57 protein-coding genes, 1 tRNA gene, 4 pseudogenes and 1 riboswitch (2 of these 63 running past the window's edge) are annotated in these 54,352 nt (G+C 71.4%); of the genes and pseudogenes, 31 read left to right on the plus strand and 31 right to left on the minus strand.

The annotated features are described in order from the left end of the window. The 4 genes in view from ACWY4P_RS18805 to ACWY4P_RS18820 are tightly spaced (at most 9 nt apart) and all read right to left on the minus strand, a layout consistent with a single transcriptional unit that may run on beyond the window. Positions 1-262, minus strand: the 5' portion of a protein-coding gene (locus ACWY4P_RS18805) for a glycoside hydrolase family 3 protein (RefSeq protein ID WP_456211703.1). It extends 1,289 nt beyond the left edge of the window; 262 of the gene's 1,551 nt are visible here — the first part of the coding sequence; its start codon is at positions 260-262; the stop codon falls past the left edge of the window. Between the two features lie 9 nt (positions 263-271). After that, a complete protein-coding gene (locus ACWY4P_RS18810; RefSeq protein WP_456211704.1) occupies positions 272-1,102 on the minus strand; it encodes a carbohydrate ABC transporter permease in 831 nt (276 codons plus the stop codon). Further along, positions 1,099-2,115 carry a carbohydrate ABC transporter permease gene (locus ACWY4P_RS18815; protein ID WP_456211705.1) on the minus strand — a complete coding sequence of 339 codons (1,017 nt, stop codon included), beginning with the start codon at positions 2,113-2,115 and terminating at the stop codon, positions 1,099-1,101. Before ACWY4P_RS18815 ends, ACWY4P_RS18810 begins: the two co-directional genes overlap by 4 nt. Before the next feature lie 5 nt (positions 2,116-2,120). Then, positions 2,121-3,392: an extracellular solute-binding protein gene (locus ACWY4P_RS18820; RefSeq protein ID WP_456211706.1), complete on the minus strand. Its 1,272-nt coding sequence runs from the start codon at positions 3,390-3,392 to the stop codon at positions 2,121-2,123. A gap of 240 nt (positions 3,393-3,632) precedes the next feature. On the opposite strand from ACWY4P_RS18820, the gene ACWY4P_RS18825 reads away from it, so the two are divergent. The 4 genes from ACWY4P_RS18825 to ACWY4P_RS18840 all read left to right on the plus strand — a co-directional run bounded on the left by ACWY4P_RS18825 (position 3,633) and on the right by ACWY4P_RS18840 (position 7,008). Continuing rightward, the gene (locus ACWY4P_RS18825) at positions 3,633-4,466 is read left to right on the plus strand and encodes a GntR family transcriptional regulator (RefSeq protein ID WP_456212972.1); all 834 of its coding nucleotides are present in this window, start codon (positions 3,633-3,635) and stop codon (positions 4,464-4,466) included. Between the two features lie 159 nt (positions 4,467-4,625). Beyond that, positions 4,626-4,907 carry a DUF3311 domain-containing protein gene (locus ACWY4P_RS18830; protein WP_456211707.1) on the plus strand — a complete coding sequence of 94 codons (282 nt, stop codon included), beginning with the start codon at positions 4,626-4,628 and terminating at the stop codon, positions 4,905-4,907. After that, positions 4,904-6,535, plus strand: coding sequence for a monocarboxylate uptake permease MctP (gene mctP, locus ACWY4P_RS18835; RefSeq protein ID WP_456211708.1), 1,632 nt, complete (start codon positions 4,904-4,906; stop codon positions 6,533-6,535). The genes ACWY4P_RS18830 and mctP overlap by 4 nt, the downstream gene beginning before the upstream one ends. A gap of 116 nt (positions 6,536-6,651) precedes the next feature. Beyond that, entirely contained in the window at positions 6,652-7,008 is a 357-nt protein-coding gene (locus ACWY4P_RS18840; protein ID WP_456211709.1) for a hypothetical protein, read from the plus strand. A gap of 3 nt (positions 7,009-7,011) precedes the next feature. Here the strand turns inward: ACWY4P_RS18840 and ACWY4P_RS18845 are convergent, their stop codons facing one another. Continuing rightward, positions 7,012-7,704 (minus strand): TetR/AcrR family transcriptional regulator, encoded by a 693-nt coding sequence (locus tag ACWY4P_RS18845; RefSeq protein WP_456211710.1) that lies wholly within the window; start codon positions 7,702-7,704, stop codon positions 7,012-7,014. Between the two features lie 95 nt (positions 7,705-7,799). Here ACWY4P_RS18845 and ACWY4P_RS18850 point away from each other — a divergent pair, with 95 nt between their 5' ends. Continuing rightward, a complete protein-coding gene (locus ACWY4P_RS18850; RefSeq protein WP_456211711.1) occupies positions 7,800-9,335 on the plus strand; it encodes a DHA2 family efflux MFS transporter permease subunit in 1,536 nt (511 codons plus the stop codon). Positions 9,336-9,346: 11 nt separating this feature from the next. On the opposite strand, the gene ACWY4P_RS18855 is transcribed toward ACWY4P_RS18850, so the two are convergent. Next, a complete protein-coding gene (locus ACWY4P_RS18855; RefSeq protein WP_456211712.1) occupies positions 9,347-9,787 on the minus strand; it encodes a nuclear transport factor 2 family protein in 441 nt (146 codons plus the stop codon). 116 nt (positions 9,788-9,903) lie between these two features. Between ACWY4P_RS18855 and ACWY4P_RS18860 the strand changes: the two genes are divergently transcribed. Together ACWY4P_RS18860 and ACWY4P_RS18865 are read left to right on the plus strand one after the other, a co-directional pair. After that, positions 9,904-10,488, plus strand: coding sequence for a TetR/AcrR family transcriptional regulator (locus ACWY4P_RS18860; RefSeq protein WP_456211713.1), 585 nt, complete (start codon positions 9,904-9,906; stop codon positions 10,486-10,488). A gap of 77 nt (positions 10,489-10,565) precedes the next feature. Next, the gene (locus tag ACWY4P_RS18865) at positions 10,566-11,009 is read left to right on the plus strand and encodes a hypothetical protein (protein WP_456211714.1); all 444 of its coding nucleotides are present in this window, start codon (positions 10,566-10,568) and stop codon (positions 11,007-11,009) included. 21 nt (positions 11,010-11,030) lie between these two features. Here ACWY4P_RS18865 and ACWY4P_RS18870 read toward each other — a convergent pair whose 3' ends face one another. Continuing rightward, positions 11,031-11,696, minus strand: a complete 666-nt coding sequence (locus ACWY4P_RS18870; protein ID WP_456211715.1) for a nitroreductase — start codon at positions 11,694-11,696, stop codon at positions 11,031-11,033. Between the two features lie 69 nt (positions 11,697-11,765). Here ACWY4P_RS18870 and ACWY4P_RS18875 point away from each other — a divergent pair, with 69 nt between their 5' ends. Then, positions 11,766-12,668, plus strand: a complete 903-nt coding sequence (locus ACWY4P_RS18875; protein WP_456211716.1) for a sigma-70 family RNA polymerase sigma factor — start codon at positions 11,766-11,768, stop codon at positions 12,666-12,668. A 120-nt stretch (positions 12,669-12,788) separates the two neighbouring features. Here the strand turns inward: ACWY4P_RS18875 and ACWY4P_RS18880 are convergent, their stop codons facing one another. After that, a complete protein-coding gene (locus ACWY4P_RS18880) occupies positions 12,789-13,475 on the minus strand; it encodes a helix-turn-helix domain-containing protein (RefSeq protein WP_456211717.1) in 687 nt (228 codons plus the stop codon). A 63-nt stretch (positions 13,476-13,538) separates the two neighbouring features. On the opposite strand from ACWY4P_RS18880, the gene ACWY4P_RS18885 reads away from it, so the two are divergent. Continuing rightward, a complete protein-coding gene (locus ACWY4P_RS18885) occupies positions 13,539-14,342 on the plus strand; it encodes an NAD(P)H-binding protein (protein ID WP_456211718.1) in 804 nt (267 codons plus the stop codon). Between the two features lie 372 nt (positions 14,343-14,714). Here the strand turns inward: ACWY4P_RS18885 and ACWY4P_RS18890 are convergent. Continuing rightward, positions 14,715-14,792: pseudogene (locus ACWY4P_RS18890) on the minus strand (DNA mismatch repair protein MutT); the annotation flags it as partial. A gap of 350 nt (positions 14,793-15,142) precedes the next feature. Continuing rightward, positions 15,143-15,265, minus strand: a pseudogene (locus ACWY4P_RS18895) (FAD-dependent monooxygenase); the annotation flags it as partial. A 167-nt stretch (positions 15,266-15,432) separates the two neighbouring features. Between ACWY4P_RS18895 and ACWY4P_RS18900 the strand changes: the two are divergent. Further along, a complete protein-coding gene (locus ACWY4P_RS18900; RefSeq protein ID WP_456211719.1) occupies positions 15,433-16,101 on the plus strand; it encodes a methyltransferase domain-containing protein in 669 nt (222 codons plus the stop codon). A 148-nt stretch (positions 16,102-16,249) separates the two neighbouring features. Here ACWY4P_RS18900 and ACWY4P_RS18905 read toward each other — a convergent pair whose 3' ends face one another. Both ACWY4P_RS18905 and ACWY4P_RS18910 read right to left on the minus strand, forming a co-directional pair. Then, positions 16,250-17,452: an IS110 family RNA-guided transposase gene (locus ACWY4P_RS18905; protein WP_456211720.1), complete on the minus strand. Its 1,203-nt coding sequence runs from the start codon at positions 17,450-17,452 to the stop codon at positions 16,250-16,252. 290 nt (positions 17,453-17,742) lie between these two features. After that, positions 17,743-18,252: an ATP-binding protein gene (locus tag ACWY4P_RS18910; RefSeq protein ID WP_456211721.1), complete on the minus strand. Its 510-nt coding sequence runs from the start codon at positions 18,250-18,252 to the stop codon at positions 17,743-17,745. 146 nt (positions 18,253-18,398) lie between these two features. Between ACWY4P_RS18910 and ACWY4P_RS18915 the strand changes: the two genes are divergently transcribed. Together ACWY4P_RS18915 and ACWY4P_RS18920 are read left to right on the plus strand one after the other, a co-directional pair. Further along, positions 18,399-19,250 (plus strand): helix-turn-helix domain-containing protein, encoded by an 852-nt coding sequence (locus ACWY4P_RS18915; RefSeq protein WP_456211722.1) that lies wholly within the window; start codon positions 18,399-18,401, stop codon positions 19,248-19,250. 10 nt (positions 19,251-19,260) lie between these two features. Beyond that, positions 19,261-19,461 (plus strand): DUF397 domain-containing protein, encoded by a 201-nt coding sequence (locus ACWY4P_RS18920; RefSeq protein WP_456211723.1) that lies wholly within the window; start codon positions 19,261-19,263, stop codon positions 19,459-19,461. A 5-nt stretch (positions 19,462-19,466) separates the two neighbouring features. Here the strand turns inward: ACWY4P_RS18920 and ACWY4P_RS18925 are convergent, their stop codons facing one another. Genes ACWY4P_RS18925 through ACWY4P_RS18935 form a run of 3 tightly spaced genes read right to left on the minus strand, consistent with a single transcriptional unit; the run spans position 19,467 to position 21,000 of the window. Continuing rightward, a complete protein-coding gene (locus tag ACWY4P_RS18925; protein ID WP_456211724.1) occupies positions 19,467-19,886 on the minus strand; it encodes an arsenate reductase ArsC in 420 nt (139 codons plus the stop codon). Further along, positions 19,886-20,626 (minus strand): aquaporin, encoded by a 741-nt coding sequence (locus ACWY4P_RS18930; protein WP_456211725.1) that lies wholly within the window; start codon positions 20,624-20,626, stop codon positions 19,886-19,888. The genes ACWY4P_RS18925 and ACWY4P_RS18930 overlap by 1 nt, the downstream gene beginning before the upstream one ends. After that, a complete protein-coding gene (locus ACWY4P_RS18935) occupies positions 20,623-21,000 on the minus strand; it encodes an ArsR/SmtB family transcription factor (RefSeq protein WP_456211726.1) in 378 nt (125 codons plus the stop codon). The genes ACWY4P_RS18930 and ACWY4P_RS18935 overlap by 4 nt, the downstream gene beginning before the upstream one ends. A 91-nt stretch (positions 21,001-21,091) precedes the next feature. Here ACWY4P_RS18935 and ACWY4P_RS18940 point away from each other — a divergent pair, with 91 nt between their 5' ends. Beyond that, on the plus strand, positions 21,092-21,514 hold the full coding sequence (locus ACWY4P_RS18940; protein ID WP_456211727.1) for an ArsI/CadI family heavy metal resistance metalloenzyme: 423 nt from the start codon (positions 21,092-21,094) through the stop codon (positions 21,512-21,514). A gap of 99 nt (positions 21,515-21,613) precedes the next feature. After that, positions 21,614-22,192 (plus strand): dihydrofolate reductase family protein, encoded by a 579-nt coding sequence (locus ACWY4P_RS18945; protein WP_456211728.1) that lies wholly within the window; start codon positions 21,614-21,616, stop codon positions 22,190-22,192. Between the two features lie 131 nt (positions 22,193-22,323). Here ACWY4P_RS18945 and ACWY4P_RS18950 read toward each other — a convergent pair whose 3' ends face one another. Then, positions 22,324-23,157 (minus strand): alpha/beta fold hydrolase, encoded by an 834-nt coding sequence (locus ACWY4P_RS18950; RefSeq protein WP_456211729.1) that lies wholly within the window; start codon positions 23,155-23,157, stop codon positions 22,324-22,326. 78 nt (positions 23,158-23,235) lie between these two features. Here ACWY4P_RS18950 and ACWY4P_RS18955 point away from each other — a divergent pair, with 78 nt between their 5' ends. From ACWY4P_RS18955 to ACWY4P_RS18980, 6 genes are all read left to right on the plus strand, one after another. Continuing rightward, positions 23,236-23,862 (plus strand): sigma-70 family RNA polymerase sigma factor, encoded by a 627-nt coding sequence (locus tag ACWY4P_RS18955; protein ID WP_456211730.1) that lies wholly within the window; start codon positions 23,236-23,238, stop codon positions 23,860-23,862. 243 nt (positions 23,863-24,105) lie between these two features. Beyond that, positions 24,106-24,516 (plus strand): sortase-dependent protein, encoded by a 411-nt coding sequence (locus ACWY4P_RS18960; protein ID WP_456211731.1) that lies wholly within the window; start codon positions 24,106-24,108, stop codon positions 24,514-24,516. After that, positions 24,513-25,145 carry a class F sortase gene (locus ACWY4P_RS18965; RefSeq protein WP_456211732.1) on the plus strand — a complete coding sequence of 211 codons (633 nt, stop codon included), beginning with the start codon at positions 24,513-24,515 and terminating at the stop codon, positions 25,143-25,145. The genes ACWY4P_RS18960 and ACWY4P_RS18965 overlap by 4 nt, the downstream gene beginning before the upstream one ends. Before the next feature lie 89 nt (positions 25,146-25,234). After that, complete coding sequence (locus tag ACWY4P_RS18970) at positions 25,235-25,726, plus strand: RNA polymerase sigma factor (protein WP_456211733.1); 492 nt, start codon at positions 25,235-25,237, stop codon at positions 25,724-25,726. Then, on the plus strand, positions 25,710-26,231 hold the full coding sequence (locus ACWY4P_RS18975) for a hypothetical protein (RefSeq protein WP_456211734.1): 522 nt from the start codon (positions 25,710-25,712) through the stop codon (positions 26,229-26,231). The genes ACWY4P_RS18970 and ACWY4P_RS18975 overlap by 17 nt, the downstream gene beginning before the upstream one ends. Positions 26,232-26,270: 39 nt before the next feature. Further along, the gene (locus ACWY4P_RS18980) at positions 26,271-26,786 is read left to right on the plus strand and encodes a GNAT family N-acetyltransferase (RefSeq protein ID WP_456211735.1); all 516 of its coding nucleotides are present in this window, start codon (positions 26,271-26,273) and stop codon (positions 26,784-26,786) included. Between the two features lie 38 nt (positions 26,787-26,824). Here ACWY4P_RS18980 and ACWY4P_RS18985 read toward each other — a convergent pair whose 3' ends face one another. The 4 genes from ACWY4P_RS18985 to ACWY4P_RS19000 form a co-directional block, all read right to left on the minus strand. After that, complete coding sequence (locus tag ACWY4P_RS18985; protein WP_456211736.1) at positions 26,825-28,087, minus strand: alginate lyase family protein; 1,263 nt, start codon at positions 28,085-28,087, stop codon at positions 26,825-26,827. A 221-nt stretch (positions 28,088-28,308) separates the two neighbouring features. Next, positions 28,309-29,772, minus strand: a complete 1,464-nt coding sequence (locus ACWY4P_RS18990; protein ID WP_456211737.1) for an FGGY-family carbohydrate kinase — start codon at positions 29,770-29,772, stop codon at positions 28,309-28,311. Positions 29,773-29,878: 106 nt separating this feature from the next. Continuing rightward, on the minus strand, positions 29,879-30,697 hold the full coding sequence (locus ACWY4P_RS18995; protein ID WP_456211738.1) for a DeoR/GlpR family DNA-binding transcription regulator: 819 nt from the start codon (positions 30,695-30,697) through the stop codon (positions 29,879-29,881). After that, entirely contained in the window at positions 30,694-31,413 is a 720-nt protein-coding gene (locus ACWY4P_RS19000; RefSeq protein ID WP_456211739.1) for a histidine phosphatase family protein, read from the minus strand. Before ACWY4P_RS19000 ends, ACWY4P_RS18995 begins: the two co-directional genes overlap by 4 nt. Positions 31,414-31,532: 119 nt before the next feature. Between ACWY4P_RS19000 and ACWY4P_RS19005 the strand changes: the two genes are divergently transcribed. The 4 genes from ACWY4P_RS19005 (at position 31,533) to ACWY4P_RS19020 (ending at position 38,088) form a co-directional block, all read left to right on the plus strand. Further along, the gene (locus ACWY4P_RS19005) at positions 31,533-32,594 is read left to right on the plus strand and encodes a 2-hydroxyacid dehydrogenase (protein ID WP_456211740.1); all 1,062 of its coding nucleotides are present in this window, start codon (positions 31,533-31,535) and stop codon (positions 32,592-32,594) included. A 62-nt stretch (positions 32,595-32,656) separates the two neighbouring features. After that, positions 32,657-34,135 carry an FGGY family carbohydrate kinase gene (locus ACWY4P_RS19010; protein ID WP_456211741.1) on the plus strand — a complete coding sequence of 493 codons (1,479 nt, stop codon included), beginning with the start codon at positions 32,657-32,659 and terminating at the stop codon, positions 34,133-34,135. Positions 34,136-34,396: 261 nt separating this feature from the next. Continuing rightward, positions 34,397-34,520, plus strand: a riboswitch (cobalamin riboswitch). 134 nt (positions 34,521-34,654) lie between these two features. Continuing rightward, the gene (locus ACWY4P_RS19015; protein WP_456211742.1) at positions 34,655-37,069 is read left to right on the plus strand and encodes a ribonucleoside-diphosphate reductase subunit alpha; all 2,415 of its coding nucleotides are present in this window, start codon (positions 34,655-34,657) and stop codon (positions 37,067-37,069) included. 62 nt (positions 37,070-37,131) lie between these two features. Continuing rightward, positions 37,132-38,088, plus strand: a complete 957-nt coding sequence (locus ACWY4P_RS19020; RefSeq protein WP_456212973.1) for a ribonucleotide-diphosphate reductase subunit beta — start codon at positions 37,132-37,134, stop codon at positions 38,086-38,088. A gap of 95 nt (positions 38,089-38,183) precedes the next feature. On the opposite strand, the gene def is transcribed toward ACWY4P_RS19020, so the two are convergent. The 8 genes and pseudogenes from def to ACWY4P_RS19060 all read right to left on the minus strand — a co-directional run bounded on the left by def (position 38,184) and on the right by ACWY4P_RS19060 (position 45,748). Then, positions 38,184-38,813, minus strand: coding sequence for a peptide deformylase (gene def, locus ACWY4P_RS19025; RefSeq protein WP_456211743.1), 630 nt, complete (start codon positions 38,811-38,813; stop codon positions 38,184-38,186). 226 nt (positions 38,814-39,039) lie between these two features. Then, the gene (locus ACWY4P_RS19030) at positions 39,040-40,026 is read right to left on the minus strand and encodes a tetratricopeptide repeat protein (RefSeq protein ID WP_456212974.1); all 987 of its coding nucleotides are present in this window, start codon (positions 40,024-40,026) and stop codon (positions 39,040-39,042) included. Positions 40,027-40,259: 233 nt separating this feature from the next. Beyond that, positions 40,260-41,051: pseudogene (locus ACWY4P_RS19035) on the minus strand (HD-GYP domain-containing protein); the annotation flags it as partial. A gap of 138 nt (positions 41,052-41,189) precedes the next feature. Then, positions 41,190-42,575 (minus strand): annotated as a pseudogene (locus ACWY4P_RS19040) (HD-GYP domain-containing protein); the annotation flags it as partial. 232 nt (positions 42,576-42,807) lie between these two features. Beyond that, positions 42,808-43,125, minus strand: a complete 318-nt coding sequence (rsrA, locus tag ACWY4P_RS19045) for a mycothiol system anti-sigma-R factor (RefSeq protein ID WP_353592466.1) — start codon at positions 43,123-43,125, stop codon at positions 42,808-42,810. Further along, positions 43,122-43,811 carry a sigma-70 family RNA polymerase sigma factor gene (locus ACWY4P_RS19050; RefSeq protein WP_456212975.1) on the minus strand — a complete coding sequence of 230 codons (690 nt, stop codon included), beginning with the start codon at positions 43,809-43,811 and terminating at the stop codon, positions 43,122-43,124. The genes rsrA and ACWY4P_RS19050 overlap by 4 nt, the downstream gene beginning before the upstream one ends. 330 nt (positions 43,812-44,141) lie before the next feature. Beyond that, positions 44,142-44,765: an alpha/beta hydrolase family protein gene (locus ACWY4P_RS19055; RefSeq protein ID WP_456212976.1), complete on the minus strand. Its 624-nt coding sequence runs from the start codon at positions 44,763-44,765 to the stop codon at positions 44,142-44,144. 149 nt (positions 44,766-44,914) lie between these two features. Beyond that, entirely contained in the window at positions 44,915-45,748 is an 834-nt protein-coding gene (locus tag ACWY4P_RS19060) for an SOS response-associated peptidase (RefSeq protein ID WP_456211744.1), read from the minus strand. Between the two features lie 133 nt (positions 45,749-45,881). Here ACWY4P_RS19060 and ACWY4P_RS19065 point away from each other — a divergent pair, with 133 nt between their 5' ends. The 4 genes from ACWY4P_RS19065 (at position 45,882) to ACWY4P_RS19080 (ending at position 49,563) form a co-directional block, all read left to right on the plus strand. Further along, on the plus strand, positions 45,882-46,595 hold the full coding sequence (locus tag ACWY4P_RS19065; protein WP_456211745.1) for a M50 family metallopeptidase: 714 nt from the start codon (positions 45,882-45,884) through the stop codon (positions 46,593-46,595). A gap of 103 nt (positions 46,596-46,698) precedes the next feature. Continuing rightward, complete coding sequence (gene aroA, locus ACWY4P_RS19070; RefSeq protein ID WP_456211746.1) at positions 46,699-48,093, plus strand: 3-phosphoshikimate 1-carboxyvinyltransferase; 1,395 nt, start codon at positions 46,699-46,701, stop codon at positions 48,091-48,093. An 11-nt stretch (positions 48,094-48,104) separates the two neighbouring features. Then, positions 48,105-49,112 carry a ribosome small subunit-dependent GTPase A gene (gene rsgA, locus ACWY4P_RS19075; RefSeq protein WP_456211747.1) on the plus strand — a complete coding sequence of 336 codons (1,008 nt, stop codon included), beginning with the start codon at positions 48,105-48,107 and terminating at the stop codon, positions 49,110-49,112. A gap of 127 nt (positions 49,113-49,239) precedes the next feature. After that, on the plus strand, positions 49,240-49,563 hold the full coding sequence (locus tag ACWY4P_RS19080; protein WP_319687125.1) for a DMT family transporter: 324 nt from the start codon (positions 49,240-49,242) through the stop codon (positions 49,561-49,563). Between the two features lie 21 nt (positions 49,564-49,584). Here ACWY4P_RS19080 and ACWY4P_RS19085 read toward each other — a convergent pair whose 3' ends face one another. Beyond that, the gene (locus ACWY4P_RS19085; protein WP_456211748.1) at positions 49,585-50,172 is read right to left on the minus strand and encodes a TetR family transcriptional regulator; all 588 of its coding nucleotides are present in this window, start codon (positions 50,170-50,172) and stop codon (positions 49,585-49,587) included. Between the two features lie 155 nt (positions 50,173-50,327). On the opposite strand from ACWY4P_RS19085, the gene hisN reads away from it, so the two are divergent. The 3 genes from hisN (at position 50,328) to ACWY4P_RS19100 (ending at position 52,328) form a co-directional block, all read left to right on the plus strand. Then, positions 50,328-51,122 carry a histidinol-phosphatase gene (hisN, locus tag ACWY4P_RS19090; RefSeq protein ID WP_456211749.1) on the plus strand — a complete coding sequence of 265 codons (795 nt, stop codon included), beginning with the start codon at positions 50,328-50,330 and terminating at the stop codon, positions 51,120-51,122. A 243-nt stretch (positions 51,123-51,365) separates the two neighbouring features. Then, positions 51,366-51,767, plus strand: coding sequence for a CBS domain-containing protein (locus ACWY4P_RS19095; RefSeq protein ID WP_456212977.1), 402 nt, complete (start codon positions 51,366-51,368; stop codon positions 51,765-51,767). 144 nt (positions 51,768-51,911) lie between these two features. Further along, positions 51,912-52,328: a Fur family transcriptional regulator gene (locus ACWY4P_RS19100; protein ID WP_456211750.1), complete on the plus strand. Its 417-nt coding sequence runs from the start codon at positions 51,912-51,914 to the stop codon at positions 52,326-52,328. 80 nt (positions 52,329-52,408) lie between these two features. Here ACWY4P_RS19100 and ACWY4P_RS19105 read toward each other — a convergent pair. Together ACWY4P_RS19105 and ACWY4P_RS19110 are read right to left on the minus strand one after the other, a co-directional pair. Then, positions 52,409-52,482: transfer RNA gene (locus tag ACWY4P_RS19105), tRNA-Met, on the minus strand. Positions 52,483-52,591: 109 nt separating this feature from the next. Beyond that, positions 52,592-54,352, minus strand: partial view of a tetratricopeptide repeat protein gene (locus ACWY4P_RS19110; protein ID WP_456211751.1) — the 3' portion only. The gene runs 36 nt beyond the window's last position; 1,761 of the gene's 1,797 nt are visible here — the last part of the coding sequence; the start codon falls outside the window, past its right edge; it ends in the stop codon at positions 52,592-52,594.

Genomic DNA, 54,352 nt, shown 5'->3' on the forward strand with positions numbered 1-54,352 from the left:
TCCGCACCTCCATCCGGGTGACGTCGCCACCCTCCTCATCGATGGCGACGATGAGGTCCTCCCGCTCGGCGCGCAGCTGGGCGGTCAGGGCGGCGAGCTGCTCGGACGAGGTGATGTTGCGGCCGAAGATGCCGACGGAGGCGAGTCCTTCGCCGAGCCGCCGCAGCACCCAGTCGGGGGCGGTGGTGCCGGCGAAGCCGGGCTGGAGTACGGCCAGGGCGTCCCTGGTGAGGGTGTCCAAACCGCGTGCGAGGGTCGTCATAGAGAAGGATCATCCCTTCACAGCGCCGGAAGTGAGACCGCCGACCGCCTTGCGTTGCAGGAAGAGGAACAGGACGAGGATGGGAACGGCGAAGAGCGAGGCGGCCGCCATGGTGGCGCCCCAGTCGTCGCCGAAGGCCGTCTGGAAGCTGGACAGCCACAGCGGCAGCGTCTGAGCCTCGGGGTCCTTGTTCAGAATGAGCACGAGCGGGAATTCGTTCCAGGCCGTGATGAAGCCGAACAGCGAGGTGGCCATCAGCCCGGGCGCCAGCAGCGGGAAGATCACCCGGATGAACGCCTGCGGCCGGGTGCAGCCGTCGACCATCGCCGACTCCTCCAGCTCCTTGGGCACGGCGGCGACGTAGGCGCGCAGGGTGAGGACGGTGAAGGGCAGCACCATGACCGTGTAGAAGAGGGTCAGCGGCACCAGGCTGTTCAGCATCTCGCCATCGCGGACGATCATGTAGATCGCGATCACCATGACCTCCCAGGGTGCCATCTGGGCGATCATGAAGGTCACCAGGAAGCCGCGGCGCCCCTTGAAGCGCATCCGGGCGAGCGCGAAGGACGCGAGGAGCGCGACGATCAGCGAGAGCGCCACCGCCGAGACGGTCACGGTGAGGGAGTTCCCGACCAGGTTCCAGAAGTTGTCGGCGTCCGTCGCCGTCTTGAAGTGTTCGAGGGTGGCGTCGGCCGGGAACCAGACCGGGTCCTCGGAGATGATGTCCGAGGTCGGCTTGAGGGCCGTGCTGAACATCCAGTAGACGGGGAACGCGAAGACGACGAAGAGGACGACCGCCGTCGCGTTGGGCCACAGCCGCCCGGCCGCTGAGCGCTTCACAGCTCGTCTCCCTCCTTGAGCTCTTGCTTGAGCACGATCCGCAGGTAGTAGGAGGTCAGGGCCAGCAGGATCAGGATGGTCAGCAGCGAGATCGCCGCGCCCATGCCGTAGTGCTGGTTGCCGACGCCCTCGATGAAGGCGTAGACGGGCAGGGTCTCGGTGAGCCGGTCCGGGCCGCCCTCGTTGATCGCGAAGACCTGGGGGAACGCCTTGAAGACCCAGATCACCTCGAGGAAGACCGTGGCGAGCAGGAACGGCTTCAGGAAGGGCAGGGTCACGGAGGTGAAGCGGCGCCAGGCGTCGGCTCCGTCCAGCGCCGCCGCCTCATACAGCTCCTTGGGGATCGTCGTGGTCGCCGCGTAGAGGTTGATCGCGACGAACGGGATCGACTGCCAGACGATGAGGACGGTGATGACGAAGAAGGTCGAGAACTGGCTGTCGGTCCAGTTGTGTTCGGCCATCGAGTGCCAGCCGAGCTTGTCCAGGACCCAGTTGACCACCCCGTAGCGGGAGGCGAAGAGCCACTGGAAGACGGTGGTCGCCGCGATGACCGGCATCGCCCAGGCCAGGACGAGACCGGTCGACAACAGCAGCCGCATCTTCGTTCCGAGCCGCGCCAGCAGCAGCCCGACGAGCGTCCCGAGCAGCATGATCAGTACGACGTTGACGGCCGTGAAGACCACCGACCTGGCCGTGACCCGCCAGAAGTCATCGCTGGTCAGCGCCTCGCGGTAGTTGTCGACGCCGTTCCACTCGGTGAGGTGCTGGATCAGCTGCCGCATATTGAGGTTCTGGAACGACAGCATGCCGTTCTTCACCAGCGGCCAGCCCAGCAGCACCACGGTGGCGGCCAGCGCGGGCAGGAGCAGCAGATAGGGCGCGGTGCCGGTGAGCCGGCCGCGCCCCGGGGGCGCCCCGCGGTCCGTACGCATACGGCCCGGCGGCGCCCCCCGCCCGGGGGCCCCGGCCGCCACCGGGCGGCCGGGGTCCTTGCGTGTGGTCGCTACAGCCATCGCCGTTACTGCTCCTGGCTGAGGCGCTTGTTCATCTCGTCCTCGACCGACTTGGCCGCGTCCGTCGGCGACTTACCCTTCAGCACGGCGGTCATATAGGCCTTGACCGGGTTCGGGGCGTTCTCCACCGGGGCCCACTCGGGGATCAGCGGGGTGGTGCCGCCGCCCGCGACGGCGGGCGCCGCCGCCTCGGCCGCGGCGTTGCCCTTGAGGTGGGACTGGAGCGACTCCTTGTTGGGGATCACGCCGCCCTCCTTCGCCAACTGCCCCTCGTAGGTGTCCGACAGGGCGATCTTCAGAAACTCCTTGGCCAGCTCCTGCTTCTTGCTGCCCGCCGCGACCGCGAGGTTGGAGCCGCCCAGGAAGACGCCCTCCGGCTTGTCGGCGGTCTCCCCCGGGATGGTGAAGTAGCCGATGTCCTGCTCGATCTTCGGGTTGGCCTTGATGGCGGTCGCCGCCTCCCAGCCCATCCCTATGAAGGCGCCGGTCTTGCCCTTGGCGAAGATCTCCGCCTGCTGCGGGGTGGCCTCGTCCTTGTCCTTCGGGGCCTTGCTGAAGGACTGGTACTGCTTGTAGATGTCCATGGCCTTGGCGACCTTGGCGTCGGCGAGGTTGGAGACCCACTTGTCGCCGTCCTTCTTGACGAGGTCGGCGCCGGTCCCGATGGTCAGCCCGTCGAAGAAGTACCAGTTCTGGCCCGGCAGATAGATCGGCTCGGCGTCCGTCTTCTTCTGGATCGCGTCAAGGTCGTGGAAGAACTCGGCCCGGGTCTTGGGGGTGTCCTTGATCCCGGCCTGGGCCCAGATCTTCTTGTTGTAGAGCACCACCCGGTTGGCCGCGTACCACGGGGCGGCGTACTGCTTGCCGTCGTAGACCGCGGACTTGTTGAGCGAGTCGGCCCAGTCCGCGCCGATCGACCCCTTCAGGTCGGTCAGCTCGGCGAGGCCGCCGGTCCGGGCGTAGGCCGGGGTCTGGGTATTGCCGATCTCGATCACGTCCGGCGGATCGGACTCCGAGAGCGCGGTGGTCACCTTCTGCTGGATGCCGTTCCACTGCTGGACCTCCAGCTTCAGCTTGGCACCCGTCTTCTTCTCGAAGGCCGCCTTGACGTCCTTCGTCCAGCCGTCGGGGGTGGACCCGTCCATCGCCCAGACGGTGAGCGTCTCGCCTTTGAAGCCGTCCGCTCCGGTCTTCTCGTTGTCATCGCCGGACCCGCAGGCCGCGACGGTCACCAGCATCGCCGCGACACCCGTCGCCGCAAACAGCCCACGCTTCACAGCACACTCCTCAAAGGACCGGAAGAGAGGTTTAATGGTTTAGACCAGTGCCCGCAGCTTGGCCTAGACCTTTAGGGGTGTCAAGGGTGACCAAGAGCCGCCATCGGCTCCGTTACCGGACCGACACCTGACGACATACGGGCTGAGCAGCCGCTTACGGCCGAGGCCGTGCCACGATGTGAGCCGCTGAAGACGGAGGAGCCGGTGACGGCAGCAGACCAGGGGTCGGAAAGGCGCGCGATGGAGACCGAGGGGGCAACGGCGGCGGCCACGACGGCTACGACAGCCACAGCCGAGGGCGGCACCAACTCCGCCAACAGATCTGCCCATAGCTCCGGTAACAGCTCCGGCGGGACGCGCACCGCACGCGTGCCCAAGTACTACCGCCTCAAGCGGCACTTGCTGGAGATCACCGAGACCCTGCCGCCCGGCACCCCGGTCCCTCCCGAGCGCACCCTCGCCTCCGAGTTCGACACCTCCCGGACCACCGTGCGGCAGGCCCTCCAGGAACTGGTCGTCGAGGGGCGGCTCGAGCGGATCCAGGGCAAGGGCACCTTCGTGGCCAAGCCCAAGGTCTCCCAGGCCCTCCAGCTGACCTCGTACACCGAGGACATGAAGGCCCAGGGCCTGGAACCCACCTCCCAGCTCCTGGACCTCGGCTACGTGACCGCCGACGACCGGCTCGCCGGGCTCCTGGACATCGCGGCCGGCGGCCGGGTGCTGCGCATCGAGCGGCTGCGGCTGGCCAGCGGCGAACCCATGGCCATAGAGACCACCCACCTGTCGGCGAAGCGCTTCCCCGCGCTGCGCCGCAGCCTGGTCAAGTACTCCTCCCTCTACACGGCCCTGGCCGAGGTGTACGGCATCCACCTCGCGGAGGCCGAGGAGACCATCGAGACCTCGCTGGCCACCCCGCGCGAGGCGGGCCTGCTGGGCACGGACGTCGGGCTGCCGATGCTGATGCTCTCGCGCCACTCGCTGGACGCGGCGGGCGAGCCGGTGGAGTGGGTGCGGTCGGTCTACCGGGGGGACCGCTACAAGTTCGTGGCCCGGCTACAGCGGCCGAACGGCTGAGCCCACGCCACCCGAGTCACGCCTGCGTCCTTATCTTTCCCATACCGATATGCGGACGGGTAGTGACGTCCACCTGGCCTCTGGCTTAGATTTCCTGCGCATTAAGCAAACGATCAGTCTCTTACGCAGGTGCCCAGCCGCGGGACGGAGCCGCCGTCAATGTCAGGAACAACCGGTACGCAAGGCAGGAGACCGGTCGTCACGCCCTCGCGCGTCGTAGCCGGTCTGTGCCTGATCGCCCCTTTCGTGGCGATGCTGTGGGTCGACTCGTACGCCAAGATCGAGCCCACCTGGATCGGCATCCCGTTCTTCTACTGGTACCAGATGCTCTGGGTGCCCGTCTCAGCCGTGCTGACGTCGGTCGCGTACATCCTGGTCCGCCGTGAGAAGCGGGCGCTGCGCGAGGCGGAGCGGACACAGAAGGGAGGAGCGGCGGAATGAACAACGACGTGAACGGCGTCGCACTCGCCGTCTTCATCTTCTTCTTCGTGGCCGTCACGGTCATGGGCTTCCTGGCCGCGCGCTGGCGGGCGGCCGAGAACGCCAACAACCTCGACGAGTGGGGCCTCGGCGGCCGCAGCTTCGGCACCTGGATCACCTGGTTCCTGCTCGGCGGCGACCTCTACACCGCGTACACCTTCGTCGCCGTCCCGGCGGCCATCTACGCGGCGGGCGCGTCCGGCTTCTTCGCCGTCCCGTACACCATCCTGGTCTACCCGCTGATCTTCCTCTTCCTGCCCCGGCTCTGGTCGGTGTCGCACAAGCACGGGTACGTCACCACCTCGGACTTCGTCCGCGGCCGCTTCGGCTCCAAGGGCCTGTCGCTGGCCGTCGCGGTCACCGGCATCCTCGCCACCATGCCGTACATCGCCCTCCAGCTCGTCGGCATCCAGGCGGTGCTGGACGTGATGGGCGTGGGCGGCGGCGAGAACACCAACTGGTTCGTCAAGGACCTGCCGCTGCTGATCGCCTTCGGCGTGCTCGCCGCGTACACCTACTCCTCGGGTCTGCGCGCCCCCGCCCTCATCGCCTTCGTCAAGGACACGCTGATCTACATCGTCATCGCGGTGGCGATCATCTACATCCCGATCAAGCTGGGCGGCTTCGACGACATCTTCGCCAAGGCGGGCCACTGGTTCTCCGAGGAGAACCCGAAGACCGGGGCACCACGCGGCGCTCTGGCCAGCGGCGAGAAGGCACAGTGGGCCTACGCCACACTGGCCATCGGCTCGGCGCTCGCGCTGTTCATGTATCCGCACTCGATCACCGCGACGCTCTCCAGCCGCAGCCGCGAGGTGATCCGCCGCAACACCACGATCCTGCCGCTCTACTCCCTGATGCTGGGCCTGCTGGCGCTGCTCGGCTTCATGGCGATCGCGGCGGGCGTGAAGGTGGACAACAACCAGCTCGCCATCCCGCAGCTGTTCGAGGACATGTTCCCGGACTGGTTCACCGGCGTGGCCTTCGCCGCCATCGGCATCGGCGCACTGGTCCCGGCGGCCATCATGTCCATCGCCGCGGCCAACCTGTTCACCCGCAACATCTACAAGGACTTCCTGAAGCCGGACGCCACGCCCGAGCAGGAGACCAAGGTCTCCAAGCTGGTCTCGCTGCTGGTCAAGGTCGGCGCGCTGGTCTTCGTCCTCGGGATGGACAAGTCCGTCGCGATCAACCTCCAGCTGCTGGGCGGCGTCTGGATCCTCCAGACCTTCCCCGCTCTGGTGGGCGGCCTGTTCACTCGCTGGTTCCACCGCTGGGCGCTGCTGGCCGGCTGGGCGGTCGGCATGATCTACGGCACCTGGAAGGCGTACGACACCCCGAGCGCCACCCAGAAGCACTTCGGCAACGTCACGGACATCCCCGGCATCGGCGAGATCGGCTACATCGGCTTCACGGCCTTCGTGCTCAACGTCGCCGTGGTGGTCGTCCTCACCCTCGTCCTGCGCGCCGTGAAGGCCCCGGACGGCGTCGACGAGACCTCGGCCGCCGACTACAAGGCGGACTCGGGCGACCCGGGCGTCAAGGCGGAGCTCCCCCCGGCCACGGCGGGCGCCCCCGGCGGCCACTGACGCCTCGGTTCCTTCTGTATCGACGGGCCGCCGCCTCCCCCACCAGGGAGGCGGCGGCCCGTCCGCATATGCCGCGACCAGGCAACCGCGATCGTGCGGACGACATCCCTACGGGTATGGAGAAGCGTGCGCAATCCACGGGTGTCTTCGCCTGCGTGGTGGCGGTGGTCGGCGGGGCCGTGGGGTTCGGGACGTGGCTGCGGGGCTCCCGCCCCGGCATTCGGGGGTCCTTCGAGGGAGAGCGCGACTTCAGCCTGTTGTACGTGGAACTGCCGCTCATGATGTTCGGCGTCCCCCTGCTCACCTACGCCGTGTGGGCGTTGGCGCGGACCACGCTGCGCCACCGGATGGGGCGTACGGCGTGGACCGCGGCGTCGGGGGTGGTGGTGGCGGCCACGCTGGCCGGGCTGGCGTGGGGGTGTTCGGAGTGGCTGGCGGTGCGGGTGCAGGACTTCGTGTACACGGGGTTGTAGTCGTCAGCCGGACGAGGCGGCGGGTTCGTCGGTGGTGGGCGGCGCGTGAAACGCGGCGGTCAGGAAGGTGACCAGCCGCCCGGCGTCGTCGCCTGCCGGCGCCGGGCCCCCTGCGGTGCCGCCCGGGTGGAGATCGCCGAGGGTGCTCGACTGATACAGGCCCAGCAGGCCGACCATGGCACGGAAGCGGAACCCCACCTCCGCCGCGGGTAGCCGGGGCAGCGCGGTCCGCAGCGCGTCGAGGTACTGCCCCTCCGCCGGGCCGACCTCCGCAGCGAAAAGGCGCCGGATCGCGGGGTCGGGCTCGGACATCACCCGGCCGAGGAACCTGGCGACGGCCGTGCCGCGCTCCCCGCTCCGCTCCACGAGCCGAGCGCCCGTCATGACGAAGGCGCGCACCAGCTCCTCCACGGTGGGCTGCCGGTCGCCCGAGGCGCGCAACTCTTCCAGCAGGCGCAGGCGCTCGCCGTTGACCGCGGCCATGGCGCGCTCGACGACCGCGCGCAGCAGCCCCTCCTTGGAGCCGAAGTGGTAGTTGACCGCCGCCACATTGGCCTCGGCCGCGACGGTCACCGTCCGGAGTGAGGTGGCGGCGAAGCCGTGCTCGCCGAAGAGCCGCTCGGCGGCGTCGAGGAGACGGTCCCGGGTCGGGGCGGGGCGGGGCGGCAGCGCGGCGGTGGGCTGAGGCTCGTTCATCGCCACCAAACTAAAACGAGCGCTTGATTCAAGCAAGCCGTCCATGCTCCACTTAAAACGTTCGTTTGAAACGATCGATTAAATGGAGTGTTCCCATGCAGCAGCCCACGGCCCCACCCTCCGCACCGCCACGCCCCGGCGCCGCCCACCGGACGGCCGTCCTGGCGGTGATGTGCCTGGCGCTCGCCGTCGTGGTCGGCATGCTCGCCTCGCTCCTGGTGGCCGTGCCCGACATGGCGCGCGATCTGCGGGCCACTGAGGCCGAGCTGCAATGGATCATGAACGCGTACGGCGTGACCTTCGCCGGCCTGCTGCTCCTGGGCGGCGCCCTCGGCGACCGCTACGGCCGCAAGGGCGTCCTGCTCACCGGCCTCGCCCTCTTCGCGCTGTCCTCGGGCGCGGTGGTGTGGACCGACGATGTGACGCTGGTGATCGGCCTGCGCGGCCTGGCCGGCGTGGGCGCCGCCCTGGTCATGCCGATGACCCTGTCGATCATCACCCATGTCTTCCCGCCCGAGGAGCGCGGCCGCGCCGTCGGCATCTGGTCCGGCGTCAGCTTCGGCTCCGGCCTGCTCGCCGTACTGCTGGCCGGGGGCCTCCTGGAGGCGTACTCCTGGCGCTCGGTGTTCCTGGCGAACGCCGGGCTCGCCGCCCTCGCCCTCCTCGTCGCCGCCGCGATCGCCCCGGCCTCGAAGCGGGCGGAGTCGGCGCGGCTCGACGTCGTGGGCGCCCTGCTGTCGGTGATCGGCATCGGGGCACTGGTCTTCGGCATCGTGGAGGGCCCGGAGCTCGGCTGGTCCGACGGCGCGGTGATCACAGGCTTCGGGCTGGGCGCCGCCGGGCTCGCGGCCTTCATCGGCTGGGAGTTGCGGACCGCGCACCCCCTGCTGGACATACGAGTGTTCCGGCTGCCGGGCGTCTCGGCGGGCTCGCTGATCATCACGGCCGAGTCGATCGCGATGTTCGGCTTCTTCTTCCTCGGCCTCCAGTATCTCCAGCAGATCCTCGGCTACTCGCCCATACGCTCCGGGCTCGCCCTGGTCTCCATGGCCCTCGGCGCGATCGTGTTCTCCCCCGTCGCCCCCGGATTCGCCAAGCGGTACGGCATGCGCGCCGTGATGGGGCTGGGCATGGCCCTGATCGCCGCCGGTCTCGGCGTGCTGGCCGCGACGGTCGACGGCGGCGGCCTCTGGTCCTTCCTCGCCAGCACCACCCTGCTCGGCGCGGGCATCGCCTTCGCCGCGACCCCGGCGACGGAGGCCATCGTCGCCGCGCTGCCGCCCGAGAAGCAGGGCGTCGCCTCCGCGCTGAACGACCTGACCCGCGAGCTGGGCGGAGTCCTCGGCATCGCCGTCCTCGGCAGCGTCTTCAACTCCACCTACCGCTCCGAGGTCGCCGAAGCGGCCCGCCCTCTGCCCACCGAGACGGCGGACGCCACCCGCGACTCCCTGGCCGGCGCGCTGCGCGCCGCCGCCGAACTCGACCCGCGCACAGGGGCCCGACTGACCGCCGTAGCCCGCGAGGCGTTCAACACCGGCATGGCCAACGCGCTGCTCGGCGGCATCGCGGTCGTCGTCCTGGGCGCGGTCGTGGCGCTGGCGCTGCTGTCGCGGCGCGCGGGCCGCCGCTGAGTCACACCGGCCTAAGCAGCGGCGAGCGCGGTGAGCATCTCGTCCGCCGCGTCAAAGGCCATCGCGGCGTCGAGCGGGTTGGAGTAGGTGCGGTACCAGGTGATCAGGCCGTCGCGGACCCGGGCGAACAGCACGATGTCGAAGGTGAACCGCTTCCCGGTGGCCAGGACACGGCCGTGGAGGCGGTACTCCGCGACGACGAGTTCGGGATCGTCCGTCGTGCGGACCTGGACGTGGTCCACACCGTCGAACTTCTGCACCTTCGCCCCTTCCCGCAGGTGCGCCCGGAAGGCCTCGCACCCTGGCTCGTGCGCGGGCGCACCCGGCGGCAGGTAGGGCATCTCGAAGACGGCGTCCGTGGCGAACACGTCGGCCATCGCCTCGGTGGGCCCCTCAGCGGTGAGGCGGAGGAGGCGGTGGACGACCTCACCAGCGGTGGTGGCAGTGGTCATGGCAGACTTCCCTCCAGGCAACCGGGGCGCTCGCCCCGGTTCGTGGAGCGAATATACGGGGCGCACGCCCCGCTTGTCACCGGGATCAACTCCCGAGCTTGGAAAGGTGATCGAGCTTGAGCACCGAAGGGCGACCGCTGCGCGCCGACGCACGACGGAACAGGGAGCGCATCCTGCGCGCGGCCCGCGAGGCCTTCGCCGCCGAGGGCATCGCGGTCCCACTGGACGAGATCGCCCGCCGGGCCGGGGTCGGACCGGGCACGGTCCATCGCCATTTCCCCACCAAGGAGACGCTGTTCGAGGCGGTCGTCCGCGAGCACCTGGAGCAGTTGGCACACGAAGCCCGCGCCGCCCTGGCGGACGCGGCGGCCGGGCCGGCGTTCTTCGCCTTCCTCACCCGAATGGCCACGGAAGCCGACGCGAAGCAGGACCTGAGCGAGGCGATCACGGAAGCGGGCGGACGCATGGGCACCGAAACCGAGGCCTTGGCGGCGGATCTGCGCGACTTGTTCGACGCACTGCTCACCCGCGCTCAGGCGGCGGGGGCGGTGCGGAAGGACGTGGACGCGGCCGATGTACAGGCCATCGTCGTGGGTGCGCTGGTGGCCGGGCGCCGACGCGGCAGGAGTGACCGGCCCGGAGGGCTGGCGGAGGTGGTCTTCGACTGCCTGCTCCCCCGCGAGGCCGGCACCATCGGGTGACGGGACGTCGGTGACGAGTTGTGGGCGGTACCGTTCGTCCGACTCCAAACGATCTCCCATCCCGCCTCGGAGCAGCCGTGAGTGACGCTTACTCCCCCGTGCCGGAACTCAACGTCCTCAAGGAGTGCGACGAGCGAGCCGGGAACGAGTTCTACGCCAACCATTCCGGTTCGGTCTATGCGCTCTGGCGCGTCGACGATCGCGAGGACCTGGCCACCTTGCCCGTGGTGGTCTTCGGAGACGAGGGCGGAATCTGCGTCGTCGCCAAAAACCTCCGGGACCTGTTCCGGCAACTCGGATGCGACTGGCGGCAGTGGCCTTCTTGGGACGGAGCCCAGTTCATCGAGCCCGACACCGACGATCAGCCGAGCCCGCGCCATGAGGAGTACCTCTCCTGGCTGGATGAGAACTTCGGCCTTACCCCGCCGGACAACCCCGGTGCCCTCCTGGCCGTCGCAGCAGGTGAGTTCGGCGCTCGGCTGGAGAGCTGGGTCGACCGCTTCTACGAGGAGGAGGAGTAACCCGCGGCGCTCGGCAACCGGCTAGCCGTCAAAAAAGTTGACCGTCTCGGCAAGTGGAGCTCGGTCCGTACGGGCAGAACACGTGGTGGCGTCCTCGAATCCGATCGACATACCGCAGAACAGGATGAGCCCTTCCAGGGGTGACACAACCTCCGCGACTGTGCCGCGATACACCGACCACGCCATCTGCGCGCAGCTGTCCAGCCCTTCGGCACGGAGCAGCAGCATGATGGTCTGCAGGTACATGCCGATATCGGCCCACTGGGCCGGCCCCATGGGGCGGTCGATGTAGCAGAGCAGCAGAGCCGGTGCGCCGAAACAGTCCCAGTTCGCGGCAATGGCCCTCTGGCGTGCCCGCTCGTCCTCCCGGGGAACGCCGAGCGCGGCGTAGCGCTGCTCGGCGGCGGCAGCCCGGCGCTCGCGGTACGGACTCTTCAGCTCGGCCGGATACATGGCGTATTCGCGCTCGTCCCCGGGATCGCCCGAGGCCACGCGCTCGGCGATGCGCTTCTTGAGCTCGGCCAGCGGCGCGCCGGTCAGCACATACGTGTTCCACGGCTGGAGGTTCCCTCCGGACGGCGATCGGGCAGCGGCGGAAAGCACACGCTCGAGCACCTCCCTCGGGACGGGCTCGTCCGTGAACCCGCGCACCGCCCGTCGGCTTGTGACCGCCTCATAGACGTCCAAGAGCGATGACCTCCCGTGGTGTTGGGCTCCTCTACTGTGTTGACGATCGAGGACGGGGAAAGGTGACCGGTGCACGCGCAGGACAGGCTCGCCGACAGTTTCGAGAGGCATCGCGACCGCCTGCGAACGGTCGCCTACCGCATGCTCGGCTCACTCAGCGAGGCGGACGACGCTGTTCAGGAAGCGTGGCTGCGGCTGGTCCGTGGCAACACCGACGACGTGGAGAACCTGGGTGGCTGGCTGACGACGGTCGTGTCCCGGATCTGCCTCGACATGCTGCGCTCCCGCGAGTCACGACGAGAGGAACTCGCCGGTCTCCCAATGCCTGACGAGAACCCGGACCCCGATCAGAGCGGCGACCCGGAACAAGAGGCGTTGCTGGTCGAATCGGTCGGCCGCGCACTGCTGATCGTGCTGGACAGACTGGGCCCCGCGGAGCGGGTCGCCTTCGTGCTGCACGACATGTTCGCCGTTCCGTTCGACGAGATCGCGCCCATCGTCGATCGCTCCCCGGCCACCACCAAGAAGCTCGCCAGCCGCGCGCGCGGCAAAGTGCGGGGGGCTCCCGCGCTTCCCGACATGGAGCTTGCCCGGCAGCGGCACGTGGTCGAGGCGTTCCTGACCGCTTCGCGGGCCGGCGACATCGACGGGGTGCTCACGGTCTTGGCCCCCGATGTCGTACGGCGGGCCGACCGAGCCGCCCTTCCCACCGGCAGGCCGACCGAGGTCCGTGGCGCGCGGGCCGTGGCGGAGGAGATCGCCGCTTTCGGACGGAACTCGCGTTTCGCGGAGCCGTCACTTGTCAACGGCGCCGTGGGAATCGTGGTCGCGCCGCGGGGCCGGCTGCGACTCGCCCTCACGCTCACCGTCATCGGCGAGCGGATCACGGCATACGAGCTCATCGCTGATCCGGCCCGGCTTCACCAGCTCGACCTGGCCGTCCTCGACGAAGTGACCGCCCTCGGCGGTTGATCAGGCGGCGATGGCAAAGGCGGCGCAGGGCGGTTCCGCATCAAGCGGCAGGCGGGCCTCTACGGGGACCGGCCGACCCCGCTGACCGCGATCAGCGGATCAGCGACCGAACCTCGGAACTCAGACAGTGCACGGAGTCGCGGCGGGACGCCGCCCCGCGGTGAACGCGGCCGGCGGGACACCCATGAAGTGGCGGAACTCGGCCGTCATGTGGGACTGGTCGTAGTAACCCGCCGTCGCGGCGATGTCCGACCACCGGCCCGCATCGGCCGCGAGCACGGTGCGAACGCGGTCGATGCGTGCGAAGTGCTTGGGGGACAAGCCGGTGCCGTCGGTGAACAGGGCGTGGAGGCGGCGCTCACTGATGTGCAACCGGGCGGCGGTCGTGGCGACAGTGGCGCCGGCCAGTAGGTGTGCCGCCGCTTCGAGCCGCGCCGGGGGCTCCGGTCGGGCGACCAACGCTTTTTCGAGGGCGGCGATCGGATCAGCGGCGAACTGGTCGACATCCAGGCCCGGTAGTTCGCGGAGCGGCAGGGCCCGGTCGGCGAGATCACGCAGCGGACGGCCGAGCAGGGCTTGGGCACGCCCCGGCCGCATGCGAACCCGCAGGCACGAGTGGCCAGGCGCGCCGATGTGATAGGCGGCCCGGGTGCGGGGGCCCATGACGATCAGCTCACGCCTGTCGCTGCGCAGGAGAAGCGTGGTGGCGTGATCGGGCACGTCGACCGCCGCCGAACCGGCGGCCGTAGCGACATCGATCCCGGCCACCCAACGCAGAAGGGCGGGCGGCACGACCAGAGAGCTCACGCGGTTCACCATAGTGCCGAAACTTCCTATCCCGCGGCGTGAGAGCGATGTGATCGTCGGGACATGATCCTTGTTACCGGTGCCACCGGCACCATCGGTAGTCACGTCGTCCGCCTGCTCACCGAACGGGGCGTGCCGTTTCGAGCGATGTCCCGTCGCGAGCAGCCCAGCGGGGTGCGGGCCGACTTCGACGACCCGGAGTCACTGGCGGGCGCAGTGGCCGGCGTCGACACGGTCTTCCTGGTGACCGCGCCGCCCGTGCCGACCGCGGACCACGACATCGCCCTGGTCACGGCCGCGCGGGCGGCGGGCGTCCGTAAGATCGTCAAGCTGTCCGCCATCGGCAGCGGCGAGCGGTTCGACGGGGCGACCGTCGGTGCGTGGCACCTCTCCGGGGAAGAGGCGATCGAGGCCAGCGGGCTCGCGTGGACGATGCTCCGCCCGCCGAGCTTCGCCTCGAACTTCTTGTGGTACCGGGCGCTGATCCAGGCCGGAGAGCCGATCCCGAACCTGGTCGGCGACTCCCAGCAGGCCATCGTCGACCCGAGGGACGTGGCTGCGGTCGCCGTCGCCGCCATGACCAGCGATGCACACGACGGGCAGCGGTACGACCTGACCGGGCCAAAGCTGCTGACGTTCACAGACCAGGCGGCGATCCTGGAGCGCGTGCTGGAACGGCCGGTCAAGATCACCGACACGAGCGAGCTCGATCAGTTGCCGGCCGGGATGATCACTGGCATCGGCTGGGCGCGCGCCAACGGTGCGGCCTACGTCACCGACCACGTGCCGCGGGTGCTCGGCCGACCGGCGGGCACGTTCGAGCAGTGGGCACGAGACCACCGGGAGGCATTCGCGGCAACGCCGTAACTCACCGCCGCCGACGGCCGCCAGGGTGCGCATCGCGCCTGTCTGCGCGAGTTCTAAGCAGCGATGGCGAAGGCGGCGCAGGGCGGCGGGGCGAGTTCGAACCAGAGCAGTTTGCCCTTCGGCAAGGGCGGCCGAGCGGTCGAAGAGGGCCGGGGGCTTGTCGAAGGGCGGTGGGATGTCGGGGTTGGTGTCCCAGATGCTGACGCGGAGACGGCCCTCCTCGACGGCCCGGATGCGCATTTCCGCGGGGCCGGTGGTCTGGCGGTAGGCGTTGGTGACCATTTCGCAAGTCAATCGCGAAAGTATTCTTTTCGAGATTCGCCGAGATCGCCCTGACCTGCGGTGACGGGACCTGTCCCGATGTTCACAGGGTCAGCCGAGATACGGCCGGTCGCGATGTTCCGGGAAGTGGCGGAGGCGGAGCCGCTGTGTGTGGTGCATGGGCAGATCGGCGAGAGCGCGTCGCGGCGTGCGATTGAGGTTGACCCATCGTTCAACGGATTATTCGACGCAGGACGCCCGCTGCGGGCGGCCCGGGAGCGCGGTCAACGCGGTGAAGGAGCGCACGTATGGGTGCCCGGATGGCCCGGATGTTCCGGGGACGGGTCTTGTCCGGACGCACGTGGTCGCTCATGAGTGGCAGCGGCGGGGTGGTGCCGTCGGACACCGGGCAGAGTCGGTGGCGACATGAGTGCGCGGCCCGGTCTGCGCAGTGAGCGAGACGGCTGCCTGTCGCTGCCGCTTCAGGTTGTCCGCTCCGGGCAGCACGTCCTTGCCTCGCTGCTGCGGCGCGGCGGGGCGGCCTGGCGGCTCTCCAGGACGAGGCCACGGAACTCGTCCGTCAGGCCGGTCGCCCGCAAAGCGGGCTGTCCGCTGTCCTCGTGGATGTCGAGCATCCCGCCCTGCGCACGTGCCGCCGCAGAAAGAGCCGGTTCTGTCCAGGCCTCGCCGCCTCGGGTCGGTGCAGCTGAGGCCGATACGCCTCTGGAGACCACTGGCGGGCACCAACAGGCTGAACCCCGCGGAGAGCTGGTGAGAGTTGAAGACGCAAGCCCGCCTGTAGGCCGTCGCGCAGTCCTATCATCGGCTGATGCGCGCCCACCCTATTGACCGCCCGGCCGATCTCGACGTGGTCCGTGAGTCCTATGACCGTGTGGCCGACAACTACGCCGACATGGTGGTGACGACGGGAGTCGGCGACATCCGTCGTCATCCATGGCTCAAGGCATCAATCGATGCCTTCGCCGACACCGTGAGCGAGCTTGGTCCCGTCCTCGACGTCGGCTGCGGACCCGGAACGGTGACCGCCTACCTTGCCGAACGCGGACTTGACGTGTCCGGGGTGGATCTCTCCCCTCGTATGATCGAGAACGCGCGCCGTCTTCATCCGCACTGCCGCTTCAGCGTCGCCTCTGCTACCGACCTCGACCTTGATGAAGCGTCCCTTGGCGGCGTGCTCGGGTGGTGGTCACTGTTCAACCTCCCCCGTGACATCCTTCCTCAGGTTCTCGCCCTGTTCGCGCGCGCCCTGAAGCCAGGCGGACACTTCATCACCGCAACACACGTCGGCGCCGAAGACGCGGTGCGCACCGAGGCATACGGAGGCGTACCCGTTCGCTGGACGACACACAAATGGCAGCCGGAACAGCTCGTGGATCTGATCGAGCAGGTCGGCCTGCACCCGGTCGCCGAACTCCGGCTCCCCCCGGAGGAGTACAGCGGGCCGGGTCTGGTCGTCATGGCCAAGCGACCCGGCTGAGAATCAGGCATCGGAAGCGGCACAGGATCCCGTGCCGGGCAAGGCCCCACCGGACGGTCCCCCACCCCCCTCTCAAAAAAATGCTTGCTCTACATCAAGTACTACATCAAGCGTCTTTTTAAGAGGGGGTGTGCCCCTATGGGTTGCGTCAATCCGTGGGGGCGGGTTGGGGTTGGTAGAAGGTGCTGTCGCGGAGCATGGCGAAGAGCGCGTCGGCTCGTCGTCTGGCGAGGCAGAGGATGGCCTGGGTGTGATGCTTGCCCTGCGCGATCTTCTTGTCGTAGTAGGCCCTGGATGTTGGGTCGGCAAGGGCCGCGAACGCGGACAGGAAGAAGGCGCGTTTGAGCTGCTTGTTTCCTCGCCGGGAGGGTTGTTCGCCGCGGATCGACGAGCCCGAGTTGCGGGTCGCCGGGGCGAGACCGGCGTAGGCCGCGAGGTGGGCGGCGGAGGGGAAACTGGATCCGTCGCCGACGTCGATGAGGATCCTGGCTCCGGTCCTGACGCCGATCCCCGGCATGGACGTCAGGACCTTGGAAAGAGGGTGGGACTCCAGCAGCTCCTCGATCCTCGCGGCGAGGAGTTTCCGCTGGTCGAGCGCCGCTTGAAGCGAGCTGGCGAGGCTCGGGACGATCAGTGCGGCCGCATCCGTGCCGGGCACGACGACGGTCTGCTCGTCCAGCGCGGTGAAGATTTCGTCGACCAGGCGCTCGGCCGTGCGCGGGGCCTTGGGCCGCATCAGGCTGGCCAGCCGCCGGCGCCCGGCCTTGCGGATCTGGGCCGGGGAACCGAACTGGTCGAGCAGCTTGAGCACGGCTGGGTGCTGCACTCGCGGACCCAGCACCCGCTCCAGCGACGGGTGGATCTGCGTCAGCAGTCCGCGCAGCCTGTTGCTGATCCGGGTGGCTTCGCCGGCCAGATCGTCGTCGAAGCCTGCGACCATCTCCAGCTCGGCAATGGTCTCGTCTGTGAGCTCGATGGATCGCAGCGTGTGTGGCATCGACCGGGCCGCGTCCGCGATGATGAACGCGTCGCGGGCGTCGGTCTTGGCCTCGCCGGGGTAGAGGTCGGCGATCCGCCGCATCGTCAGGCCCGGCAGATAGGCGACCTCGCAGTCCATGTCCCGGGCCACGGCCAACGGGAGGGCGCCGATTGAGGCGGGCTGGTCGACGATCACGAGCACGGTGCCGTGCTTGGCCTTCAGCTTGGTGAAGACCTCGCGGAGTTTGGGTTCGCTGTTGGGCAGCCGCTTGTCGAAGGCCTTTTTCCCGGCCGGGGTGACGGCGGTGGCGTGGTGTTCGCCCTTGCCGACGTCCAGGCCGGGGAAGGCGCCGATGTCACTGACGTCGATCACGCGCGTCCTCTGTTCGTTCCCGCCCGGCCGTCCCACGGCACCGATCGCCACATCCACATGACGAAGAGCCTCCCGACCTGCGAAGAAGCCGGTGGTCATGCCCCTAATCAGCGGTCTGTCAGTGCCTCTGGAGCCGGTGACACCACACCCCAGACCATGCGTTCGACAGGGGGAGAAAGTCATGCCAACTCCGGAGGCCGGGCGCCCCATTGCGGGGCCACCAAGAAGGTAATGGGGGGAGAGCCGACTGACCGGCTCGCCACCGCGCGGCAGCAGTTGCGGCGGAGCGCTCAAGCCGCGATGTCGAAGGCATCGCAGGGCGTCGGCGCGAGTTCGAACCACAGCAGCTTGCCGCTGATCCCGAAGAGCTCGTCGGCGAGGGCATAGCCGCCCCAGTTGTCCGCGCAGATCCGCACGATGAGCAGCCCACGCCCGTACGTAGCCTCGGTGTTCGCGGCGGCCTCGGCGAGGGCGGCCGAGCGGTCGAAGAGGGCCGGGGGCTTGTCGAAGGGCGGCGGGATATCGGGGTTGGTGTCCCAGATGCTGACACGGAGACGGCCCTCCTCGACGGCCCGGATGCGCATTTCCGCCGGGCCGGTGGTGTGGCGGTAGGCGTTGGTGACCGTCTCGCTGGTGACCAGCGTTGCCGGGTCGGTGAGTTCGCCCATGCCGTGGCGGGCGAGGACGGCCCGGAGGGTCGTGCGGGCGATGGCGGCGGCGCGGGGGTCGTGGGGCAGGCGGAGGGAGTACGACCAGGGGTTTTCGGGGCTTTGCTGGTTTTCCGGGGATACGGTGGGCATGGAAGTCTCCCGTCTGGAGGTGGAGTTGGCGTCCCCACACAGTACGGCGCGCGATGGCCTATATTCCACGACGTCGACGAAATAAAGGCCAAGTCGCCCTGTGTGGGTGACACGTGCACACTGTGTGCCGACCGGGAGGAAGAACCATGCCGTCGAGCAACACCCCGACCCTGCGTCAGCAGCGGCTGGGCGCTGAACTGCGAAAACTGCGGGAGCGCGCAGGGCTGTCGACCACTGCGGCCGCCTCACTTCTCGGCGTCAATCAATCCCGCATCAGCAATATCGAGGCCGGACGGTACGCCGTGGGCGCCGATCGCGTCCGCGCCATGGCTCGCAACTACACCTGCGCCGATGGGCGACTTGTCGAGGCGTTGGCCGGCATGACCGGAGGTCGCACCCGTGGCTGGTGGGAGGAGTACCGGGACATTCTCGTCCCCGGCTTGCTCGACCTCGCCGAACTGGAGCATCACGCCACGGCGCTGCGCATTGCGTCAGTGGTCCACATGCCCGGCGTGCTGCAGACGACGCAGCACGCGCGCACCATCTTCAGCGAGGCCATTCCGCCCCTCGCTGGATACGAGGTGGAGCACCGGGTCTCGTTCCGCATCAAGCGGCAGGCGGTGCTTTACGGGGACCGGCCGACCCCGCTGACCGCGATCCTCCACGAGGCCGCCCTGCGCATGGGTTTCGGCGGGCCGGAGACGACCCGGGAGCAGCTTGCACACCTCGTCGAGATGAGCGAACACGAGCACATCACCATCCTGGTGATCCCTTTCGGGGGCGGCACTTTCCCCGGTTCCGGGCAGCCCATCGTCTATGCTCACGGCCCGGTATCGCAGCTCGATACCGTACAGCTGGACACGGACCACGGGTGCGAGTTCATCGACGCGGAAGCCAAGTTGGTGATGTACCGCTCCGTGCTGGAGCGGATGGAGAGCTGCGCCCTGGAGCCCGCGAAGTCGCGCGATCTGATCCATGGCATCGCGCAGGACATCTGAGAGGGAACGCATGCCCACACTCCGCTGGCAGAAGTCCTCGTACAGCTCCCAAGGAGCCAACTGCCTCTACGTCTCGTCGACCGACGACGCCACGATCCGGCTCCGCGAGAGCGACGCCCCCGACACCATCCTCACCACCACCCCCACCGCCCTGCGCGCCTTCATACGCGGCGCCAAAGCAGGCCGCCTCGACCACCTCGGCAAGGCATAGGCCCATCACGCCGCCGCCGGGATGCCGAGCTCGGCGAGCAGGCCACGGATGCGCTGCTCGATCCCGTCCCGGATCGGGCGGACGGCTTCGACGCCCTGACCGGCGGGGTCGTCGAGCGTCCAGTCCAGGTACCGCTTGCCGGGGAAGTACGGGCAGGCGTCCCCGCAGCCCATCGTGATCACCACGTCGGAGGACCGCACCGCCTCCACCGTGAGGACCTTCGGCGTCTCGGCGGAGATGTCGATACCGACCTCCCGCATGGCCTCCACCACGGCCGGATTCACCGCGTCGGCGGGAGCGGAACCGGCCGAGCGGACCTCGACGCGGCCTGCGGCGAGGTGGGTGAGGAAGGCGGCGGCCATCTGGGACCGGCCGGCGTTGTGCACGCAGACGAACAGCACGGAGGGAACAGCGGGAGTGCTCATCAGCTCAGGGTGCTCTCTTCAGCGGGGCGGGAAACGGCGACGGCCTCGGCGGTGGGGGCCTGGCGGCCGAAGTTGACGGCGACCAGGCCCAGACCGAGCACCGCCCCGGCCAGCTGCGCGGCGAGGAACGGCGCGACGGAGGTGGGGGCGATGCCGGCGAAGGTGTCGGTGAAGGCCCGGCCGATGGTCACCGCCGGGTTGGCGAAGCTGGTGGACGAGGTGAACCAGTACGCCGCCCCGATGTAAGCGGCGACCGCGACCGGCGCCAAGTGGGCCCGGCCGACGCGGGTCAGGCCGAAGACGAGCCAGACCAGCCCGGCGGTGGCCACCACCTCGGCCAGCCACAGGTGTCCGGCGAATCGGTCGTGGGTGGACCACTTCACCAGCGGCCGACCGAACATCGCGTCCGCGAGCACCGCGCCGCCAATGGCCCCGGCGGTCTGGGCGGCCACGTACGCGGCCAGCTCTCGCAGGCTCAGGCCTTCGCCGGTCCGGCGGCCGGTCCACCAGGCGGCGAGGGAGACCGCCGGGTTGAAGTGCGCCCCGGACACCGGCCCCAGCAACGCGATCAGCACACCCAGGCCGAAGACGGTGGCCAGGGAGTTGGCCAGCAGTTGCACGCCGACGTCCCGGGTCAGCTCGGTGGCCTGGATGCCGGAGCCGACCACCACCGCGACCAGCGCCGCCGTACCGACCGCCTCGGCACCCACCCGCCGCGGCAGCGGCACCGCGGCGCTCACGTCCCGGCCTCGGCGGGCGCGGCGCCGGCCTGGAGCAGGGCGGACAGCTGCGCCAGGGCCGCGGGGAGCACCCAGTAGTACACCCACGTCCCGCGCCGCTCCGAGCCGACCAGACCGGCCTCGCGCAGCACCTTCAGGTGGTGGGAGATCGTCGGCTGGGAGACATCGAACGGGCCGGTGAGGTCGCATACGCACGCCTCGCCGCCCTCGTACGAGGCGATCAGCGACAGCAGCCGCAGCCGGACCGGGTCCGACAGCGCCTTGAACATCCGCGCCAGTTCGGCCGCGGCCTCCTCGCCCAGCGGCTCGCGGACCATCGGCGCGCAGCACGCCGAGTCCTGGCCGAGCAGCGGCAGATCAGCTTGCTTTGACATCTCTCTATATTGACAGCCACCTAATCAGTCGGGCAACCTCGACTATATAGATATTCATCAAAGCAGTATCACCCCCGGAGGGGAGACCGTCATGTCCCGCGTCCAGCTCGCCCTGCGCGTCGCCGACCTGGAAGGCTCGATCACCTTCTACTCCAAGCTCTTCGGCACCGAGCCCGCCAAGCGCCGCGAGGGCTACGCCAACTTCGCCATCGCCGAGCCCCCGCTCAAGCTGGTCCTGATCGAGGGGGCGACCGGCGAGGAGACCCGCCTGGACCACCTGGGCGTCGAGGTCGCCGACACCGATCAGGTCACCGCCGCCACCGAGCGGCTGAAGGAGGCCGGCCTGGCCACCTTCGAGGAGAGCGAGACCTCCTGCTGCTACGCGCTGCAGGACAAGGTGTGGGTGACCGGCCCCGGCAAGGAGCCGTGGGAGGTCTATGTCGTCAAGGCCGACGCCGACTCCCTGGGCAAGAGCGCGGAAGGCGCCCCCGAGGCGTGCTGCGGCAAGGATTGACCGCCAGAAGTCGGGCGGCATAGCGATGAGTTTCGGGGGCGTGCCGGGTCTATACGCACAAGGATTGCCTGAAGGCCTCGGAACACCCCAGGAGATGTGATGAGCACCGTGGTGATGCACAACGTCGTTTCCGTGGACGGTTTCATCGCCGACGCGGACGATCAAGTCGGCCCTCTGTTCGACTGGTACTTCAACGGCGACGCCGAGCTCGTCGACGGTGGCACCATGAAGGTCTCGCGAGCCTCGGCCGCGTACGTCAGACCGATGTGGGCGAGCGTCGGGTCGATGGTGATCGGGCGTCACCTGTTCGACACGACCAACGGCTGGGAGGGGTCACCGCCGGCGGGCGAGCACGTGGTCGTGGTGTCGCACCGGCCCAAGCCCGACGGGTGGCACCCCGAGGCGTCGTACCACTTCGTCGACGATGTGGCACAGGCGGTCGCGAAGGCCAAGGAACTCGCGGGGGAGCGCACCGTCGCCGTGGCGGCGGGCGACGTCGGTGGGCAGGCGTTCGCCCTCGGCCTGGTGGACGAGGTGGCGATGGACGTCGTGCCCGTGGTCTTCGGCTCGGGCAAGCGGTACTTCGGGTCGGTCGACGCTCAGCATCTGCTCGAGGACCCGCACACGGTGATCCAGGGCGACCGGGTGCTGCACCTGCTCTATCGAGTGCGCCGCTAGCGAGCGACGACGTACGTCCACGGCTTCGGCAAGGCGGGAGCCTGTCCGGCTGGACGTGGGAGCCGGTCCGGGGTGCGGGCCCGGCTCCCACGTCACCGCGAGCGCGAAGCCGCAGCCAGAGGCCTGTGCCCTCACCCCAGGAACGCCGCGATGGTCGCGACGAACCGGTCGGCGTCGTCGAGCCAGGGGTAGTGACCCGCCCCGGGCTGCACGACGAGCGCGGCGTCGGGGAACAGCTCCGCGAACTCGGCCGCCGACTTCGGCGGGCTGTTCAGGTCGAACTCGCCGGTGAGCAGCAGGACGGGGGCCTCGAAGGTGGCGAGCGCCACGCGAGTGGACGCCGGGTCGAAGGCCCCCTCGGCCGCGAAGTGGGCGACGGCCTCCCGGTTGCTCGGCTGACTGGCCGCGTGGTGCCGCTGCGCCCCGGCATCCCACCGGCCCCAGAAGAAGGGGGCGATGGCCTCCCAGTCGCTGCCCGTGCCCCCGGTGATCGCCTCCAAGGCGGCGAACGCCGCTGGGAACCACGGCTCGTCCTTCCGGAGCCGCGCGAGCTCACGCCGCGTCTCCCCCGTGATCTCTATACCGACGGCTCGGGCACTGGGGCCGATCAGGGTGAGTTTGCCGACGTTGCCCGGGTATCGGGCCGTGTATTGCGTCGCGAGGTTCACGCCCCCGGAGTGAGCAAGCAGATCCATCCCGGCGAGTTTGAGGTGGGCGCGCAGCGCCTCGACATCGTCGACCAGGCGGTCGCAGCGGTAGGAGGAGGGGTCTTCGGGGTTCGCGGACCGGCCGGTGCCGCGAAGGTCCAGAAGGATCAGCCGGCGGTGCGCGGACAGACCGCCGAGGTCGCCGAGGTAGTCGGAGTCCGCGGGGCCCCCGGGGATGCAGATGACCGGGTCACCGTCACCGTATCCGTGTACGCGGTAGGCGAGCCGGGTTCCGTCGGGTGCGGAGAAGAAGGGCATGACACGCACCCTGCCACGTCATAACCTGGTTATACAACCCGGTTATGGCGATGCCGCGGTCGGGTGTATAACCGGGTTGTGGCAGGCGAAGAGAGCACGGAGCGGGCCCCCGAGGCGCTGACCGAGGAACAGGCCGAGCGGATGCTCGCCGGCATGAACGAGGTCATCCGCGCCGGCGAGGAGATGCGCAGGCTGCGCGCCGAAATGATCCAAGTGCTGGTCGGCTTCGGCTGGACCCAGGACAGAATCGCCCAGCTCACCGACATGAGCCAGCCCGCCGTGTCCAAGCAGGTGGCGAAGTACAAGGCGAGTGACCCGCTCCCGTCCCCGGTGAGGCTCGCCCTTGACCAGCGCGACATCCCATGGCTCGAAGGACGCCTGTGGGGCCTCGCCGAGGAAATCTCCGAGACCTTCGACGAGACCTTCGACGACACCGCCCGCTGCACCCGCTACGTCAGCGCCATCGCCCGGGGCAGGAAACGCTTCACGCCCCAGAACGTCGACGAGCTGCGGCGCCTCGTCGAAGAAGACCTGAGACTGCGCCAAGCGGAGTTGCCCCGCGGCTACCGGGCCGCGTACGACCAGATCAGTCGCGGTCTCGACCTCCCCTCGGGGGACACCCCCACCGCGTCGGCCTCCGTGCGGCGCGCCCTCGCCCGTCAGATCCAGCGTGACCGGCTCCGGGGCGATACCTCCCCGGCATGAGCCACCGCCGGGGGGGGGGACCGGCCGCTCGTACTGCCGGAATCCCGCGTCGAACGCCGCATCTACCTGGGGGAGGGCACGTACGGCTGAAACCAGATCAGGGGGGCCACTGCCTGGCCCATGCGCCGATGTGACTTTGCCTTCTCTTTACAACCCGCCCCGCCGCTCCCTCGTCTCTCCGCTCGATCCGTAACTCAGCCCGCCGAGTACCGGTCGGGCGGACCGACGAGAGAGAGCGATTCCATGCGCCGAACTGTCCTCAGTGCCGTGGCACTCGCGTGCACCGCCGTGCTGGCGAGCACCGTGCCCGCGTTCGCCGACGAGACGACCCCGGCCCCGACCAAGTCCCCGGCCACCAGCGTTCCGTCCCCCCGTGAGGAACCGACCAAGGCCCCGGGCACCGCCACCCCCGAGCCGGCCCCGACCAAGTCCCCGGCCACCGCCGTCCCGACCCCCCGCGACGAATCGGCCCAGAAGCCGGCCGAACCCCAGGTCCGCGAGGTGCCGAGGGGCGCGCCGAACACCGGGGTGACGGAGGAGTCCTCGAGTTCCGGGGCCGACGCCGGGCTGATCGGCGGGGGCGCTGCCGCGGTGCTCGTCGCGGGTGGCGCGGCGGTGTTCGTCGTACGTCGCCGGCGGGCGACCGGGGCATGACCCCGGTCTCCAGGCGCGCGTTCGCCACCGCGGCGATGGCCTCGCTGCTCGTGGGCTGCGGTGGCGGCCACCAGACCCGGCAGACCCCTCGGGCCACGCAGGCCGCGCATGGACGCCCCGGGAGTACGCCACCGTCTTCCTCGACCCCCGTGAAGGCGGCGCGTGCCCTTGGGCGTTCGGTCCCGGTCAGGCTGCGGATCCCGGCCATCGGGGTGGACACCCCGGTCATGCGGCTGGGGTTGGCGCCGGACGGCACGGTGCAGGTGCCCCCGGTCACGGCACACGACCAGGCGGGCTGGTACCGGCACTCGCCGACACCGGGGCAGGTCGGCCCGTCGGTCATCCTCGGCCATGTCACGGTCGGCGCCTACGGGGACGGGGTCTTCCGTCACCTCGCGCGGCTGCACCGGGGCGACCGGATCGAGGCGCGCCTGGAGAACGGCAAGAAGGCGGTGTTCACCGTCAGCGCGGTACGGACCGTCGCCAAGGCGGACTTCCCGGCGGACGACGTCTACGGGAACGTGGACCGCCCGGAGCTGCGGCTGATCACGTGTGGCGGCCCCCGTACCGGCAACGAGTACCTCGACAACGTGATCGTCTTCGCCGCGCTGAGCTCCACCAGCCCCTGACCCACCCCCCACTGGATCCCGGGCCGACGGAACGTACGCCAACGGCCCGGGATCCCTCCCGACACGTGCCCTCACGGCCATGGAGAGTGTTGAAACGGTCCCGTGACAAGGCGGCATCCGAGCTGTTCGCCGCCCTCTACCCGCGCCTCGCCGGCTGGTGCCGCCGACTTGTCGACGACGACGAGACGGCCCACGAGATCGCCTCGGAGGCGTTCACCCGGCTCTGGGCCCGCTGGACCTCCGTAGAAGAACCCCGCGGCTTCCTCTACGTCACCGCGGCCAACCTCGTCCGGGACCACTGGCGCAAGCTGGAGCGCGAACGCAAAGCCCTGCGCCGCGTCACCGCCGAAGCCGCCACCCGCCCCCACGCCGAACAAGCCGACCCGTCGGTACGCCTGCTCGTCCAGTCCCTGCCCGAACGGCTGCGCGTCCCGATCCTGCTGCACTACTACGCTGACATGCCGGTCCGGGACGTGTCCGCACTGACCGGGCGCAAGGAAGGAACCGTCAAGGCCGACCTCCACACGGCCCGAGAACTGCTCCGCGCCCACTTGAGGAGAAGCCTTGACCACACGCCTTGACGACGGCCCGGAATTCGAACCCGACGACCCCCTCACGGTCATCCTGCGCCCCACCACCGACCATCTCAGCCCGCCCCCCGGCCAATACGAAGCGATCCGCCGCACCGCCACCCGCCGCCGGCTGCTCCGTACCGCCGGCGGAGTGGGCCTGGCCTGTGCGACCGCGGCCCTCATCGCGCTGCCGCTCCACCTCGCGGCGCGCGAGACACCCGCGCCCCCCACGGTCCCCCTCGCCCCGCCGACCAAGAGTGCTCGTACCACGTCCCCGACCTCGACGGCGACGCCCGAGCCCATCAGCCCCGAGCCCACCACGAGCCCCAGCATCACCGAAGCCCCCCGCCCCTCCAGCCCCACCAGGCAAAGTCCTCAGAAGGAAAACTCCCGCCCCCCGAGCAGCCCGGCCGCCCCCACCCGCGTACCGACGGCGACACCGACCTCGCCGCGGGACGAGCCGTCGAAGAGCCGGGCCGGCATCACCGCCGAACCCGAGAGGAATCCTCAGTGATCCAGATCTGTTGTCAGTGAGGTGCGGGACACTACCGACATGGACATCACGATCAGGCGGGCGCGGGGCGGGGAGCTGGACGGGATCGGCGAGCTCACCGCGCAGGCGTACCTCGGGGACGGGCTGCTGGAGTTCGGCGAGAGCGACGGGTACCTGGCCCAGCTGCGCGACGCCCGGCGCCGGGCCGAGCTGGCGGAGGTGCTGGTCGCGGCCGACGCGGAGAGTGATGAGGTGCTGGGCGCGGTGGCCTTCGCGATGTACGGCGGGGCTTACGCGGAGCTGGCGCGGCCGGGCGAGGGGGAGTTCCGGATGCTGGCCGTGCGGCCCGAGGCGCGGCGGCGCGGGGCGGCGGAGGCGCTGGTGCGGGCGTGTCTGGGCCGGGCGCGGGAGCTGGGCCTGGAGCGGATCGTGATTTCCAGTCAGGAGAAGATGGCCGCCGCGCACCGGCTGTACGTGCGGCTGGGGTTCGTACGGGCCCCGGAGCGGGACTGGGAGCCGATACCGGGGATCTCGCTGTGGGCGTTCACCGTGGAGCTGGGCGCGCCGACCGCATAGTGTCGGCGCGCCGTATTCAGGGCTGGGCCACGGTCGGCTCAGCCGGTGTTGTCGGCGTGAGTAAGGGTCTCCCAGGCCACGAAGAGGCTGTTGGTGCCGGCGGGGCGCTGTTGTTCGGTGAGCTTCTGGGTGTTGTCCATGGGGTAGCCGAGGCGGTTGTGCAGGGCGTTGAACCCGACCTCGGTGACCGGCCCCAGGTGGTCGTTGACCGTGCCGCCGCACAGCCAGGAGGGCACGGCCGTGCCGAGCTCGTACTTGGCCTGGAACCCCAGCGCCTGGCGGAGGCGTTCGCCGACCTTGGGGTAAAGGTCTTCGCCCTGGATGCGGGAAGTCTCCGCGACGTGTGAGATCGCGGAGATGCCGTAGCCGGTGTGGGTGAAGTCCCGGCAGGTCTCCTGGGTCAGCCCGGTCACGAACGTGGACTGGCCCTGCCAGTACTTGACGATCTTGTCCTTGGTGTCCAGGCCGCTGCCCGGCACCGTCTTGGGCAGGGCCCCGTCGGACTCGAGGTAGACGTACGCCTGCGTCCGGTTCAGATAGCGGGCGACCGCCTTGTCGTAGCTGGTCCGGTCGTCGAGGAAGACGGAGATGCCGACAGCGGCCTCCATCATGCTCAGCTCCCAGTTGCCGTTGCTGTTGGAGCCGTTGATCAGCTTCGGCAGATAGACGTTGCGCAGCATCGTCGCGAAGCGGTTGACGTTCGGCCAGCCGGTGTAGGTGTAGCGGATGATCTCCGCCGCGCGCGGCCACACCGATCCGGCCCAGCCGGTCTGGAGGGGCGCGTTGCTGTTGGTGTGGTCGGTGATCGTGCTCGACCAGGCGTCCATGATCTGGATCGCCTTCTTCGCGTAGCGGTCGTCGCGGGTGACGTACCAGGCCAGGGCGTGGGTGTACGCGGCGATGGCGTCCTGCCGCTCATCGGTGCATCCGTTGTTGGGGTTGGAGTACGGGCCGCACTCCACCACCGCCCGCGGCTTCGGCGTGTACGACAGCGATCCGTACTTGCTCGCCATCATCGCGTCGTACGCGCCCTTCCACGGCGCCGCGCCGGCCTGCACCTTGCCCCGGATGAAGTCGAGTTGGGAGCTGCCGACCAGCACTCCGGGGTGGGTGAACGCGGCGGGTGCGGCGGTCGCGTTCCCGGAACGTGGCCCGGGGTCCGGCTTCGCGGCCTGAGCCTGGGCCGGGCCGACGAGGGCCCCGGCCAGGCAGGCGGCGGACAGGGCGGCGGCGGTGAGCGCGGGGATCTTTCGCCTGCGGGGACTTCGGGGGTGGGTCGATCGCTCAGGAGTCTCGGACATGAGGGTTCTCCCTTCGGCGGCAGATGCCAGGGCATCTGTTCGTGAACCCGAATCCCAGTCATATATGTGATGAGTGGGGGGTGCAGGAGAAACTAGGTATGGACCAAGCCGCCGTCAAGAGATCCAGCCGCCTGAGTTTGCGGTGAGTTTGGGACGGTGACACGCCGACGCCACGGCGTGTCGATGTCTCGAACCCACCGCGAAGACAGGCCGTATGGGGACTATCCGAGCCAGCCGCGCTCGCGGAGGGCGGCGGTGAAGACGGCGTACGAGGCGTCCAGCGCGGCGCGTTCGGTTTCGTCCGGCTCGATGTCCCGGCCCGTACGGACCATCGCGGCGGCGCTCGCCGCGAGGTCGGGGTGGAGGGTGCCGGAGGCGGCGAGGAGGGCCGCGCCGAAGGCGGTTTCGGCGTGGTCGGCGACGCGCAGTGGCATGCCGAGGGCGGTGGCGCGGATGCGGGTCCACAGCGGGCTGCGGCTGCCGCCGCCCGCCGCCCACAGCGGCCCTTCGACGGGTACGCCCAACTCCCGTACACGCTCGATGGCGAGGCGTTCCAGGAAGGCGACGCCCTCCAGCTCGGCGCGGTGGCGGTCGGCCTCGTCGGCCGGGGTGCCGAGGAGGAAGCCGCGGGCCTCGCCGCTGACGAAGGGGAAGCGCTCGCCCTCGCGGCGCAGGGGGTAGGCGACCACGGAGGCGGGGCCGCGGGCGGCCGCGGCGCGGTCGAGGGCGGGGAGTTGGTGGGTGGGGACGTGTGCGAGGGCTTCGCCGCCGGTGTTGGAGGCGCCGCCCGGCAGCCACCAGCCGTCGGGGTGGCGGTGGCTGTAGAGCGCGCCGGTCGGGTCGGTGACCAGCTCGCGGGTGACCCCCTTGAGGACGTACGTGGTGCCGAGGACGCCCACGAACTGGCCCGGCCGGACGGCCCCGGTGGCGATCTGCCCGGTGCAGCCGTCCGTCATCGCGAGGCGGACCGAGCAGCCGACCGGCAGCCCGGTCTCGTGTGCGGCGGCCGCGCACACCGTGCCGACCTCGGTGGCGGGCGCCTGTACGGGCGGGAGCCACCGGGGCGGTACGCCCAGGGCGTCGAAGACCTCGGTGGGCCATTCACCAACGCGGGGGTCGTAGCCGCTCTTGAGCGCGTGGCTCCAGTCGGTGGCGACCGGGCCTCCGGTGAGCCGCCGGCCGATGAGGTCGGGGGTGTGGAGGAGGTGGCGGGGGCGGTCACCGGCAAGGGTGTCGGCCTCCGCCAGCCACGCGATGCGGCCCAGGGCCGCCGTCGGGCCGACCGAGAGGCCGAGGGCCTGCCAGCGCCGGGCGCCGATGTGCTGGGCGCGGGCGTTGAGTTCGGCCGCGCGGCGGTCGTCGTACATCAGGGCCGGGCCGAGCGGTTCACCCGCGCCGTCGGCCAGGACGACCGTGCCGGAGGTCGCCGACGTGGCGACGGCCACCACTTCCCGGCCGCCCGCCGGGAGCGCCGCGGTCGCCTGCCGTAGCGCGGCCGCGACGGCGGGCCACCAGGCGCGCGCGTCCTGCTCGCTGTGCCCGCCCGCGCTCCGCCGTGGCGGGGGCAGCGGCTCGCGCGCCTCCGCGCGGATCCGGCCGTGCGCGTCGACGCACACCACGCGGACCGCCGCCGTGGCGATGTCGATGCCCGCCACGACCTCCGGGGAGGACGGCGTTGTGCTCATAGCGGTCGGCTCCTTCGATGCGCGGCACAACGGTGGGCCCTGGGGCTCCCCGGCGCGCCCAAGGCCCACCAGCCCCATGTGCGAAGTGAAGTTAACACGCGAGGCGTTAAGAGCGCGCCCCCGCCGCCCCCGCCACCTTCGCCGGCCTCACATCCGTACGCTCCCGCAGCTCCGCCAGCAGCGCCACGTCGACCGCGTCGTCGACCACCAGGTGGTCGAACTCGTCGACCGGGCAGAGCCGGTGCAGGGCCGTGCGCCGGGTCTTCGACGCGTCCATAAGGAGCACCTTGCGGCTGCCGGCCGCGAGCATCGCGCGCTTCACCAGCACCACGTCCTGCTCCTGGTGGTAGGTGGTGTGCGCGTCCACCGCCGAGGTGGAGACCAACACCATGTCCACCGACAGCGCCTCGATGGCCGCCACACAGGGCACGCCGAGGAAGGAGTCATGGGTGTGCGAGTACTCCCCGCCCAGGCCGATCAGCCGGGTCTGCGGCACCCCGGCGAAGACCTCCTCCACGCGCCGGGCGTTGGTCACCACGGTCAGCGGGGCCGCGTCGACCAGGAGCCGGGCCAGGGCGAGGGCGGTCGTGGAGTCGTCCAGCATGATCGACATGCCGGGCTCGACCAGCTCCGCGGCGGCCGCGGCCACCGCCTCCTTCTGGGCCCGGTTCACCCCCATCCGGTAGTCCAGGCTGGACTCGAAGACCGACGACGGCAGCGCCGAGACCCCGCCCCGGAACTTGCGCACCACGCCGAGCCTGGCCAGCTCGTCCAGATCCCGGTGCACGGTCATGAGGCTGACGCCGGTCAGCTCGGCGAGCTCGGCCGCGGTGGCGGTGGAGTGCTCGAGCACGTACTCGGTGATGGTCTGTCTGCGTGCGGCCTGGGTGCGGGGCGGGACGTCGGACGCGCCGGTCGTGGTCATGTGGCGGATTCTCCCCCACAGTCCGTGGACGTGGCCCCTGTGTGCGCGGCCTCCGTGTGCGCGGCCCCCGCGCCCGCGTTCCCTCCGGGCGCGGTCCCCGCGGGCGCCTCCCCCGTCGGCACGTTCAGCGACCGCAGCGCCGTCCGCTCCCCCGCCACCTCGATCTCGCTCACCGCCGCGTTGTCCAGCCGTGGGAACACCTGCCGGTAGCGGCCGACGGGGATGCCCAGCAGCGCGCACAGCGCCATGCGCAGCAGGGAGTTGTGCGCCACGACGAGCACCGTGCGGCCCGGGTGCGCGGCGGCCAGGCCGCGCAGCGCGGCCGCGGCGCGGGCCGCCGCGGCGGCGGGCGGCTCCGCTCCGGGGAACGCGCCCGCTACCGCGTCCGCCCGGAAGGCCCGTACGGCCGCCGGGTCCTCCGCCTCCATTTCGGCGATGGTGCGGCCCTCGCCCCAGCCGAAGTCGACCTCGCGCAGGTCCTGGACGACCTCGGGGGCGAGCCCGAGCGCGTCGGCGGCCGGGCGCGCGGTCAGCCGGGCCCGGCTGAGCGGGGAGCAGGCGACCGCGTTGACATCACGCCCGCTCACCCAATGGGCGAGCGCTTCCGCCTGCCGGAATCCCCGTTCGGTCAGGGCCACGTCCGAGATCCCGGCGTACCGGTTCTCCGCGTGCCACACCGTCTCGCCGTGGCGAACGAGCAGTAGACGAGCCGTCACAGGACGCTTCCTCTCCTCGGCGCGCACCCGCATGACGACGCGCGGCCCATTGCTTTGTCACGTCAACGATGTTAAATCTAGCGTCGCCTCTGTGATGGAACGCCGAAGAAAGGCCACCCATGCGTGTCCTCGCCGCCGGAGACCACTTCGTACGTCCCGACCTCATCATCGCCGCGCTCCGCGGCGAGCCGGGGCTCGGCGACGTCGACGCCGTCGTCGCCGAGCTGACGCTGCCGTGGCCGCACGAGCCCTTCGGCCCGGTGGGCGGTCCGGAGAGCCGGGTGATCGAGGCCAGCGGCACCGAGGAGCAGCTGATCGAGGCGCTGGCGGGGGCCGAGGTGTGCGTGACGCAGATGGCGCCGTTCACCGCCGGGGTCTTCGCCGCCCGCCCCGAGCTGCGCATGGTCGCGGTCTCCCGGGGCGGCCCGGTCAATGTGGACCTGCCGGCCGCCACCCGCGCGGGCGTCGCCGTCAGCTTCGCGCCCGGCCGTAACGCCACCGCCGCCGCCGAGTTCGCGATCGGCATGATGCTGGCCGCGATGCGCCGCATCCCGACCGCGGACGCCGAGCTGCGCGCCGGCCGCTGGCGCGGGGACTTCTACGCGTACGAGGAGGGCGGCAGCGAGCTGGACGGTGCCACCGTCGGCCTGGTGGGCTACGGGGCCATCGGCCGGATCGTCGCCCGCGTGCTGCGCGCGTTCGGCGCCCAGGTGCTGATCGCCGACCCGTACACCGACCCCGAGACCGCCCGCGCGGACGGTGTGGTCCCGGTCGAACTGGACGAACTCCTCGCCCGCAGCTCCGTGGTGAGCCTGCACGCCCGGCTCACCCCCGAGACCAAGGGGCTCATCGACGCCGACCGGATCGCCCGGATGCGGCCCGGAGCGGTCCTGGTGAACACCGCGCGCGGCGGTCTGCTGGACTACGCGCCGCTGCCGGAGGCGCTGCGCTCCGGCCGCCTGGGGGCCCTCGCCCTCGATGTGTACGACCTCGAACCGCCGCCCGCCGACTGGCCGCTGCACTCCGCGCCCAATGTCGTCACCACCCCGCACCTCGCCGGCGCCACCCGGCAGACCGCCCACCGCGCGGCCGCCATCACCGCCGCCGAGGTCGGCCGCTACGCGCGCGGCGAGAAGCTCGCGCACCCGGCGAACCAGCCGACGAACCAGCCCACGGACTAGCCCGGCCAACAGCCCAGCCACCAGCCACCCCGCAGTCGACGCCCCCAAGGAGGGCCGTACGCATGAGCACCGTCCTCGGAGTCGATGTCGGCACCTCCGTCACCAAGGCCGTCGCCTTCGGCCGGGACGGCAGGTCCCTGGCCGCCGCGAGCCGCCCCAGCCGGCTCGACCGCCTGCCCGGCGGGCGGGTTGAGCAGGACCTGGAGGACGTGCTGCGCACGGTCGCCGAGGTGGTCCGCGAGGTGACGGCCACCCTGGCCGCGACAGGCCGGGCGGCCCCGGTCGCGCTCGCGCTCACCGGGCAGGGCGACGGGCTGTGGCTGCGCGACGCGGCGGGCCGGGCCGTGCGCCCGCCGATCTCGTGGATGGACGGGCGGGCGAACGACACCGTGGCCCGCTGGGGCGAGGACGGCACCATCCGCGAGCTCTACCGGCTCACCGGCTCCGGGGTGTTCCCCGGCTGCCACGCGCCGCTGCTGCGCTGGCTGGCCGACCACGAGCCGGAGGCGCTGGCGCGCGCGGAGGTCGCGGGCTACTGCGTGGACGCTGTGGCGCAGCGGCTCACCGGCGTCATCGGTGTGGACGCCTCGGACGCGTCCATGCCCTTTCTGGACGTGACCACGCGTGAGTATGTCCCCAAGGCCCTGGAAGCGTGTGGAATCGCCGAATACGCCCGGCTGTTGCCGCCGCCCGCCGCGCCCGACACCGTACGGCGGCTGGACGAGGCGGGCGCGAAGCTGCTCGGGCTGCCGGCCGGACTGCCCGTCACGGCGGGCCCGTACGACCTTCCGGCGTGCGCGATCGGCAGCGGGGTCGAGGAGGTGGGCGACGGCCTGCTGATCGTCGGCACCACGCTGGCCAGCCAGGTCCTCACGGACAGCGCGCGGATCGACCCGGCCGCCGACCCGGCGGGCATGTGGCTGTGCGTGCCCGACCGGGACCGCTGGCTGCGCGGCATGCCCGCCATGGTGGGCACGGCGGCCCTGGAGTGGGTCCTGGAGTTCACCGGGGCCACCACCGCGGATCTGGACGCACTCCTCGCCGACAGCCCGCCGGGGGCGCGCGGGGTGACCGCGCTGCCCTTCCTGTCCGACGCGGGCGAGCGCGCCCCGTTCGTGGAGCCAGCCGCGCGGGGCCGGTTGGACGGGCTGACGCTCGCGACGACACGCGCGGACGCCGTACGGGCCGCCTGCGAGGCCGTGGCGTATGCCGCCCGCCACTGCCTGGAGGCCGCGGGGCTGACGGCGAGCCTCGCGGCGTGCGGGGGCGGCACCCGGTCCGCCGCCTGGACCCAGCTGTTCGCGGACGTCCTCGGGCGGCCGGTGCGCATCCCCGACGAGCCCGAAGTGGGGGCGCGCGGCGCGGTCGCGGTCGCCTGGCGGGCGCTCGGCGACCCGGTGGACGCGACACAATGGCGAGCCGATTCGCGTACTGTCGTACCGGACGCGGACCGCGCCGAGGCATACGAGCGCGGCTACGAGGACTACCGGGCCAGGCTGGCCCGTACCCTCGCGGAGTGGCGGGCAACGGCGCCCGCTTAACGGCGGCCAGGCACCGCGCCAGGCCCGAAGCGGGCCCATGGCCCGAGGCGGGCCCATCCCGGGACCGCGCCAAGCCTGTGCCAGGCTCACGCCTGACCGCCCGTGCCGGACCCCTGCCAGGGCCGTACCGGACCCGTACGGGACCCGTGCCAGGCCTGGCTCAGGGCCGCGCCAAGTCCGGCACTGAATAGCACATTCGTACGAAACACTCCACCTCGCGACACAACATGTGGGGGTGCGTGCGCTCGCCACCACAAGATGTATGCTCATGCTCGCTGTCGCCGCAGGGGAATCCGGTGGGAATCCGGAACTGTCCCGCAACGGTGTACGCGTGCGCTTTTGCGTACCCGCAAGTCCGAGGACCTGCCGCCGACAGCCGTCTCATACGTCCGGGCCCCGCGGGTTGGGCCGGTGGACGCTGCGTGGTACGCCGACCCAACCCCTGGGGCCCGGCATGCCCGTACGCGCCCATCGCGCACCACCCGTGAGGCCCCAAGCCGAGCGAGGGAGAGCACTTCAGTGACCATCGCGCCAGCCGATCCGGTTTCAGAGGCAGCGGCTATTCAGGCAGCGGGCGACGCGCCCGGGACCGCCCTGCTGCGGACCCTGACGGAGCTCACCGTCGACCTGCCCGCCACCGACCCCGGCAAGGTCGCGGCCGCCGCCCTGCGCGGCCGCCATCCCGGCTCGGACGAGGCGGAGTTGCGCACCCTTGCGACCGAGGCGGCGGCCGGGCTGATCGCCGAGGAGCCGGAGTACTCGAAGCTCGCCGCGCGGCTGTTGACCCTCGCCATCGCCGAGGAGGCGGCCGGGCAGGGCGCGGTCTCGTTCTCGGCCTCGGTGGCCGTGGGACACCGCGAGGGCCTGATCGCGGACGGCACCGCCGAGTTCGTGACCGCCCACACCGCCCGCCTGGACGGGCTGGTCGAGCGGGCGCTGGTCGACGGCGCCGACGACCGCTTCGGCTACTTCGGGCTGCGTACGCTGCACAGCCGCTATCTGCTCCGCCACCCGATCACCCGCCAGGTGATCGAGACGCCGCAGCACTTCCTGCTGCGGGTGGCCTGCGGACTGGCCGAGGACCACTCGGAGCGGGCGCTGGACGACGTCGCCGAGCTCTACCGGCTCACCAGCACGCTGTCGTATCTGCCCAGCTCCCCCACCCTGTTCAACTCCGGCACCCGCCACCCGCAGATGTCGTCCTGCTATCTGCTGGACTCGCCGCTGGACGAGCTGGACTCGATCTACAACCGCTACCACCAGGTGGCGCGGCTCTCCAAGCACGCGGGCGGCATCGGGCTCTCGTACTCGCGCATCCGCGCCCGCGGTTCGCTGATCCGCGGCACCAACGGGCACTCCAACGGCATCGTGCCGTTCCTGCGCACGCTCGACGCCTCCGTCGCCGCCGTCAACCAGGGCGGCCGGCGCAAGGGCGCGGCCTGTGTGTACCTGGAGACCTGGCATGCGGACATCGAGGAGTTCCTGGAGCTTCGGGACAACACGGGCGAAGAGGCCCGCCGCACCCACAACCTCAACATCGCGCACTGGATCCCGGACGAGTTCATGCGCCGGGTCGAGGCCGACGCCGACTGGTCGCTGTTCTCGCCGGTCGACGCGCCCGCGCTGGTCGACCTGTGGGGCGAGGAGTTCGACGCCGCCTACAAGAAGGCCGAGGCGGCGGGGCTGGCCGTCAAGACCGTCCCGGCGCGCCAGCTGTACGCCCGGATGATGCGCACCCTCGCGCAGACCGGCAACGGCTGGATGACCTTCAAGGACGCCGCCAACCGCACCGCCAACCAGACCGCCGAGCCCGGCCGGGTCGTGCACTCCTCCAACCTGTGCACCGAGATCCTGGAGGTCACGGACGACGGCGAGACGGCCGTGTGCAACCTGGGGTCGGTCAACCTGGCCGCGCACCTGGGCAAAGACGTCGGCGACGGGGAGGAAGTAATGGACTGGGAGCGGCTGGACGCGACCGTCCGTACCGCCGTCACCTTCCTCGACCGTGTGGTGGACATCAACTTCTACCCCACCCAGGAGGCCGGGGCGTCCAACTCGCGCTGGCGGCCGGTGGGTCTGGGCCTGATGGGCCTCCAGGACGTCTTCTTCCGGCTGCGGCTGCCCTTCGACTCGCCCGAGGCGCAGAAGCTGTCCACCCAGATCTCCGAGCGCATCATGCTCGCGGCGTACGAGGCGTCCTGCGCGCTCGCCGAGCGCCACGGCCCGCACCCGGCCTGGTCCGCCACCCGCACCGCGCGCGGCGTGCTGCACCCGGACCACTACACGGACGCGGTGGCGACCTGGCCCGAGCGGTGGGCGGCGCTGCGCGAGCGGATGGCCGAGTCCGGCATGCGGAACTCCCTCCTGCTGGCCATCGCCCCGACCGCGACCATCGCCTCGATCGCGGGCGTGTACGAGTGCATCGAGCCGCAGGTCTCCAACCTCTTCAAGCGCGAGACGCTCAGCGGTGAGTTCCTCCAGGTCAACTCCTACCTGGTGAACGACCTCAAGAAGCTCGGCGTATGGGACGCCCAGAGCCGTGAGGCGCTGCGCGAGGCCAACGGCTCGATCCAGGACTTCTCCTGGGTGCCCGAGGACATGCGGCAGCTGTACCGGACCGCGTGGGAGGTCCCGCAGCGCGCCCTGATCGACATGGCCGCCGCCCGGACCCCGTACCTCGACCAGAGCCAGTCGCTGAACCTCTTCATGGCCTCGCCGACCATCGGCAAGCTCAGCTCGATGTACGCGTACGCCTGGAAGCGCGGCATCAAGACCACGTACTACCTGCGCTCGCGCCCGGCGACCCGGATCGCTCAGTCTGCCCGCGCGGCCGCCCCCGCCACCGTCCCCATCCCCGCGCAGCAGGCGCCCGCCGACCCCGAGGTCATCGCCTGCTCCCTGGAAAACCCCGAGTCCTGCGAGGCCTGCCAGTGACCACCGCCCCCGAACGCACCAAGAACCTCCTGGACCCGGGGTTCGAGCTCACCCTGCGGCCGATGCGGTACCCGGACTTCTACGACCGCTACCGCGACGCGATCAAGAACACCTGGACCGTGGAGGAGGTCGACCTCCACTCGGACGTCGCCGACCTCGCCAAGCTCTCCCCCGGCGAGCAGCACATGATCGGCCGCCTGGTCGCCTTCTTCGCGACCGGTGACTCGATCGTCTCGAACAACCTGGTGCTCACCCTCTACAAGCACATCAACTCGCCCGAGGCGCGGCTGTATCTGTCCCGGCAGCTCTTCGAGGAGGCCGTGCACGTCCAGTTCTATCTGACGCTGCTGGACACCTACCTCCCCGACCCGGACGACCGGGCCGCCGCGTTCGCCGCGGTGGAGAACATCCCGTCCATCAGGGAGAAGGCGGAATTCTGCTTCCGCTGGATGGACTCGGTCGAGAAGATCGACCGGCTGGAGACCAAGGAGGACCGCCGCCGCTTCCTCCTCAACCTGATCTGCTTCGCGGCGTGCATCGAGGGCCTGTTCTTCTACGGCGCCTTCGCCTACGTCTACTGGTTCCGCTCCCGCGGCCTGCTGCACGGCCTGGCGACGGGCACCAACTGGGTGTTCCGCGACGAGACCATGCACATGAACTTCGCGTTCCAGGTCGTGGACACGGTCCGCGACGAGGAGCCCGACCTCTTCGACGACGAACTCCAGAAGCAGGTCACCGACATGCTGGCGGAGGCCGTCGAGGCCGAGCTGCAGTTCGCCCGCGACCTGTGCGGGGACGGGCTGCCGGGCATGAACACCGAGTCGATGCGCCAGTACCTGGAGTGCGTCGCCGACCAGCGGCTCGCCCGCCTCGGCTTCACCCCGGTCTACGGCTCGGAGAACCCGTTCTCCTTCATGGAGCTGCAGAACGTCCAGGAGCTGACCAACTTCTTCGAGCGCCGCGCCTCCGCGTACCAGGTGGCGGTCGAGGGCTCGGTCTCCTTCGACGACGACTTCTGAGCCGGCCCCGGCACCTGCGGCGCGGCGCCCCCGGGACCTCCCGGGGGCGCCGCGCCGTATGCCGTGGGCTGTTTTGGGCTGTCAGTCGTCAGTCGTCAGTCGTTGGGCACCGTCTCGTAGCGCGGGGTGCCCTCCGCCATCTGCCGCAGCGCGTCCTTGCGGTCGCGCTTGGAGAGGCGGTCGATGTAGAGGCGGCCGTAGAGGTGATCGGTCTCGTGCTGAAGGCAGCGGGCGAAGTAGCCGGTGCCGCTGACCGCGATCGGCTTGCCCTCGGCGTCCTGGCCGCGCACCACCGCGTAGTCGGGGCGGGCCAGCGCGGCGTAGGCGGTGGGCACCGACAGACAGCCCTCATTGGAGTCGTCCAGCACCCGGCGGTCGGCCGGCAGCTCGTCCAGCACCGGGTTGCAGACCACGCCGACGTGGCGGACGCCGTCGTCGTCCGGGCAGTCGTAGACGAAGACCTTCAGGCCGACGCCGATCTGGTTGGCGGCCAGGCCCACGCCCTCGGCCGCCTTCTGGCTGGCGAACATGTCATCGATCAGCGCGGCGAGCTTGTCGTCGAACTCCGTGACGTCCTGGCACTCCTTGTGCAGCACCGGATTGCCGAGGACCGTGATCGGGCGGGCCGTGCCGCGCTCGCGGTATGCGCGCTCGCGCTCCTCACAGTCCTCCGTGTCCACGATGAACTCGTCGTTCACCTGCTGCTCAGTCCCTTGCTGCGCCATCGTCCGCCGCACGCCTTCCTCAAAACCAGACTCGTCGCCCTACAGGGTAAGGGCCAGCGCCGGGTGAGCGGGCATGTCAGCCGGGATCGGGGCAGGGCGTATCGGCCGGGATCGGCCATGCCCGGCCGCGTCCCGCTATTTCCAGCCACGCCCTGCCGCGTCCGACCACGCCCCGCTACGTCCGGATGTATCCGGCCGCGCCGCCGGGCCGGGGGCGGCGCGCCCGTCAGCAGACCTCTTCCAGGTCCCGCCACTCGCGGGTGTCCGGGCTGTCCGCGACCCATCCGTCCAGCAGCCCACGCACCAGCCCGCTCGGCGCGGCGATCCCGCACTCCCGCTCCGCCACCCACAGCGAGCCCGAGCCCGCCATGCGGTGCCCCAGCGGGCCGGGCTGGCCGGGCTCGCTGTGGTCGTGCGGGTCCAGGTGCTCGCCCTCGCCCTCGTCGCTGGGCATCCGGCTCTCGGAACAGGAGCGGCACAGCAGCCGCACCGAGGACGACCAGTCCTCGGCGGCGAAGCCCGCGTCCGCCGCGAGCCGCTCCAGCGCGTCCCGGTCGGCCTCCGTCGCGGCCTCCAGCAGCACCACCCAGGTCGGCACCGGGGACGGCGCCCACAGCTCGATCTCGTCGAAGACCGGATAGGCGGGGCCGGCGGAGGTGACGCGCTCGCCGTGCGGAACGCCGTCGTGCAGCACCACCTCGCCCCAGCGCCGCCCGGAGGACGGCAGCGGGATCGACAGCACCTCGATCCGGGCCGGGTCCAGGCGGCGGCCCCAGACGACCTCGGACTCGCCCTCCGGCGACAGCCGCACCGCCGCGCTGCCCAGCTCCATGCCGAGCGGCTCACCGGACGCGGACGCCTCGCCGGGCACCTTCAGGCCGTAGGCCTGCCAGGCGCGGCGCGCCAGCGGCCAGTCCTGTAGGGCGGTCGCGGCGATCCCCACGTTCCACCAGTCAGGGGCGCCGGTCCCCCGGTCCAGCAGCGCGACCGCGCGCAGCCCGGCCGCGCGCGCCTGCTCCCAGTCGTGCCGGAACTTGTGCAGCAGCGCCAAGTTGAACCAGGACTCCGACAGCCACGGCTCCAGGTCGGCGGCGCGGGTCAGCAGTGCACCCGCGTCCTCGTACCGGCCGTCTCCGATGAGCGTGAACGCGCGGTCCGTGGCCTGCCGCCATGAGGCGGACGGCCGGTGCCGCACCTTGCCGAAGATCTTCACCATTCCCGCCTGCCGGTATCGAAGTAGTACCGCACCAGATGCCTTCGCGGACGGCGTAGCCCTCCCTCGACGACAACCTGCCACACATTCGCGGACATCTCAGCCCGGCCCCTCACAGTTCGGCCTGGGGACGATGCCCACCACACCTCCTTGCCGGTGGCCATAGGCCCGACACCCCCTCTCTTCGCATCCAACCATGCCTCTCGGGGCAGCCGCTCATTACCCGCGAGTTCTCACTTCGGGCGACCATGGACCGGGTCATGGACCTGGTCATGGACCTGGTCACGGACCTCGTCATGGACCCGGCCATGGACCCGGCCATCGACCCGGTCCTGCGCCGGCCGCGACACGACCATGGCCAGGGCCTCGACCACCGCCGGGTCGAAGTCGCGGGCCGTGCCCCGCCGCAGCCGCTCCAGAGCCCCGGACCCGGCCGCGCCCCAACCCTTCTGAGGGTTTCCCTGTGAGCCGCCCGAGGAACCCCCCACCAGTTCGGTGTAGGCGTTCACCGCCCGCACGATACGGGCCGGAAGCGGCTGCTCCCGATACGGGTCCGCCTGCCGCTCCACGATCTCCGCGACCTCGTCCGGCACCCCGGTCTGCCGCACGACGGCGCCGCCGAGCAGCGCTATCCGCCGCTGCTCGGCCTCCGGCAGCGGCTCTGTGGCCCCGGCCGGCACCGGGTCGAGCAGCGACAGCTGCCCGATGTCGTGCATCAGCGCCGCGTACTCGAGCACGGTCAGCGACGGACCGGAAAGCCGCAGCTCACGGCCGACGGCACGGCTGAGGCGGGCGACCTGGCGGGCGTGGCCCGCGGGGGTGTATCCCGCTGTCTCCGTCGTCCTGGCCAGCGAGGCGACGGTCTGGCGGCGGGTGGCCCGTATCCCCGCACAGCGGCCGAAGGAGTGCTGGACGAGCAGCAGCGGCACACAGAGCACCGGCAGCGCCCACAGCCCGGCCACGGCGACCGCCGGGGCTGTCACCACCGCCGTCGCGCAGATCGCGGCCCCCACGCCGGGCACGGCGTCCGGCACGGCGTCCGGCACCGCCTCCGGCACCGGCGCGGCCTCCGGCGGTCGCGCGGAGGCTCGCGCAGGCGGGACGTTTCCGCGCTGGTCCGGCGCACGGGCCGGGTCGCGGTCCGGCACGTGGTCCCGTGCATGGGCCGGTGTGCGGCCCGGTCCGTGGTCCCGGCCGGCCGGTGCGGCGGCCGGTGCGAGGGGGCGGGCCTCCTCCGGGGCGGCGGCGGGCCAGCCGTACCGGTCCAGGGCGCGGGCCAGGGCGCCCACCATCCGCGGGTCGAACTGCGCCCCCGCACACCGCTCGAGCTCTTCCACCGCCGCGGGCACCGGCCGCGCCCGCCGGTAGGCACGGGTCGAGGTCATCGCGTCGAAGGCGTCCGCGACCGCCACCACCCTCGCCGACTCCGGAATGTCCGCCCCCGCGAGCCCATAGGGATAGCCGCTCCCGTCCAGCCGCTCGTGGTGGTGGAGGATGGCCTCCCGCGCCTCCCCCAGGAAGCCGATGCCGCGTACCATCTCGTGCCCGTACTCGGGGTGGAGCTCGATGACGCGGCGCTCCTCGGGGGTCAGCGGACCGTTTTTGCGCAGCAGCCGGGTGGGGACGCCGAGCTTGCCCACGTCGTGCAGGACGCCCGCGACGCGCAGCGCCTCGAGCCGGTCCCCGCTCATCCCCAGCTCGCGGGCGATCATGACGGAGGCGCGGCCGACCCGCTCGCTGTGGCCGCGCGTGTACCGGTCCTTGATGTCGACGGCCTGGACGAGGGCGCGGACGGTGGCCTGATGGGCGGCGCGCTCTTGGTGGTACAGCGCGAAGACGCGGGCGCAGACGTACATCGGCGGCAGCACGAGAAGCGCGGCCGGCGGACCGTACGGGCCGCGCCACAGCACCGCCATGGTCAGCCCGGCCAGGCCGTGCACCAGGTGGGGGACAAGGGAGCACAGCACCCGGCCGCGCCAGGCGGCGCGCGGCGAGCGGCCCTCGGCCGTGATCAGCACGCCGCCTTCCAGGGCGGCTGCGGTCAGGCCCAGGACGAGCGCGGCGGCCGCCGCGGGCACCAGGGCGTACGGAGAGCAGCCCGGCGCACCGGCGGAGGCGGCGGCGAGGGCCTCCCGGCCGCCGCAGAGCCCGAAGACGAGCGAGGCGGCGTACGCGGCGAGGGCGAGCCGTGCGGCGCGCCACAGCCGCCGTACCCCCGCGGGGCGCCGCTCAACGGAGCCGAGCAGCGCGCCGGGCACCGCCACAAGCGCGGCGGCGGCCGCGGGCAGCAGAAAAGCCCCGGCCAGAAGCACGGGGCCGCACCAGTCCGGCGGAACCGCATATCGATACAGCCGGCCGCGAACCGAGCGCTGAAGGCGAGGCGGGTGGGAGGGCGGTCTGCGGGCCCCCGCCGCGTGGAGCGCGGCGAGCAGCGCGGCCGTGGCCCACGGGACGTCCGCCGCGGGCCTCAGAGCCGGGGCGGCGCACACCGCGGCCAGCAGCGCGGCGCTCAGGACGTAGACGCGCGCCGCCAGAGGAACCGCCCGCATGCCCCCTCCTCCCCCTTCGTCGAACGGCCCCGGTCGGGGCCGTCAGATTGGGGAGGATAGAGCCGGGCGCGCGGGGTTGGTCCGTATGGTCCGCCCGATTGCACACCTTCGGGTGATGATCGGGCGGCTTCAGCGGTTTCGGTGACGTCCGCGCCGCGGCGGGCGCCGGTGCCGCGCGGACGGCTGGTCCTGCGTCGCGGGCCTCGGCTGGTCCCGCGGCGCGGGCAGTCGGCTAGTCCTGCGCGGGCGTCGGCGCGTTCGCCTCCGCGGTGACCTCCCGCTCCGGCACTCCCTCGCCGGAGCGGATCAGCTCGATGCGGCTCATGACCTTCGAGCGCAGGTCGCTGGGCACGTCGTCATGGCCGCAGCACCGCTTGACCAGCTTCTTCACGGCCTGCTCCAGGCCGTACTTCTCCAGGCAGGGGGAGCACTCGTGGAAGTGCACCTCGAGCTTGGCGCGGTCGACGTCGGGCATCTCGCGGTCGAGGAACTCGTAGAGATGGTCGAGGACCTCGGAGCAATCCGTCTCGTGCGGGTCTCCGCAGCTCATGAGTCCGCGCCTTTCCGATCGTGCGACTCGTCCGCCGCGGCGGGCGCGCCGGCCGGGACCAGCCCGCGCCCACGGGCGTAGTCCTCGAGCAGACCGCGCAGCTGGCGGCGCCCACGGTGCAACCGCGACATCACGGTGCCGATGGGTGTCCCCATGATGTCTGCGATCTCCTTGTAGGCAAACCCCTCGACGTCCGCGAGATAAACCGCGATGCGGAACTCCTCGGGAATGGCCTGGAGCGCCTCCTTGACGTCCGAGTCCGGGAGGTGATCGAGCGCCTGCGACTCGGCGGAGCGCAGACCGGTCGACATGTGCGACTCGGCGCGCGCAAGCTGCCAGTCCTCGATCTCCTCGGCCGCGCTGCGCTGGGGTTCCCGCTGCTTCTTGCGGTACGAGTTGATAAAGGTGTTGGTCAGGATGCGGTACAGCCACGCCTTGAGGTTGGTGCCCTCACGGAACTGGTGGAAGGATCCGTACGCCTTCGCGTACATCTCCTGCACCAGGTCCTCGGCGTCGGCCGGATTACGTGTCATACGCAATGCGGCGGAGTACATCTGGTCGAGGAAGGTAAGGGCATCCCGTTCGAAGCGCGCATTGCGCTCGACGTCCGTCTCTTGCGGCTGCCCGACCGGCCGGCCCTCGGTCGCGCCGTCGGTCCCCGCGTCGGTGCCAGTGACCTGACCCACCTCCTCCGCGTTCGTGGCGAGGCCGCCGATTGCGGACCCGCTCGAATCGGAGAATAGACGACGATCCGGTCCGCCCGCCGCTTCGTTCCGGGCGGTCCACCCCGTCTGCGGCTGCGACCAGCCCAGGTCGGCGGCGCGCGGGCGGGCCGGGCAAGCGAGCGAACCCATACTGGGGACTCCTTCTGCTGGTGCGTGTACCTGAGCCTGTGCCTTGTCCGGGGGCACCTCCCAGCAGTGGCTGGGAGCCATGTCGACGCCCCTTACAACACAAGGCGTCCCGGCCTCATTCCCGGGCCGCCCCCGCCGCCCCGTACGATGCGTCCGCGCAGCTCAGAGCGGTACGCGGGCCAGCCAGTCGGCCACGGCGCCGGTGATCCGCGCCAGCGCCTCCTCCTGGCCGATGTCCGCCTTCTTGGGCACGGCGAAACCGTGGTCGCCGTGCGGGATCCCGATCAGCTCCATCCCGGCGGGCAGCTCGGGGAACTCCTCGGGGCGGCCGAACGGATCGCGGCCGCCCTGGACCACCAGCGTCGGCAGACCGGCACCCAGCAGCTCCTCGGCCCGGGACCGCTCCGGCTTGCCCGGCGGGTGCAGCGGGAAGGACAGCGCCAGCACGGCGCTCGCGCCCAGCTCGCGCGCCGTGCGGCAGGCCACCCGCGCCCCGGCGCTGCGGCCGCCCGCGACGACCGGCAGCCCGGGCTTCTCCAGGGCGGGCCACAGCGCGCGCCATCCGGTGTCCAGGGTCTTCGGCGCGGGCGCGACCTTCTTGCCCGCCACCCGCCACGGCTGCTCGACCAGCGCGACGCTGACGCCCAGCGGCGGCAGCGCGGCGGCCAGCGCCCGCAGGTCCCGCGCCTCGATCCCGCCCCCGGCGCCGTGGCTCACGGCCAGCACGGTGCGGGCCCCGGGGGCGCGGTGCCAGGTGATGCGGGCGTCGCCGACGGGGGTCGGCACGGTCTCGCTGATCCCGGTCGTCCCGTTCCCGGGCGTCCCGCTCTCAGTCGTGCCGCTCTCGGTCGTCCCGCTCTTGGCTGGTTGCTCGGTCTGCTCGGCGCTCACGTGCCCATCCTGCCGCGTCTCGGCGGCTGCGCCCGGGAGGCCGCTCAGAAGAGAGTGCTCGTCTCGGGGGCCTCCAGCTCGGTCACCAGCTCCGGGCCGTTGTTACGTACGTCACTGACGGCCGTGGCGACCGGGTAGGCGCGCAGCAGCCCCGCGGGCGGTGGGGCGAGCAGCGAGCGCAGCTCGTCGGGGTCGGTGCGGGAGGGGTCGAGCCACGCCGCCCAGCGGTCCTCGGTGAGCACCAGCGGCATCCGCGGATGGATCTCGGCCAGCGACCGCGGCCCCGCGCCGGTGTCGTCCCCGCCCTCGCCCAGCGGGGGAAACGGCTCCTTCTCCGCCTCGGTCGTGATGACCGTGCAGGTCACCCACCAGGCCCGCGGATGGTCGTCCGGCAGCGTCCGGTCCCGCCAGAACTCGTACAGCCCGGCCATGGCCATCACCGAGCCGTCCACCGGGGTCACGAAATAGGGCTGCTTGCGCGGCCGCTTCCGCTTCCCCTGCTCCTCCAGCTGCCGCTCCCCCGAGCCGGTGACCCACTCGTAGTAGCCGTCGGCGGGCAGCAGGCAGCGGCGCGCGGCGAAGGGGCGGCGGTAGGAGGGCTTCTCGTGCACCGTCTCCGCCCGCGCGTTGATCATCTTCACGCCGGTGTCCGGAGTCTTGGCCCAGGACGGCACCAGCCCCCACTTCAGCGCTCTCAGCTGGCGGACCGGGCTCGGATCGTCGGCGTCCTTAAGGGAGCGTTCGAGTACCGCGTACACGTCCTTGGTGGGCGCGACGTTCCAGTCCGGGGCCAGCGTCTCCTCCGGCTCCCACTTCTGCACCCCGAAGAGGCCGACGAGGTCCTCGGGCTTCCGGCTCGCTGCGTATCGACCGCACATAGGTGCCACACTGCCACGACGCCCAGGGCCGGTGACGCCGGGCCGTCGAAACCGAGCGGCCACGAAGAACGTACTGAAGAGCAGAAGCATCAGAGCAGAAGCACCGAAGACGGACGCGAGGAGTCTCCCGCACATGGACAGCACGAACGCCGCCGATCTGTGGGACCGCGTCGTCGGCACCCAGCCGGACCCCACCTCCTGGCTGGTCGCCGCCACCGGGCTCGTCGCGCTCGCGGTCGTCGTGTCGCAGACGGCCTGGCGGATCGCGCGCAACGCCATCACCATCGCCCACGAGGGCGGCCACGGCCTGGTGGCGCTCCTCAGCGGTCGTCGGCTGGACGGCATACGCCTGCACTCGGACACCTCGGGGCTGACCGTCTCGCGCGGCAAGCCCACCGGCCTCGGCATGATCCTCACCGCGGCCGCCGGCTACACCGCGCCGTCCCTGCTCGGCCTGGCGGGCGCGTGGCTGCTGGCCGCGGGCCATATCACCGCCCTGTTGTGGGGGACGACGGCGCTGCTGGCGGTGATGCTGGTCATGATCCGCAACGCGTACGGCGTGCTCACCGTGGTCGTCTCCGGGGCCGCCTTCTTCCTCGTCTCCTGGCTGACCGAGCCGGACGTCCAGGCGGCCTTCGCGTACGTCGTGGTGTGGTTCCTGCTCCTGGGCGGCGTCCGCCCTCCGTTCGAGCTCCAGCGCAAGCGCCGCTACTCGGGGGCGCACGACTCCGACCCCGACCAGCTGGCGCGGCTGACCAATGTCCCTGCCACGGTCTGGCTGCTGCTCTTCCACGTGGTCTCGCTGACCTCGCTGATCGGCGGCGGGCGCTGGCTGCTGGGGCTGTGACCCGCGGTCCCGGTGAGTTGTCCATACCAGCGGCGTGTTTCGACCGGGTTTCGCCGTTTTTGATCAAGAATCCCACTCTCGGCGAGCCACTAAAGTGAGAGCCATGACCGGCATTGAGACCTCCTCGGGCGCGCACGCCGCCCTCTGGCCCGCTCCGCTCGCCGACGGAGCGGTCGACGCGACCGTCACCGTGCCCGGATCCAAGTCGGTCACCAACCGCGGCCTGATCCTGGCCGCGCTCGCCGCCGAGCCCGGCTGGCTGCGCCGCCCGCTGCGCTCCCGCGACACCCTTCTGATGGCCGAGGCGCTGCGCACCCTGGGTGTGGGCATCGAGGAGACGGTGCCCGACCGTTCCCCCGGCTCCCGCGGCTCCCTCGGCGGACCTGGCCCCGAGGGCGGCGGAGAGGCCTGGCGGGTCATCCCGGCGGGTCTGCACGGCCCGGCCACCGTCGACGTCGGCAACGCCGGCACGGTGATGCGCTTCCTGCCGCCGGTCGCGGCGCTGGCCGACGGCCCGGTGCGGTTCGACGGCGACCCACGCTCCCACGAGCGCCCGCTGCACGGCGTGATAGACGCGCTGCGCGCGCTCGGCGCCCGGATCGACGACGACGGCCGCGGCGCGCTGCCGATGACCGTGCACGGCGGCGGGGCGCTGGACGGCGGCCCGGTGCGCATCGACGCCTCCTCCTCGTCGCAGTTCGTCAGCGCGCTGCTGCTGTCCGCGCCGCGCTTCAACCAGGGCGTCGAGGTGCGCCACGTGGGCGCCGCGCTGCCCTCGCTGCCGCACATCCGGATGACCGTCGACATGCTGCGGGCCGCGGGCGCGGCCGTGGACGCCCCGGAGGCGGGCGGCGAGCCGAACGTATGGCGGGTGTCGCCCAGCGCCCTGCTGGGCCGCGACCTGGTGGTCGAGCCCGACCTGTCCAACGCGGCGCCGTTCCTGGCGGCCGCCCTGGTCACCGGCGGCCGGGTGACGATCCCGGACTGGCCGGAGCGCACCACCCAGCCCGGTGATGCGCTGCGCCGGATCTTCACCGACATGGGCGGCTCCTGCGAGCTGACCGACGCCGGTCTGACCTTCTCCGGCACCGGCCGGATCACCGGCATCGACGCCGACCTGCACGAGGTGGGCGAGCTCACACCGGTGATCGCGGCGGTGGCGGCCCTGGCCGACTCCGAGTCCTCGCTGCACGGCATCGCGCATCTGCGGCTGCACGAGACCGACCGGCTCGCGGCTCTGGCCAAGGAGATCAACGAGCTCGGCGGTGATGTCACCGAGACCGCCGACGGGCTGCGGATCCGCCCGCGTCCGCTGCACGGCGGGGTCTTCCACACCTACGAGGACCACCGGCTGGCCACCGCCGGCGCGGTCATCGGCCTGGTCGTCGAGGGCGTACAGATCGAGAACGTCGCCACCACGGCCAAGACCCTGCCCGACTTCCCCGGCCTGTGGACCGGCATGCTCGACGCGGCGACGGCCCCGGCGCGGAGAGCCTGAGGCGCGCCGCCATGCGCCGCTACGGCAAGCACACCGACGAGGACGACGTCCGGGTCCGCCCCAACCGCAGGGGCAACCGCCCCCGCACCAGCATCCGCCCCAAGCACGAGGACGCCACCGAGGGCTTTGTGCTGACCGTCGACCGAGGCCGGCTGACGGTCCTGGTCGAGGACCGCACGATCATCGCCATGAAGGCCCGCGAGCTGGGCCGCAAGGGCGTGGTGGTCGGGGACCGGGTCGCGGTCGTCGGGGACCTGTCGGGCGCCAAGGACACCCTTGCGCGCGTCGTGCGGGTCGAGGAGCGCTCGTCGGTGCTGCGCCGCACCGCGGACGACGACGACCCCTTCGAGCGGGTGGTCGTCGCCAACGCCGATCAGCTGGCCATCGTCACCGCGCTCGCCGACCCCGAGCCGCGCCCGCGCCTGATCGACCGCTGCCTGGTCGCCGCCTTCGACGCGGGGCTGTCCCCGCTGCTGGTCCTCACCAAGTCCGACCTCGCCCCGGCGGCCACCCTCCTGGAGACGTACGAGCCGCTCGGCGTCCCCTTTGTCGTCACCAACCGTGAGGAGCTGGCCGACGGCGGCGCGGCCGACCGGGTGCGCGAACGCCTCACGGACCAGATCACGGTCTTCGTCGGGCACTCGGGCGTCGGCAAGACGACCCTGGTCAACGCCCTGGTGCCGGAGCACAAGCGGGCCACGGGCCGGGTCAACGCGGTCACCGGCCGCGGCCGCCACACCACCACGTCCGCGCTCGCGCTGCCGCTGCCCGGCGGCGACGGCTGGGCGATCGACACCCCGGGCGTACGGTCCTTCGGGCTGCACCATGTGGACCCCGCGCGGGTCATCCACGCCTTCCCGGACCTGGAGCCGGGCACCGAGGGCTGTCCGCGCGCCTGTAGCCACGACGAGCCGGACTGCGCGCTGGACCAGTGGGTGGCCGACGGCCACGCCGATCCGGCCCGGCTCTACTCCCTGCGGCGGCTGCTGGCCACGCGCGAGCGGCGGGAAGGGGACTGACCCCGCCCGCCGACGCGACGTTTGCCACCCGCCATGGCATGGGAGGTAAATGGATAATCGCACCGGTCCAGATCAACTCCGGGCGAGCGAGGCGGGAAGCAGCCGACACCGGCGCGGGAGGACATGTATGGCGTGGCTGCTGGTCGTGGTCGCCGGGCTACTCGAAACGGGCTTCGCCGTCTGTCTCAAGCTCTCGCACGGCTTCACCCGACTCTGGCCCACCATCGCCTTCTGCGCCTTCGCGCTGGGCAGCTTCGGACTGCTGACGCTCTCTCTGAAGAAGCTGGACGTGGGCCCCGCGTACGCGGTGTGGACGGGCATCGGGGCGGCCGGGACCGCGATCTACGGCATGGTCTTCCTCGGTGACCTGGTCTCCACGCTCAAGCTCATCTCCATCTCGCTGGTGATCGTCGGCGTGATCGGGCTCCAGCTCTCCGGCTCGGCGCACTAGCCGGCCAGGCCCTGTCCGGGCCTAGGCCAACGCCCCGCGCACCAGGCTCTCCACCTCCTCCTCCGACACGGGCGCGACCACGTACGACAGTGCCAGGCGCGCGGCCGTCTCGCAGGCCTGGCTCAGATCCGCCGCATCGCCCTGCGGCCAGTCGCCCGCCAGCAGGCGCACCGCGCGGTCCCTGATCTGCCCCAGGAGCTCGACGGGCGAGGGCAGCGGGTCCGGGACGTCCGGGCGCCGCACCGAGGGGGCTCCCGTGCGTGCGGGCGAGGGCAGCCGTTCGTTCCAGCAGCCGGTGAGCACCGCCCGCACCAGAGGGTTCGCGGCCGCCGCCCGTACGGTCCAGCCTGCCGCGGCCGCCAGCCGCTCGTTCGGGCCGGCGGCGCCGGACGCTCCGGACAGCGCCCGCTCGACGCCGATCAGATACGCCTCGGCCTCGCGGCACACCAGAGCGCGCGCGAGGCCGTCCTTGCTGCCGAACTCGTTGTAGAGCGTCTGCCGCGAGACCCCGGCCGCGATGGCCACATCGACCATGCGGACCACCGCCCACGGGCGGTCGGCGAGCGCGGTGAAGGCCGCGTCGAGTAAGGATTCACGTGCTGCGGGCATAATCGCCTCCCAGGCCATGCGTCCCATTCGGCGGCACGTGCGGACAGAATTGACGCACCGCCAGGTAGTGTCAATAGCCACGGCGTGCGCCCCCGGCGCCCCCGTCGGTCCGTGGTCGTGTGGATCGGCCGATTCCGTGTCGATACTGTTCGGCCATGCCCGACTACCACGATGACCTGCGTCTCGCCCATGTACTCGCCGATGCCGCCGACGCCACCACCATGGAGCGATTCAAAGCGCTCGACCTCAAGGTCGAGACGAAGCCCGATATGACGCCGGTCAGCGAGGCCGACAAGGCGGCCGAGGAACTGATCCGCACCTCGCTGCGGCGCGCCCGGCCGCGGGACGCGGTCCTGGGCGAGGAGTTCGGCAGCGAGGGCACCGGCCCGCGCCGCTGGGTCGTGGACCCGATCGACGGCACCAAGAACTATGTGCGCGGGGTGCCGGTCTGGGCCACGCTGATCGCGCTCATGGAACGTGGCGCGGGCGGCGACCGGCCGGTCGTCGGGGTGGTGTCGGCGCCGGCGCTCGGCCGCCGCTGGTGGGCGGCCGAGGGGCTGGGGGCGTACACCGGGCGGAGCCTGTCGTCCGCGAGTCGGCTGGCGGTGTCGCGGGTGGCTCGGCTGGAGGACGCGTCGTTCGCTTACTCCTCGCTCAGCGGCTGGGAGGAGCGCGGCAGGCTGGACGGCTTCCTCCACCTGACCCGGGCCTGCTGGCGGACGCGCGGCTACGGCGACTTCTGGCCATACATGATGGTCGCCGAGGGGTCGGTGGACATCTGTGCCGAGCCCGAGCTGTCGCTGTGGGACATGGCGGCGAACGCGATCATCGTCCAGGAGGCGGGCGGCCGCTTCACGGGGCTCGACGGGGTGCCGGGGCCGCTCAGCGGGGACGCCGCGGCGTCGAACGGGCTGCTGCACGGCGAACTGCTGAGCTACCTGGGCGACTAGGGGTCGTCCGGACCCCGGACCGGCTCGTGCATCCCCGGGTATGGGGGCGCGTCAGGCGGCAGATCGGCTTCCGCACGCCCCTTGTTGTCGTCCACGCCTCCATGTGAACATGTGAATCCGCGCGCTTGTGAACTTGTGCGGCATCGCGCCGCGACGCAGCGCCGCAGTCCACGCAGCGCACACAACACGCAGTTCCCCGCAGTAAGGATTCGCCAAGGAGGTGGCACGACCATGTCCCCGCCCATGCTCGTCCGCGACGCCATGAGTTCAGTGGTCCTCACCATCGGCCCCGCCCACACCCTGCGCCAGGCCGCGCGGCTGATGTCCGCCCGACGCGTCGGCTCGGCGATCGTGCTGGACCCTGATACCAGCGGGCTCGGCATCCTGACCGAGCGCGATGTCCTCAACTCACTGGGCGCGGGCCAGGACCCGGACCATGAGCGGGCTCATGCCCACACCACCGCCGACGTCGTCTTCGCCGCCCCTCAGTGGACGCTCGACGAGGCGGCGCGCGCGATGTCCCACGGCGGCTTCCGCCATCTGATCGTCCTGGAGGCGGGCGATCCGGTGGGTGTGGTGTCGGTGCGCGACATCATCCGCTGCTGGGCCGGCGCGCGACAGCCGGAGCCCGCGCTGGCGGGGTGAGAAGCCGTGCGCGACGGGCGCGCGGCTGCCGCGGATCCCATATTGGACAAGGTCTAAGTCAAGAATCACTGGAAAGTGATACGAGATCTGGTCATGGACCGGCCCGCTGCTACTCTTGCCATATCTGACTGATAGGTGAATGGCATGAGTGACCTGCTGGAACGGCTCCGGGGACGCGGCTGGCGACTGACGGCCCAGCGGCGTGTCGTCGCCGAGGTCCTCAGCGGGGACCACGTGCACTACACGGCCGATGAGGTACACGCCCTGGCGGCCGCCCGTCTGCCGGAGATCTCGCGCGCGACCGTGTACAACACCCTCGGGGAGTTGGTCTCGCTCGGCGAGGTGGTCGAGGTCAGCACGGACGGTCGGGCCAAGCGCTACGACCCGAACGCCCACCACGCGCACCAGCACCTGATCTGCGCGCGGTGCGGCACCATCCGTGATGTCCACCCCTCCGGCGACCCGCTGGCCGACCTCCCGGCGGCGGAGCGCTTCGGCTTCGCGGTCTCGGAGGTCGAGGTCACCTACCGCGGCCTCTGCCCCGACTGCGTGGCCGCCTGATCCCTCAGGCCGCCTTGAGAAGGCACACGGGCGCGACACGAAGGGCCCGGATCCTTGTGGATCCGGGCCCTTCGCCTTAGTAGCGGGGACAGGATTTGAACCTGCGACCTCTGGGTTATGAGCCCAGCGAGCTACCGAGCTGCTCCACCCCGCGCCGTTGTGCCGCAATGTTAACCACATGGCGACGGCTGGGGCAAATCGCGAGAAGAGGGGGCGACGGGAAGGCGAGCGCGAGCGCGCCGCCGAGCCTCTGTCCGGCGGAGCTACGCCGTGAGCTCCTGCTGAAGGGCGTCCCGCAGCCGGGCCGCGCGCTCGGCGACCTCCGCCGGGCCCAGCTCGACCGCGCGGGCGCACCAGCGCTGGCCCTCGGACAGGGCGCCGCGGCGGGCCGCGAGCAGGGCCAGGCGGAGCGCGGCGCGTCCGTGGCCGGCCTCGGCGGCACGGGTCCACCACAGGGCGGCCTCCGGCTCGCTGCCCTCGCGGGCGAGCAGCAGACCCAGGTTGAAGGCGCCGTTGCTGCTGCCCGCCTCGGCGGCCTCGCGGTACCAGCGGGCGGCCTCCACCACATCGCCCCGGGCGGCGGCGAGCATGCCCATCCGCACCTGGGCGCGCCGGTGGCCCTGGCGGGCGGCGCGCTCGTACCACTCCTCGTACTCGGGCACGGCCGACTCCGCCTCGGCGCGCCCCAGGGACCCGGGCGGCGCGCCTTCGTCGGCGGACGGCCGGTCCAGCAGCGCGCCCAGCCGGAAGGCGGCCTCCGCGCTGCCGCCCCCGGCCGCGCAGCGCAGATGGCGCTCGGCCTCACGGCCGTCGCCCTCGCGCAGCAGGGCGATGCCGACCTGGAGCGAGGCCTCGGTGTGGCCGGCGGCGGCGGCCCGCTCGTACCACTGCTGGGCGGCCCGCTCCTCGCCCCGTCCGGCGTGCAGGATGCCCAGGTTGAACGCGGCGTCCACGCTGCCCGCCTCGGCGGCCTTGGAGAACCATGGCTCGGCGCCGGCCGCGTCGGCGCGCTGGAGCAGTATGACGGCCACGGCGTTGGCGGCCTCGCGGTGCCCGGCGTAGGCGGCGCGGCGGTACCACTGCTCGGCCTGCGCGGTGCGGCCCTGCTCGGCGCAGAGCAGCCCCAGGTTGTACGCGCCGTTGATGTCCCCGGCCTCCAGGGCGGCGCGGTACCAGCGCTCGGCGGTCTGCGTCTCACCACGGTCGGCGTGCAGGGCGCCCAGCGCATTGGCCGCGTTGCCGTCGCCGTCCTGGGCGGCGCGGTGCCACCAGACGGCGGCGCTGTCGGTGTCGCCCGCGTCGCGCAGCAGGAAGCCGAGCGCGCAGGCGGCGCGGGCCTCGCCGTCCTTGGCGGACGTCAGGTACCAGCGGCCCGCCTCCTGGATCTCGCCGCGCTTCTCCAGGAGCGTGCCGAGGTGGAGGGCGGCGCGCCGGTGGCCGCGCGCGGCGGCCTGCCGGTACCACTGCTCGGCCTCCGACTCGGCGCCGGGACCGGCGCGCCCTCTGGCGGCCTCGTCCTCGCGCTTGTCGAGGATGCGGGCGAGGCGGTACGAGGCCTCGCGGTGGCCGCGCTCGGCGGCGGACCGGAACCAGCGCTCGGCGCCGATGTCGCTGCGGTGCTCGAGCAGGTCGGCGAGGGCGTACGCGCCCAGGGCGTGCCCGGACTCGGCGGACTGGCGCAGCCAGTACTCGGCGGCGGGCTCGTCCCCGCGCTCGCGGTGGTGGCGGCCGAGGGCGTGGGCCGCGGCGGCGGACCCGGCGACGGCGGCGACGCGCCACCAGCCGGCCGCCTCGTCGGCGTAGCCGCGCTGGTGGAGGAGGACGCCGAGGTTGTTGGCCGCGGCGCGGTCGCCCGCCGCGGTCGCCGCGCGTAGCTGCGGCTCGGCGCCGTCGAGGTCGCCGCGGCGCAGCAGCAGCGCGCCCAGGGCGCTCATCGACGCGATGTCACCGGACTCGGCGGCCCGGCGGTGCCGGGTCTCCTCCTCGTCCTCGGCACCGTCGTGCGCGTGCGCAAAACGCCCTGT

The organism is Streptomyces sp. LZ34, from assembly GCF_053890475.1.

Bases quoted from the DNA above. Each gene is read 5' to 3' on its own strand.
- ACWY4P_RS18815 (WP_456211705.1), bottom strand. From the start codon at position 2,115: ATGGCTGTAGCGACCACACGCAAGGACCCCGGCCGCCCGGTGGCGGCC.
- ACWY4P_RS18825 (WP_456212972.1), top strand. From the start codon at position 3,633: ATGGAGACCGAGGGGGCAACGGCGGCGGCCACGACGGCTACGACAGCC.
- ACWY4P_RS18830 (WP_456211707.1), top strand. From the start codon at position 4,626: ATGTCAGGAACAACCGGTACGCAAGGCAGGAGACCGGTCGTCACGCCC.
- mctP (WP_456211708.1), top strand. From the start codon at position 4,904: ATGAACAACGACGTGAACGGCGTCGCACTCGCCGTCTTCATCTTCTTC.
- ACWY4P_RS18840 (WP_456211709.1), top strand. From the start codon at position 6,652: ATGGAGAAGCGTGCGCAATCCACGGGTGTCTTCGCCTGCGTGGTGGCG.
- ACWY4P_RS18845 (WP_456211710.1), bottom strand. From the start codon at position 7,704: ATGAACGAGCCTCAGCCCACCGCCGCGCTGCCGCCCCGCCCCGCCCCG.
- ACWY4P_RS18850 (WP_456211711.1), top strand. From the start codon at position 7,800: ATGCAGCAGCCCACGGCCCCACCCTCCGCACCGCCACGCCCCGGCGCC.
- ACWY4P_RS18855 (WP_456211712.1), bottom strand. From the start codon at position 9,787: ATGACCACTGCCACCACCGCTGGTGAGGTCGTCCACCGCCTCCTCCGC.
- ACWY4P_RS18885 (WP_456211718.1), top strand. From the start codon at position 13,539: ATGATCCTTGTTACCGGTGCCACCGGCACCATCGGTAGTCACGTCGTC.
- ACWY4P_RS18900 (WP_456211719.1), top strand. From the start codon at position 15,433: ATGCGCGCCCACCCTATTGACCGCCCGGCCGATCTCGACGTGGTCCGT.
- ACWY4P_RS18910 (WP_456211721.1), bottom strand. From the start codon at position 18,252: ATGCCCACCGTATCCCCGGAAAACCAGCAAAGCCCCGAAAACCCCTGG.
- ACWY4P_RS18915 (WP_456211722.1), top strand. From the start codon at position 18,399: ATGCCGTCGAGCAACACCCCGACCCTGCGTCAGCAGCGGCTGGGCGCT.
- ACWY4P_RS18920 (WP_456211723.1), top strand. From the start codon at position 19,261: ATGCCCACACTCCGCTGGCAGAAGTCCTCGTACAGCTCCCAAGGAGCC.
- ACWY4P_RS18925 (WP_456211724.1), bottom strand. From the start codon at position 19,886: ATGAGCACTCCCGCTGTTCCCTCCGTGCTGTTCGTCTGCGTGCACAAC.
- ACWY4P_RS18935 (WP_456211726.1), bottom strand. From the start codon at position 21,000: ATGTCAAAGCAAGCTGATCTGCCGCTGCTCGGCCAGGACTCGGCGTGC.
- ACWY4P_RS18940 (WP_456211727.1), top strand. From the start codon at position 21,092: ATGTCCCGCGTCCAGCTCGCCCTGCGCGTCGCCGACCTGGAAGGCTCG.
- ACWY4P_RS18945 (WP_456211728.1), top strand. From the start codon at position 21,614: ATGAGCACCGTGGTGATGCACAACGTCGTTTCCGTGGACGGTTTCATC.
- ACWY4P_RS18950 (WP_456211729.1), bottom strand. From the start codon at position 23,157: ATGCCCTTCTTCTCCGCACCCGACGGAACCCGGCTCGCCTACCGCGTA.
- ACWY4P_RS18960 (WP_456211731.1), top strand. From the start codon at position 24,106: ATGCGCCGAACTGTCCTCAGTGCCGTGGCACTCGCGTGCACCGCCGTG.
- ACWY4P_RS18965 (WP_456211732.1), top strand. From the start codon at position 24,513: ATGACCCCGGTCTCCAGGCGCGCGTTCGCCACCGCGGCGATGGCCTCG.
- ACWY4P_RS18980 (WP_456211735.1), top strand. From the start codon at position 26,271: ATGGACATCACGATCAGGCGGGCGCGGGGCGGGGAGCTGGACGGGATC.
- ACWY4P_RS18985 (WP_456211736.1), bottom strand. From the start codon at position 28,087: ATGTCCGAGACTCCTGAGCGATCGACCCACCCCCGAAGTCCCCGCAGG.
- ACWY4P_RS18990 (WP_456211737.1), bottom strand. From the start codon at position 29,772: ATGAGCACAACGCCGTCCTCCCCGGAGGTCGTGGCGGGCATCGACATC.
- ACWY4P_RS18995 (WP_456211738.1), bottom strand. From the start codon at position 30,697: ATGACCACGACCGGCGCGTCCGACGTCCCGCCCCGCACCCAGGCCGCA.
- ACWY4P_RS19005 (WP_456211740.1), top strand. From the start codon at position 31,533: ATGCGTGTCCTCGCCGCCGGAGACCACTTCGTACGTCCCGACCTCATC.
- ACWY4P_RS19010 (WP_456211741.1), top strand. From the start codon at position 32,657: ATGAGCACCGTCCTCGGAGTCGATGTCGGCACCTCCGTCACCAAGGCC.
- ACWY4P_RS19020 (WP_456212973.1), top strand. From the start codon at position 37,132: ATGCGGTACCCGGACTTCTACGACCGCTACCGCGACGCGATCAAGAAC.
- def (WP_456211743.1), bottom strand. From the start codon at position 38,813: ATGGCGCAGCAAGGGACTGAGCAGCAGGTGAACGACGAGTTCATCGTG.
- rsrA (WP_353592466.1), bottom strand. From the start codon at position 43,125: ATGAGCTGCGGAGACCCGCACGAGACGGATTGCTCCGAGGTCCTCGAC.
- ACWY4P_RS19060 (WP_456211744.1), bottom strand. From the start codon at position 45,748: ATGTGCGGTCGATACGCAGCGAGCCGGAAGCCCGAGGACCTCGTCGGC.
- ACWY4P_RS19065 (WP_456211745.1), top strand. From the start codon at position 45,882: ATGGACAGCACGAACGCCGCCGATCTGTGGGACCGCGTCGTCGGCACC.
- aroA (WP_456211746.1), top strand. From the start codon at position 46,699: ATGACCGGCATTGAGACCTCCTCGGGCGCGCACGCCGCCCTCTGGCCC.
- rsgA (WP_456211747.1), top strand. From the start codon at position 48,105: ATGCGCCGCTACGGCAAGCACACCGACGAGGACGACGTCCGGGTCCGC.
- ACWY4P_RS19080 (WP_319687125.1), top strand. From the start codon at position 49,240: ATGGCGTGGCTGCTGGTCGTGGTCGCCGGGCTACTCGAAACGGGCTTC.
- ACWY4P_RS19085 (WP_456211748.1), bottom strand. From the start codon at position 50,172: ATGCCCGCAGCACGTGAATCCTTACTCGACGCGGCCTTCACCGCGCTC.
- hisN (WP_456211749.1), top strand. From the start codon at position 50,328: ATGCCCGACTACCACGATGACCTGCGTCTCGCCCATGTACTCGCCGAT.
- ACWY4P_RS19095 (WP_456212977.1), top strand. From the start codon at position 51,366: ATGCTCGTCCGCGACGCCATGAGTTCAGTGGTCCTCACCATCGGCCCC.
- ACWY4P_RS19100 (WP_456211750.1), top strand. From the start codon at position 51,912: ATGAGTGACCTGCTGGAACGGCTCCGGGGACGCGGCTGGCGACTGACG.